Here is a 54,090-nt window from a genome sequence, read left to right as displayed (position 1 = left end):
ATCAGGCCAAGCGTATCGTGCGGGAAGGCAATCGAGATGGCCCAGGGCATCCGTCCCTGCTCGACGACGTTCAGCGTCAGTCCGGCAACCCTGGTCGCATCGGGCATCGCCTGAAGCTGGGCAAGGCTGGCATCGCGCCGCACCGCACGGATTGGACCGCCACTGCCGCCCAATGCGACGGTGAGCGCAGAGGCGACGAGCTGTTCGATCCGGCCGATCATCAGCTCGGCAGAAAGCGGGAATTCCTTCGGCAGCGACGAAGGGGTATCGCCGGGACCGCCAAAAGCGCGGTCGACCAGGCGCAGCACGTTTTCGCCTTCGACGGTGACCATGAAGGGGGCGCTGCCGATGTGCATCAGGCTGTTGGCGGCAAGTCGCGGGATTTCCGAGCAGAAATCGGCAAAGTCCGTGTCCATCGGCTTCATCGGATTGATCTGCGGTTCGGCTCCGCCGAGAAGGGGGACGAGCGCCCCGCGCACCGCCTTGGCCAGGCGTTCGCTCATCCGGGTGAGCGCCGGGATCAGTTCCGCGGCACTGGGACCGGGGCGCAGCAGGGCCGGATCGTGCCGGGCAATGGCACGTTCGGCGATGAAGGCGCGTTCTGGTTTCATGGGGCGCTGGAGCTTTCCGGCTTGCTGGACGATGCCAGAATTACTGAACGATGAAGGTCTTGAAGTAGACGTTGTCGACGCCGCCAAAGCCTTCGTTCTCGGTGAGGACCTTGTTGATCGCGGTAGTCAGGCGCTTCTGCAGGCGAGCCTTGCCTTCCGGGCTGATGACCTCTTCCTCGGGCGTATCGGCAATGGCGATGAGCAGCGCCGAGCGGATCGCCAGTTCGTGCTTCTTCATCCACAACACCACGCGATAGTCGCGGCGGGTAGAGGCCGAGATGTTCACCTGCAGCAGCGCATCGGTGTTCTTGAGGTTCGAGGTGAAATCTTCGGCGAAGTTGTAATAGACAGTGCGGAACTCGCTGCCGCCTTCACCATCGGTTTCGCCTGCCCCGCCTTCGCCTTCACCTTCCTTGGCGACCGGCGCATAGGGGTCTTCCTCTCCCTTGCGCACCAGCTTGGGATTGTTGTCCACCTTGACGACTTCATGCGTGCCGCCGCCGATGATGCCGGCAGCAACCAGTCCGAACACGCCGCCCGCGCCGACGCCCAGCAGTGCGACAGCGCCGACGATCTTGATGATCATGCCACCGCCCTTTTTCTTCTTGGGCTTGTCTTCCTTGTCGCTCATCGGGGTTCTCTCAGGAAATGGGGATCAGGATCAGGCGTAGATGCCGCGATCGTCGCTGCGGCGGCGGGGCGCTTCTTCCTCGCGGGACGAAGTGCCATTGCCGGAGAATGGGCGGGTCGGAGCCTGCTCGGCCTGGCGCGGCTGCTGGCGCTGGCTTTCGCCCTGGCCGCCCTGCGTGCGCGGATCGGCTTGCGGCTGATGGTTCTGGCCGGCGCTTTCGCCGGAGGTGCGCGCTGCTTCGGCAGTGGCGCTGACCGCGCGCGCAAAGCCGGGATCGGCGCTGGTCATCGCCACCGACATGCCGCGATCCTCGCCCTGGTCGAAGCGCAGGGTGACCCGGCCGAACTCGGCGTGGTTGATCGACGCGGTCACGGCACGCGGTGAGGCTTCCTCGCGAGCGCGGGCCAGATTGTCGACCAGCGCGGCGAAATCGACGCGTTCAATGCGGGCTTCGTGGCGGACCGACGACGGGGCAGTGTTGTCTGGCGTTGGGAGGGAACGGTCCGCGAGCAGGCTGGTGGTACTGGTCGCTTCGACGCGCGGTGTTTCGGCCCGTTCGCTGTCCATAAGTGGCTTCGCACCGGCAACCAGGGCAGGCTGCGCCGATGCTTCGGAAGTTTCACCTTCTGCGCCCGTTGACTTGTTCTGGCGAACCTGACGTGCGGCCATGATCTGCGCGGTCGGCGTGGCTGCGACCGCTTCGGGCTGGACCGGGGCAGGCGCCGTTTCGGGCGAGGAAGTCAGTTCGATCTGTGCCGTGCGAGCCAGCGCGATTGCTGTCTGAGCGGGAGATTGGGGTGCAGTCGATGCTGGCGCCGCCGAGGCAACGGTTGCGCGAGGGCCTTCAGCTGAAGGGCGGGCATCGGCACCCTCGGCCGGCACCAGGCGATCCGGCGCGGCGAAGAGCGCAGCGATAAGGGCCGCGTCGGGCAGGGCGGCGTCCGGCAGTTCCGGTGCATCCGTGAAGTCGTCTTCGGCCTGCTCGGCATCGGTGCGCGCTTTCGTCGGCTGCGGGCGCACCTGTACATCGACCGGGCGCACTTGCGGCAAGGCGGCAAGCAGCTTTGCCGCATCCGGCAAGATCTTGCCGCTTTCCGGCAATGGTGCGTCTGCCGGTTCTGCCGGGGCGAACTGCATGGCAAGGAGGGCATCGAAGGCAATACCAGGGGCAACAGTGATGCCATCCGCCGATTCCGGCACATTTCCGCCATTCTGCAACGGCGCAGCCTGCAGGGCAGGGGCGGCTGTCGGCTGTGAAAGGGCGGCAAGATCGAACATCGGCAAGGCTCCGTGGCGGTGCGTTAACCGTGCTTATTCAAGACCCGTGCCAGATTGCCTTTTGCCGGTAGTAGGTGTTGCTGCGGATGCCACCTTGCGCGCGATCAGACGTTCCTGCGCCTCGGCGCGCTCTTCCACGGCGGCACGGCGACGTTCGGCGGCGGCCGCTTCCTGCGCCTTGGCATCGGCGATCCTGCGCGCAGCATCGGCATCGGCGCGCGTGCCGGTGGTAATCCGGTCGAGTCCGGCGACGAAGTGGCGCAACTGCTGTAACGAATGGGCATCGCGCGCATCGGTGCGGGCGGAGTAGTCGGCGGAAAGCCGGGACGTTCGCTCTACCAGCCCCTGCAACTGCGCCAGCGTGCCTTCAGCTTTGCCGGCTTCGGCGAGCGCGGTCTGGCGAGCAATGTCACGAATACGCTCCAGCCGCTTCAGGCGCGCCAGGCGCTCGCGCTCTGCTTTCATGCGCCGATCAGCTGGGAGAGCGCGGCGACGCTGGCCATCATCGGCACGACTTCACGCTGCGGCTGGCTGATGAACGCGGTCAGCGACTCATGCATGGCGATGGCCCTGTCGAGCTGGGGATCGGCCCCGCTGCGATAGGCGCCCATCAGCACCAGGTCGCGGTTGGCCTCGTAACTTGCCACAAGCGCGCGGAAAGTGCGGGCGGCGCGCTGATGTTCTGGCGCGGTGATGTCGTTCATCACGCGGCTCAGCGAGGCGGCGATGTCGATGGCGGGATACTGCCCGCGCTGCGCCAGATCGCGTGACAACACGATGTGGCCGTCGAGGATCGAACGCGCGGTGTCGACCACCGGATCGTCCTGGTTGTCGCCATCGGCAAGGACCGTGTAGAGCCCGGTCACCGACCCGCCGCTTTCCGCCGAATTGCCGGCGCGTTCGACCAGCTTGGTGATCGTCGCGAGGGCCGAGGGCGGATAGCCGCGCGCCGCGCCCGGTTCGCCCAGCAGCAGCGCGATTTCACGGCCCGCGTGGGCCACACGCGTCAGGCTGTCCATGATCAGCAGCACGCGCTTGCCTTGGGCTCGAAAGTATTCGGCGAGCGCCGTCGCCATCATCGCGCCGCGTATGCGCAAGTTGGGCGCATGGTCGGCAGGGACCGCGACAACGACGGAGCGTTCGCGCTTGGAGCCCTGCATGTGCCGCTCGACGAAGTCGGAGACTTCTCGTGCACGTTCGCCAATCAGGCCGACGATGACGATCTCGGCCTCGGCGCCATGCGCGATCATGTCGAGCAGCACCGACTTGCCGACGCCTGATCCCGCCATGATGCCGATACGCTGGCCGATGCCGAAGGTCGTCAGCGCATTGAGCGCGCGCACGCCGGTATCGAAGCTCTCGCGCACTGGCGAGCGGTCGAGCGCGGCGGCCCGAATGCCGCCTGCCGGCCATTCGCGGCGGTTGTGGATCGGCCCCATGCCATCAATCGGCTTGCCCTCGCCATCGATCGCACGGCCGAGAAAAGCCTCGCCTACCGGCACCATCCCGGGGCGGCCTTCGGGCCTGACCCTGGCGCCGGGGCGCAGCAGCACCGGATCGCCCAGAAGCATCATCAAGGTACGACCATTGCGGAAGCCGATGGTCTCTGCCGTCAGCGATCCCGACCCATGAGCGATGCGGCATTGCGTGCCAATGGGGACCGACAGCCCCGACACTTCAAGCATTCCGCCATCACACGCGGCCAGCAAGCCATAGCGCGCAGGCGTGAAGTCGGGTTCGCACAGTGCCAGGGAATCCAGCGCCCGGTCGAGCACGGAGAAAGTGGGCCCCATCAGCATTGGCGGAGCGCCTCATGGATGGCCCGGCGCCATTGTTCAGGTCCATCCTCGACTCCGCCGGTCGCGCCTTCCACGCGCAGAGCGCCGCGTTCGAGCGAAGCGTCGGGTTCGAAGTGCCAGTCTTCCGGCAATCGCGCGGCAATCAGGGCAAGGTCTTCGGGATGGAGCCGTATCACGCGCTGGTCTTCGGCGCGGGCGAGCATGGTGGCGGCGGCCTCGACCCGCCGGGTCAGCGCGTCGGGGTCAAGGGCCGCAGGCGCAATGGCAGCCTCGCACAAGGCGATCACCGTCTCGCGCAGTCGGTCTTGCAGTTCGGTCTGCATCGCCACATCGAGCTTGCCGAGCGCGAATTCGATCTTCTGACGCGCTGCTTCCTGTTCGGCAATGAGCTGCGCAGCGGCTTCCTGCGCCTCGCCCAGACCCTTGGCATAGCCATCGGCCCACGCCTCCGCGATAGGGTCGTGCGGCTCGCGCTCGTCTTCCACCGGCACCATGACAGGTTCCGGTTCGGGCGCTGCAAATTCGCGGAAGAAGCGGCGATCACGCGCGAAACCTGTGGGCACTTGCCCAAGGTCCGCCAGCGAGATCGCCCGCAAGCTGTCAGACATAGTCGTCGTCGCCCGCGCCGAACACGATCACGCCTTCGGCCGAGAGACGGCGGGCTGCCGTGACCATGGCCTTTTGCGCCTCGATCACTTCAGCCATCTTCATCCGGCCACGCGCGGCAATCTCGTCGCGCACGCCGTCCGCAGCACGGCTCGACATGGCGCGGAAGAAGCATTCGCGCTGCTCTTCGGGAATGCCCTTGAGCGCGGCGATCAGCGCATCGCTGTCTACCTCGCGCAGCAGTGCTCCCATCGACTTGTCGTCGAGCGCGAAGAGGTGCTCGAACTTGAACATTTCGTTCTCGATCGCCTTGGCAAGCTGGCGATCCTGCTTGGCGATCTCGGGCATGACGCGCTTTTCGACCGCCCGGACGGAGGCGTTGATGATGTCGGCCGCTTCGCGCGGCCCGCCCATGGCAAAGGCGCCCTGGCCGTGCCGTTCGCCGATACGCTGGTGCAGCATTTCCTCGAGCATCGCGATGGCTTCGGGTGCAACCGGTCCGAGCGTGGCGATGCGGTGGACGACCTGCGGTTGCACCTCGTCGGGCAAGCCATGCAGGACAGCCGCGGCCACTTCCGGATCCAGCTGAACCAGCAGCACGGCAATCGCCTGGGGATGCTCGTCACGGATCAGAGGCACGATCACTTGCGGAGTCAGCCATCTGGCAAGCTCGATGCTGGGCGTGCGCGAGGGGTCGTCAGGCAGGATGCGCTGCATCAGGCTGTCTGCCTTTATCTCGCCCACGGCGCGAGTCATGAGCGAGCGCACTTGTCCGACGCGATCGTGCGCGATCAGGCCAAGCCGCTCGGTCTTCTCGACAAAGCCGGCAATCGCCTGTGCGATTGCAACCGGGCCGATCTCGCCCAGCGCACACATCTTTTCGCCCAGCAGACGAAGTTCTGCGGGCTCCAGCTGCGCGAGAATCTGCGCGGCCTGATCGTCCTCCAGCAGCATGACCATGACGGCGGCGCGTTCGGGATCGGAAATGGCGGGGGCTTCCATCAGGTCGCTCATGCGCTGGCACCTTCCTCTTCAGGCTCTTTCAGCATCTGCTTGAGGGCAACCAGCGCACTGTCGGGCTTTTCGACGACAAGCCGCTGGGCAAGGCTGACCTGCCGGGCCAGTGCCTCGGCATCGACGACGCCCGTTTCGGGATCTCGCGCGGGCTGGATTGCCTGTGCGACTTCATCAGCGGTGACAGCCCCGATGGCCCCTTCCTCGGCCTCTCCGGCGTCCTCGTCCTCGTCGCCCGTCGCTTCACCTTTCTTGCGCTTCTTTGCAGCCTTCACTTCGGCCGGCGCGGGTTCCTTCTTCAGCGCCTTGATCAACGGACGGACGCCGAGCAGCAGGACAAGCAGGACCGCGATCAGCGCCACGGCATTGCGCAGGATCGTGGCGAACCACGGCGTCTCCCAGAACGGTGCGGGGGCAACGTCTGCGGGCTTGAAGGCACGGACGGCCACGGCAACCTGATCGCCGCGGGCCGGGTCGGCGCCGACCGCCGCGCTGACCAGCTGCTTGATCTGCTCGATGTCCTGCGGCTTGGCCTTGGCCATGGTCTCGGCGCTCAGCGCGACGGCGACGGACAGGCGCTTGATCTTGCCGGGGGTCTGGTTCGATACCGCAACCTCGCGGCCGAGTTCATAGGTGCGCGAGGAACTGGATTCGCCGTTGGCGCCGGGGGTTGCCGCAGCCGCGGGCGTTCCTTGCGGGGCGCCGGGCTGGGCAGTCGTGGCAGGGGGCGGCGTGTTGGCGGTAACGCCGGGCACGCCCTGGGCAGTGCCGGCGCCGGTCTGCTGCGAGGCGCTTTGCGTTTCCTGCCGGACGACGCCTTGCTTGTCATAGCTTTCGCGCGCCGACGTCACCTGGTCCATGTCGAGATCGAGCTGGATCTCGGACGAGAAGTTCCCTTCGCCCAGCATCGGCGTGAGCAGTTGCGCGACCTGCTGGCGAAGCTTCTCCTCCATGCGCTGCTGGAGTTCGAGCCGGTCGCCATCGGGGCCGGACGGGTCGGACAGCAATGCGCCGTGCTGGTCAACGACCCGCACCGCGTCTATCGAAAGCCCGGGCACGGAACCCGCGACCAGGTTGACGATCGCGCGGACCTGGCTTTCGGAAAGCTGGCGACCGCGCTTCAATTTGACCATGACCGAGGCCGATGGCGGCACGTTCTCGCGCACGAACACCGACTTTTCCGGTTCGGCGAGATGGACGCGCACGGCCTCCACGCCGTCGATCTCCATGATCGTCAGCTCAAGCTCGCGCTCGCGCGCGGCCTGCAGGCGCTGGCCCTCAAGCCCCCGGCTCGCGCCCATCGGCAGCTTGTCGAGCATCTGCGTTCCGGTTTCGGGCGTGGCGATCGCGCCGTCCGACGCGGCGGCCATGCGCGCCCTGTAAAGGTCGTCCTCGCCGACAGTGATCGCACCGGTTGCGTTGTCGATCTGGTAGGCGATGTTGGCCTTTTCGAGGCTGGCGGTAACTTCGGAACGCTCGCTGTCGGAAAGCTGGCTGTAGAGCATGCGCTGCGGTGCGGGCGCCATGGTCAGCCACAGAACGCCGGTCAGGCCGGCTGCGGAAACGCCGGCGAACCACGGAAGGGTGCGCCTCACGGGCGGCTGCGCCAGAAACGCCTTGGCCCGCGTGCCGAAACTTCCGGCTGCGGGATCGGTCAGTACGCCGAAAGTGGATGGTGCTGGCGTGGCAAGGCCAGAGGCGGGAACGAGGTCAGCCATTCAATCACACTCCCATCCGCATGATGTCCTGGTAGGCGTTCAGCAGCTTGTTGCGCACCTGCAGCGTGGCCTCGAAGGCAACGCCAGCTTCCTGCCGCGCCAGCATCACCTTGGCCACGTCGACCACTTCGCCTTTTTCATAGGCTTCGCTGATCGCACTTGCCTTCTGCTGGCTGGCGTTGACGTTATCGAGCGCGCCCTTGAGGCTCTCGGTAAAGCTACCAGCCGGGCCGGTGCTGGCCTGTGGTCCTTGTGCACCCTGCGTCGCTTCGGGTGACTTGACCTGCTGGAGCAGCTGCGAGCGCTCCATGATCTGCTGGCGCAGCGCCATGATGTCCTGGATGCCGGAAGCCCGGCCGCCGATGCCGGAAACGCTCATCGCCTGCCACCGACGGCTCTACCGTCCACTGACCGGCCGTTCACTTCGATCCCGGCCTCACGGAAGCTGGCGAGGCGATAGCGCAAGGTGCGTTCGGAAATGCCGAGCTGGCGGGCAGCGGCAACGCGGCTGCCGTTGCAGGCCTCGAGCGTCGAAAGGATCGCGCGGGCTTCGGACATCTGCACGATGTTGGAAAGCTTGGCATCGGCCGCGGCAGGAACCGCAACCGGTTCGTTGATCAGGCGGGCAGGGCGATCGAACACGATATGGTTCGGCTCGATGACGGAAGCGTTCCCTGCAAGCACCAGAGCGCGACGCATCACGTTCTCGAGTTCGCGCACGTTGCCGGGCCAGCTATGCGCCGCCAACATCGCCAGCGCTTCGTCGGAAATCCAGGGAGCGACCTGCGAATGGCGCATCGCCATCGCGAAGGCGAGCGGCGCGATATCGTCGGGCCGCTCACACAGAGCGCGCAGGGCCAGCGGGAAGACGTTGAGGCGGTAATAGAGATCGGCGCGGAAGCGGCCTTCCTCGACTTCCAGCGGCAGATCGCGGTTGGCGCAGGCGATTACCCGCACGTCCACCTTTACCGGCTGCGTTGCCCCCAGCGGCACCACTTCGCCTTCCTGCAGCGCGCGCAGCAGCTTGGCCTGCAGCGTCAGCGGCATCTCGGCGATCTCGTCGAGGAGCAGCGTACCACCGTCAGCCGCGCGGAAGAAGCCTTCGCTGGCTGCATTCGCGCCCGTGAACGCGCCCTTCTGGTGGCCGAACAGCAGCGCCTCGAGCATGGCTTCGGGCATGGCGGCGCAATTGATGGCGATGAACGGCTTGTCGGCGCGGGCCGAGTGTTCGTGAATGAAGCGGCTCAGCACTTCCTTGCCAGTGCCGGTCGGGCCGTTGATCAGGACGGGGATGTCGGTGGCGGCGATGCGTTCGGCCAAGGCAAGGACAGACAGGCTTTCAGGATCGGCGGCAATGGGCGCGCCTGGCTTGGCGGCGCAGGCCAGCAGTGCCGACAGCGCAGCCTCGCCCGCCCCATCGGTGTATCGCAGGGTCGCCGTCCGGCTGCCGGGCTGGCGCTCGATCGCTGGCACAGCCGAACGCTCCAGCAGCACCACCTGCTTGCGCGGCGGGAGCTTGGCGTCCTCGAAGGCATCAGCCAGCATCGACTGTCCTTCCGCACCGTAGCTCGAAAGCACCGAAGCTGCGCGCTGGACAAGCGCTGCGTGGGCTTTCGCCGCCGCTTCGGTGAACTGCAGTGCCCCGCAATCGCGAATCATTTCAAGACCCCTGTTAACCATCCTGTCTGTGACCTTCTTTCGCGCGGGACCGACAAACAGGTTGAAACTTTAAGGGGACGGGTAACCCTAAGGGCGACTACCTAAGTCCGGCATTCTTTTGCCGGGCGGCAACTTAAAACCGGCTGCCATTTGCCGGTCTTAGTCCCGACAGCCGTGTCGATCCTCTGACCCGGCGGTCCTTTCGGGAACGACACACCACCCTACCGGAGAATGGAAAATGGCGGTTATCAATACAAACATCAGCGCCTTGAAGGCGACGAACTCCTCCAACACGGCCAACAAGATGCTTGGCCAGGCGATGGAGCGACTGTCGACCGGCAAGCGCATCAACGGCGCCAAGGACGACGCGGCCGGTCTGGCAATTGCCACCAGCATGACTGCCCAGATCAAGGGCATGAACCAGGGCGTTCGCAACTCGAACGACGGCATCTCGCTGGCACAGACCGCGGAAGGCGCGCTGAACGAAGTTTCGAACATGCTCCAGCGTGTCCGCGAACTGGCCGTGCAGTCGGCTTCGGGCACGTATCAGGACGCCACGGACCGTGCCTACATGCAGACGGAAGTTGACGAACTGACCGCGCAGATCGGCCAGATCATCGACAACACCAAGTTCAATGGCACTCAGCTGTTCGACGGCTCGCAAGCGACCGTGACCGTTCAGACCGGTGCGAACGGTTCTGACACCGTCGACCTGACCATGGCAGACCTCACCACCCTTTCGGCGAACGGCGGTGCTGCAGGGTCGTACGACGTGTCCAGCGCAACGGCGGCGAACACGCTCCTCGGCACGCTTGACACCGAGCTGGACTCGATTTCGAGCGCCCGTGCAACGCTCGGTGCCGGCATGAACCGCCTGGAATCGGTGGTGAACAACCTCAACGACAACATCACCAACCTGTCGGACGCCCGTTCGCGCATTCAGGACACCGACTACTCGACCGAAACGACGCAGATGGCCAAGGCCCAGATCCTTTCGCAGGCATCGACCGCGATGATCGCCCAGGCCAACCAGAGCCAGCAGAACGTGCTGTCGCTGCTGCGCTAAGGCATGACCTCCGCCTGTCTCCACCAGGCGTGATCACAAGCCCGGCGGCCCATCCCAGGCCGCCGGGCCTTCGTGCGTTCCCCGGTAAAAAAGAAGGGCGGCTCCTTGCGGGGCCGCCCTTCGACGTTTCAGCAAGGCACTCTGATCATTTCACGCCGATCGGGAACCTGACGCCATTCGGCGCTGCGGTGGACAGGCGCCCGTCGCTGCGCGGGCCACCGATGAGGACAAGACCGGCAAGGTGCGGTGTCGCCATGGATGTGCCGGAGATCGTGTTGTAGCCGCCGTTGAGCCACGTCGAGAGGATCGATACGCCCGGTTCGGCAAAGTCCACCGGATCGTTGATCACGGAGTAGTTCGAGAAGCTGGCAAATGTGTCCGAGCTGTTCACCGCCGCCACGGTGTAGATATACGGGCCATCGGCGCGTGCGGGCGAGTGATTGTTGGCGTCGTCGGTCTCGTTCCCCGCAGCAAGGGCAAAGATGACCTTGCTGCTGTTGGAGGCGTTGATCACTGCCGTGTCGAGTGCGTCGGATACTGGTCCGCCAAGGCTCATGTTGGCGACGTCGCCCGCCTGGCCCACCGAGGCGACGTAATCAACTCCAGCGATGACATCGGAATAGGCACCGCTGCCACGGCGATCGAGCACGCGCACCGCGACGACCTTTGCCCCGGCTGCTACGCCGACGACGCCGGCGCCATTGAGCTTGGCGGCAATCGTACCGGCTACGTGCGTACCATGGCCGTTCAGGTCATTCGGCGAGGTTTCGCGCGCCACGAAGTTGCGGCTGAGGGCGGTGTCGACGTTCAGATCGGGATGCGTCAGGAAGATGCCGCTATCGATCACGAATGCCCGTCCCGAGCCGGCATAAGCCGCTCCACCACCAACTCGCGTGATGCCTGCGGGCGTTGTCTCGGTGGTTGAACCGCCGCCGCCGCCCGGCTTCGCCAACGCATTGATCGGGTCGATCACGGTGGCGACCTGGTCGGCCTCGCAATACTCGATGTTCGGGTTGTGCTTGGCGACGGCTGCGGCACCTTGCGCTGGCAGATTGATCGAGAAGCCCTGAAGTGCGTAACGGTAGACGTGCCCGATCTTGCCGCCAGCCTTGCCGGTGACCTTGCTGGCCTCGGCCTGTTCGGCACCCGGCGCGACGCTGCCCTTCTTGAAGACACAGATCCAGCTGTCGGGGATGGCCGATCCGGCGACTGCCGCTGCAGTGGGCCGGGCTGAAACTGCGGCAATAGAACCCGACGTTGCGGGCAGCAGCACCGCTCCCGAACCCGTGGCCTTCCCGCCCCCCGCGGCGGCAAAAACGATTCCGGCCAATGCCACCGCCGATACGGTGGCCAAAGCTGCAAACTTGCGCATCTGGATTGAACTCCCTGTCCCTTGGGTGTTGCGGTTCGTGGCTTGCGCACGACGCACCCCGCAATGACAGGAAACTGCAGTGAAGCAGTTGCACTTGCAACCGGAACTTTCACCAATATTTCATGATGGTGTCAGTTTGTTGCTTGATCACCCTGTAATCAAAATCGACATGCGCCGGTTGCGCGGGTCGGCCGGATTGTTCTGCACCAGCGGTTCGCGATCGGCCACGCCCTCGATCCGGCGGAAGCGAGCCTCCGCAATTCCCTGGCGCATCAAGGTCTGGCGCGTCGTTTCGGCGCGACCGGCTGACAGCGACCAGTTGTTGGCCACGCCGTTCTTCCACGGCAGGGAGTCCGTGTGGCCGCGGATCGTCAGCTGGGTCGGGTCGGGCGCGATGGCCTGGCCGATCGCGCGGAGAAGTTCGGCGGCGTCAGGCGTCAGCACGGTCGTGCCCAGCAGGAACATCGAGAAGTCCGCATCGTCCACCAGATCCAGGCGGACGCCTTCGGGAGTCTCGGTCATGCGAACCTGCCGGGCCAGCTTCTTGAGCTTTTCGGATTGCGCGAGCTTCTGGGCGATACGTTCCTTCATCACCTGGGAGCGCTTGATCTTGCTGCCTCCCTCCTTGGGGCCGCCTGTGGCATCGCGGGGCACCGACAGGGTCTTGTTGCCGGTCTGGCCGGCGCGATGCGGATAGTCGTCGACATCGGTCAGCGATGATCCGCCGAGTACGCCATACCCGCCGGCACTTCCCTGCCGCATCTTGACGAGTGTAGGAGTGAAGTAGTCGGCAATGCCCTTGCGCTGCTTTTCGGTCGTTGCGCCCAGCAGCCACATCAGCAGGAAGAACGCCATCATCGCGGTCACGAAGTCGGCATAGGCCACTTTCCAAGCGCCGCCGTGGTGGCCACCGGCAACGATGGTGATCTTCTTGACGATGATGGGTTTGGGCGGCTCGTTCTTGCCCTTGGCCGGTGGCTTGGCCATAGCTTATCTGCCGCGCAGAGCGTCGAGGAGTTCCGACAGGCCTGGGCGGAACGCATGCCCGAGGCCGGACCGCGCGCTTTCCACGACCAGCGGCTGCGGCCAGCCATGGAGGCTGGCTATGATCACCTGCTTCACTGCCTGGAAAATCATTTCGTCCTGCTCGAGCACCTGCTTGAGCCGCCCCGCGATCGGGCCGACAATGCCGTAGGCAAGCAGAATGCCGAGAAACGTGCCGACCAGTGCCGAACCGATCATGGCACCGAGGATCGAAGGCGGCTTGTCGATAGAACCCATGGTCTTCACCACGCCGAGCACCGCCGCAACGATGCCGAGAGCCGGGAGCGCGTCGGCAAGACCCTGAATGGCGTGCTGGGCTTCGTGCTCCTCATGGAAATGCGTCTTCATCGCATGATCCATCACCTCCTCCACCGCATGCACTTCCAGCGTGCCCGAAGATACGACGATCAAGGTCAGCGTGTCGCAGATCAGCGAAGTCAGGGCAGGGTTGGCCAGAAGGCGGGGATACTCGGCGAAGATCGGAGAGTTCTTCGGATCGGTGACATGGCTTTCAAGCGCGACCGGTCCATCGCTGCGCAAGATCTTCATCAGTTTGGTGCACAGCACGATAACGTCTACGTGATCCTGCTTGTTGTGCTTGGGGCCCTTGAAGGTCTTGGTGAAGCCAGCGCCGATGCCTTTGAGTTCGTGCATCGAGTTTCCAGTGACGAGCGCGCCAACGGCGGCCCCGCCGATGATGAGCATCTCGTGGGGAAGTGCATGCAGGACCGGTCCAAGGTCACCGCCAGTGATGGCGAAGCCGCCGAAAACCATGGCGAGCAGGATGACGATGCCGACAATCACGAACATGAAACAGGTTCCCGGTGAGCTTGCGCGCTCAGTTCAGCACGCTGAACAGCGAAAGGTTGGCGAGCTTGGCAAAGTTCGCCTGGCTGGCCTGCAGCACCAGCATGGTGTTCTGCAGGCGGGCGATTGATTCGGTCAGGTCCGCGCCGCCGACCTCGGTTTGTTCGGTGGTGCGCATCTCGGAAAGCGTGGTGCGGCGCTCGGTGTTGAGGTCGATCCAGTTGAGCCGCGATCCGACCACGGTCTGCGCCGTGGTGATTGCATTGAGGCCATCACCCAGGGCGGTGAGGGCGGCATTGGCCGTGGCCACGCCACCGGCACCGGATTTCAGGTCGTCCGCCAGGGCCTTGGTCATTGCCAGCAGGTCAACCGTTCCGCCACCTGACTGGAACTGCAGGAACTCGGGCCCTGTAACCCCGCGCGCGACCGATTGACCGCCGCCGATAGAGATGGTCCCTGCCGCGCTGGTGCCGGCATACGTGGCATTGCCCGAAGCATCGAGGGTGTAGGCATCGGCCGCACTTTCGCCGCCGAAGAGGGCGTTGCCATTGCCATCCCGCGAATTGGCGAGTGCGACGAGGCTGCCCCGCAATTGCGCTATTTCCTCGCCGATGCCCGCGCGCTGGCTGTCGTTGACGGTCGAGTTCGCGGCCTGCGTCGTCAACTCCTGCAGGCGGGTGACGATGCTGGCGAACTGCGACAGTGCGGTGTCGGTCAGCGTCAGGTCAGTCGTGGCGCGGTTGGTCGCGGCGGTGTCGATGTCGTCGAAAACCCCTGCGCGGGCGAGCTGGCGCAGCCGCGAGGCGGCGACCGGGTCGTCGGAGGAGCGCTGCAGGCGTTCTCCGGTCGACATCTCGGCCTGCGTGTCCTCGGCCTGCTTGCGCAAGGCAGTAAGGTCCATGAGGGACCGCTCGAAGAACGCGGCTGTAGATGTGCCAAAGATCGTGCTCATGGCCGGTTACCTGATTCCCAGAAGGGTGTCGAAGATGTCGGATGATACCTGCATGACCTTGCCGGACGCCTGAAAGGCCTGCTGGAATCTTACTAGGTTGACCGCTTCCTGATCGAGATCGACGCCCGATTGCGCAGAGAGGGCAACTTTCGCGGTGTCGGCAATCGTCTGTAGCGCGCCCAACGTCACGTTGCGCCCGGCCAGGGTGCCTGAAACGTCGAACAGGATCGCATCCATCGTGCCCGACGGATCGACGCCCGCCAGTGCCGTGCGGATCGCGGCAAGGTTTGTCGCATCGCGGCTGCCCGGCGTCGTCTCGCTGGCAGGAGCGGTGGCGATCTTGCGGCCGTCCTCGACAGCGAGTGCCATCGTCGCGGCGCTCGTGCCCGAGAAGATTGCGACACCCATCGCGCCGTCGAGATCGCGACCCCCGGTCTGGGCCGTGTTGAAGGCATCAACGATGTCACCGGCAAGCGTGTCGAGATCGGTCTTGAGCTGTGCGCCCTTCGCCAATGCGAGTTGCTGGCCTGCCAGCGATCCGCCAGCGAGAGTCAGCGCCGTGCTGCCGACAGTGAAGCTGATGGTGCCGTCAGTTGGAGATGTGGTCATACCCAGGGTGGCGGCAGTGTTGCCCGTCACGAGGTCCGCCCCGCTGCTCCCGCCGATCTTGATCGCAACCTGCCCATCGGCCGAGAATTCGGTCGAGATGTTCGCAAAGCCGCTCAATTCCTCGAGCAATTGGTCGCGCTGATCGAGCAGGGCGGTCTTGTCGCTGCTGGCGTCGGACGCGCGGGCAAGGCGGGTGTTGGTGCGGGCAAGCTCCTGGGCGATGCGGTTGACCTGCGTCACCCCGTCCGAGGCCAGAAAGCGCAGACCATCGGCCGCCGCGTCCAACTCCTGCGAGGCGATCTGGAACGTGCCGGCCATGGTGCGCGCCTTCTCGATCACCGAGGCGCGCAGGCTCGTATCCGTGGGGTTCTGCGTCAGTTGCTGGAGGGAGGACTCGAAGCCGACAATTGCGTCATAGACGCCCGACTGCTCGATCGCGGCTTCGATGTTCTCCAGCCCAGAAACTTCGGCACTGGCTCGCGCCACGTCCGAATTGGTACGGCGGACTTCGGCCTGGCGAAAAGCATCGGCATTGCGCACGATGCTGTTCAGCCGCACGCCTGAAAGGGAAAGATCGCCAATACGATAGGCGCCGCCAGTCGAAGCCACTTCGCTGAACGCGGCTGAACGCCGGACATAGCCGGTGGACGAGGCATTGGCGATGTTCTGCGCCGTGATGTCTAGGCCGATGCGGGCAGCCTGGACGCCGCTGCGCGCGATCGAGAGGAGATCGGATGCCATGGCTTATGCGCCTCCCTCGGTGCCATTGCCGGTTCCGGTTTCCTTGGGCAGGAGCGCGGCAAGGTGGTTCTCGATCTGCCGGGCAAAGCCGAGCGCGCCGGTTTGCGAGGCGATCTCGGCAAAGCGGTCATCGCGCATCTGCACGAAAGTCTGGTCCATCTTTCCGAAGACGTCATCGTCCCCGAAGTTGCTGGCGCGCGCGGCGGACAGCATCTGGCGCACGAAAATCGCCTCGAACTGCTTCGCCGCGCCCGAAAGCTTCTCGCGCTCGGTCTGCGCCTTAGGCGTGAGCGAAAGGTTGGCGGCGGATGTGGAAATCGTGGTCATATCACTACCATCTCCGCCTTGAGCGCACCTGCCTGCTTGAGCGCTTCGAGGATTGCGACGAGGTCCGAAGGGCTGGTGCCGAGCTTGTTCAGCGCATCGACCAATGAAGAGAGCGAGGCACCAGGCTTGAACAGGGCAACCTTGGCCTCCTTCTCGACCGCGTCGATCTGGCTGTTGGGGACCACGGCCGTCTGGCCGCGGCTGAACGGAGCGGGCTGGGAGACCTGCGGCTTCTCGTCGATCTTCACCACCAGCTTGCCGTGGCTTATCGCTGCGGGAGAGAGACGCACCGCGCTGTTGATCACCACCGTGCCCGTGCGGCTGTTGACGATGACCTTGGCCGCGGTTTCGGCAGGCGTCACCTCGAGCATCTCGATCGCCGCCATCGTCGTCGCGCGGCTGTCGGCGCCTGCAGGCAGGCGCAGCGCCAGCGTGACGCCGTCCTCGATCGTTGCGGACTGGGGAAAGCGGGCGTTGATCGCGTCGCGCACGCGCTGGGCGGTCATGAAATCGGCGTCGAACAGGTTCCAGCGCAGCACTTCGCCACTGTCGAACCCGGTAGCGACGGCCCGCTCTACACTGGCCCCTTCGGCGATGCGGCCCACGGTTGGCACGTTGACGGTCAGTTGCGAGCCATCGCGGGCGGCAATGCCGAGGCCGCCGACGGCAAGGTTGCCCTGCGCCATCGCGTAGATCTGGCCGTCCGCACCATAGAGCGGTGCAAGGATCAGCGCACCCCCGCGCAGCGACTTGGCCTTGCCGATGGTCGAGACAGTCACGTCGATGCGCTGGCCGGGCTTGGCGAAGGCGGGAAGCTCTGCCGTCACCAGCACGGCGGCGGCGTTCTTGAGGCCGGGCGAAATGCCGGCGGGGAGCTGCACGCCCAACCGGCCTGCGGTGCCCTTCATCGCCTGGGTCAGGTATTCGAGATTGTCGTCGCCCGTTCCGGCAAGGCCAACCACCACGCCATAGCCGGTGAGCTGGTTTGCGCGCACGCCCTGGAACTCGCCAAGGTCGCGCACACGCTCGGCCAGGGCGGGCATGGGCAGGGCCGCCGCAAAGGCTGCAAGAACAGGGAGGATGTACCGGACCAGCATTGCATCAACCTTCAGAAGGGCGAAATCGCGTTGAAGAACTTCGAAAGCCAGCCTTCGCGGCTTGCCCGGCCGACCGACCCGTTGCCGGTGTATTCAACCCGCGCATCCGCGACCTGGCTGGAAAGAATGCGGTTCTCCTGATCGATGTCACCAAGTCGCACGATGCCCGAGAACTGCACCCATTCCTGTCCCTGGCTCAGCATCATGCGCTTTTCACCGCGTACCAGTGCCGTGCCATTGGACCTCACTTCCGCGATCGTCACCGCAACCTCGCCGGCAAGCGTGCTCGTCTGCGAGGCATTGCCCTGACCATTGAACGACGAACCGCCCGAAGCATTAAGGGCGCTGGGCTTGATGAACGACAGCGGGCCGGTGGTTGGCGGTGTCACGGAGAACTGGCCGGACTTCTGCGTCTTCGATCCGGCCGCCTTGGCGCTGGTCATGTTCTCGACCAGCATGACCGTGACCAGATCGCCCACCGCATGGGCACGGCGGCCCTCGACAAAGCCGGTGTAGCCGGCGCTGGCATTGAAGATCGAACCAGCGGTCGGTGCTGCGGTCTGGACCGGCAGAGGCGGCGCGACCACCGGCTCGAAGCCTTTCTTGGGCTTGGCGGCAGAGGCCGGCTCCATGCCGAAAACGACAGCGGCGGCCACCAGCGATCCCACCAGCAGCGCGCGCAGGGCGGTTCGGCGGCGGCGAGGGCTGCCGAAGCGTTCGGGGGTGAAATGGCGATCGAAGGGCGTTTGCATCGGTGTCACAGAGTCTGGTTCGCGTTCTGGAGCATGTCGTCGACGGCCGAGATCATCTTGGAATTGATCTCGTAGGCGCGCTGGCATTCGATCATGTCGACCAGTTCCTCGACCACGTTGACGTTCGAACCCTCAAGGTAGCCCTGGCGAATGTTGCCGCGTCCCAGTTCTCCCGGAACGCCCACCTGTGCCGCGCCCGAGGCTGCGGTTTCCTGCAGGAAGTTGTCACCCATCGATCTGAGGCCGCCCGGGTTGGCAAAGCTGGCGACGGTGATCTGGCCAAGCTGCGCGGGCTCGTTCTGCCCGGCAATGGTTGCAGATACGGTGCCATCATTGGCGATGGTGATGGCGCTCGCGCCCTCGGGAATGGTGATCGCGGGGTTGAGCGGATAGCCCTGCGCGGTCACCAGCACGCCTTCCGCCGAGCGCGAGAAGTTTCCGGCGCGTGTGTAGGCCAGCTGTCCGCCCGGCATCGTCACCTGAAAGTAGCCGTCGCCATCGAGCGCAAGGTCGAGCGCGTTGCTGGTGCTTTGCAGCGTGCCCTGGCTGTCGATGCGGGTGGTCGCCTGCACGGCAACGCCGGTGCCGAGGTTGAGGCCCGTGGCATAGGCGGTCTCGTTCGACGATTGCTGACCCGCCACGCGCGCGTCCTGATAGGCAAGGGTGGCGAAGTTGGCGCGGTCGCGCTTGAAGCCGGTGGTGCCGACGTTGGCAAGATTGTTGGCAATCACGCGCATCCGCGTGTCCTGTGCCTCGAGACCGGTGCGGGCGACGTGAAGAGCTGAGCTGGGCATCGTGGGTTACCTTTGCGATCAGGAAATGCGCATCAGCGATGCGCTGGATTCGTCGACTTCCTTGGCCTGGGCGACGACCTTGGTGCGCATGTCGAACAGGCGCTGGGCTTCGACCATCTCGACAAGGATGCGGGTGGGATCGACATTGGACTGTTCAAGGCTGCCGACCATCAGCTTGGCCTCTTCGTCCTGCGGCAGGATGCCGGGCTGGCCATTCTGGCCGGGGACGCGGAACAGGCCATCAAGGCCTTTCTCGATCCTGCTGCCGGTGGTCGATGCGATCTTGATGCGCCCGACCAGCTGGGGGGGCTGGTCGGGCGTCTCGGGATTGGCGACGGAAACGCCGCCATCGGGGGAAATCGTGACCTTCGAGCCGAGCGGAACGGTGATCGGCCCGTTTTCGCCGATGACCGGTCGGCCATCGCCGTTTTCCAGAACGCCGCCCGCGCTGACCGCCAGATCGCCGCGCCGCGAATAGGCTTCGCTGCCATCTTCTGCCTGCAGTGCAAGCATGGTGTCGCCGGTGAGCGCAACGTCGAGCGGCTTGCCGGTGGAGATCAGCGTGCCCTGCGCCATCGACGATCCGCGCACTTCGCCTTCGGTCATTGCCCGCGCTTCGAGGCTGGGGCCCTTCAGTGTCATCGGCGTGGCGGTCAGCATCTCGGCGCGAAAGCCGATCGTCTGTGCGTTCGCCATGTTGCTGGCGATCACGCGCTGGCGCACGGTCGAACCGGTCATGCCGGAATAGGCGGTGTAGATCAGGCGGTCCATCGGTCAGGCTCCGGGTGCGTTCAGGATCAGCTTTGCAGCTGGATCACCGTCTGCGAGATCTGCGTTGCCGTATCGATCGCCTTTGCGTTGGCCTGGAAGTTGCGCTGCGCGGTGATCAGGCTGACCAGTTCTTCGGCGATGTCGACGTTCGAGCGTTCAAGGGCGCCCGAAAGCAACGAGCCGTACTGACCTGTGCTGGGCTGGCCAAACGTTGGGGCACCCGAGATGCCGGTCGTCACCCAGTTGGACGAGCCGACCTGCTTCAGCCCTTGCGGCGCGATGAAGCTGGCCAGAGCGACCTTGCCGATGATCACGTTGGAACCATCGGCGTACGAGGCGGTCACGGCCCCATCGTCGCCCACGGTGATGCCGGCGAATTCGATCGGATTGCCGTTGGCGTCGGTTCCGTTGGTCGCTGGGATCAGCGCATCGGCAGGGGTGGTCGAGGTGATCGTGCCCACCGCATCCGTCGGGAAAACCTGCAGCCGGTTGCCCGAGCCATCGCTGATGTATCCTGCGCCATCGACCGTCAGGCTGCCGTTGCGGGTAAACAAGGTCTGGCCGGTGACGACATTTTTCGTGGTAAAGAAGCCATCGCCGTTGATGGCAAGGTCGAGCGCCGAACCCGTCTGCTCGACCGGACCGAGCGCGAAGTTCTGGTTGATCGATTCCACCGCCGCGCCGATGCCGACGACCAGCTTCGGGTTGGTGAAGGCGCTGCCCACCACGATGTCGGCAAACTCGGTGCGGCTCTTCTTGAAGCCGGTGGTTTCGGCATTTGCGATGTTGTGGCTGATCACGCCAAGATCGGTCTGGGCATTCTTGAGGCCGTTGAGCGAGGTGTAGAAGGACATGCGCGTCTCCTGCGGGGCTTAGGCGTTGGTCGAGGTCGAAGTGGGCTGGCTGGCCAGCAGTTGCGCCACGGTGCTGTTCAGCGTGTCGAGCTTGGTCGCGATGGCGGAAAGCGTTTCGGACTGCCCGGTAATGGTGCCGAGCGAGTCCTTCATGTCGTTGAGGTTCGACAGCGACGAGAACTGCGCCAGCTGGGCCAGCATCTGGGTGTTGTCGACCGGCTCGGTCGGGTCCTGGTTCTGCAACTGTGTGGTGAGCAGCTTGACGAAGTCCTCCGCGCCCATTGCGCCCCAGCCTTGGCCGGCTTTCGAGGAGGTATTGGCGCCGTTGACGCCGGTGCTGGAAGTGACGGAAGCGATCGACATTATTTCATCCTCATCGTTTCGAGCATGAGCTGCTTTGCGGTCTGCATCGCCTCGACCACGTTCTGGTACTGGCGCGAGCTTTCGAGCATCTCGACCATCTCGGCGTTCTCATCGACCGGTGCGGTCCAGACATCGCCATTGGCATCGGCGAGCGGGTGGCCCGGATCGTGCTGGCGAATGGGCGTGGCGTCCGAGCGCTGGACTGCGGCAACGCGCACGGTCGAAAGGCCATTGGCCTGATCGAGCTGCTCGGCAAAGACCGGACGCAGGGGGCGATAGGCCTCCTGTTCGGTCGTGGTGACGGTTCCGGCATTGGCGAGATTAGACGCGGCGGCGTTCATCCGCACGAGTTGCGCCGACATCGCCCGGCCGGTGACCTGGAACAGGGTAAGGGGAGTGCTGCCAGCCATGGCTTATTCTCCCTTGATCGCGCGGGTGATCGTCTCGACCCGGCCCTTGAGGAAGTTGAGCGTGGCCGAGTATCCCACGGCATTTTCGGCAAATGCCGTCTGTTCGGTCGCCATCTCCACCGTGTTGCCATCAAGGCTCGGCATTACCGGCACGCGGAAGCGCGTGGCCGAGGCGATCGCCTTGTCCTCGCTCATGCCGGCGGTGCGGGCCTTGAGCGCAGCTGCGAAGTCTATGTCCTTGGCCTTGAAGCCGGGCGTCGCGGCATTGGCAATGTTCGAGGTCAGCAGGCCCATGCGTTGCGAACGCAATTCCAGCGCCGCGCCGTGAATGCCGAAAAGGGAGTTGCTCATGGGGTTGCCTTCGCTGGCTGTCGAAACTCTGCCGGTGTTTCAGCAAGGGGCGTGCCAATTGCCCGAAGGCGCCGGAAACCGGCACCATTCGAGGTACTGGCAGGCGATGACCGGCAAGGGCTTGCCGGATGGCGGCAGAAACGCGCCCGTCGCTTTGCAACAGACTGAAATTCCTGAAGGCGCGGCCGTTCTCTTGTGACAGGAGACGTTCCGCTCATGCCACCTGCCCTTCTTTTCGACGGCCTGTCATTGTCGATTGTCCTTGCCGGAACTGCGCTGGCCACCGTGCTGCGCTCGGGCCGGCATGAACTGGTGGTCACTGCCCGGGCCATCGCCGGACTGTTTGCGAAGCGCTTCTCTGCGGTTCAGGCCAAGGCTGATCTTGCCGCACAGGTTTCGGCAATTCGCCGCGATGGGCTCCTGCGCGCCAGCACCAGCGCGATCGGCGACCGCGAGTTCGACGACGTGACCGACGTGCTGATCCGCTCGCGCTCGCTCGATGCCTTGATCGAACGACACCATGACCATCGCCGCACCCGGATCGCGGCAGCCAACGCGGCTGTCCGCACATTGGCCCAGGCCGCCGAACTCGGGCCGGTGTTCGGCATGGTCGGCACGCTGGTCTCGCTCAGCCGCCTGCCCGCGACCGGGCTTGAACAAGGCGCACTCAGCGGCGCGATCTCGATGGCCGTGCTGACCACGCTTTATGGCCTGCTGCTGGCCAATCTCGTGCTTGCGCCCCTTGCCCGGGCGGTGGAGCGGCGCTCCCAGGACGAGGAACGGCACCGACAGGAGGTGATCGACTGGCTCTCGGCGCAGATCGAACCGGCCTTGCCATCCTCGCTGCACCCAACATCGGTATCTCTGGTATCCGGCGCTTCGCATGGGCACGGCCATGGAATGCGCCCCCAGCACGGCCATGGCGGCACCGCCGCATGATCGTTCGCGCCGGAACTGGGTGGCAATACGCCCTTGCCGACCTTTCCCTGATCCTCTTTCTCGCCACTGCTTCCGCGCTTTCCCAGGCAGGTGACAAGGCTCACCAGTCGGCCACTGCCGTCCTGCCCGTTGCCGCTGTTTCCGAAAGCGAACCCGTTGCGGTCTGGAGCGCGGGCAGCAACGCGCCACCCTTGGACATATGGTTGGACCAGGTCGCCAAGGATCCTCGGCTCGAGGTGCGGATCGTCATCCGATATACTGGCGACAGCCGCTCAGCAGCGATGGCGCAGGCGGCGCAATTGGCTGAGAGTGGCGGCCCGCGCGCAAGTCAGGCGCGCATCTTCGTTGAGCCCGGCCAGCGTGCGGGGGCCAGCGTGACGCTGGTCTACACCAGCGAAGTCTCGGCCAGGCGGCAGACCAACGACGCGGCCCGTCCGGTGATCCAGTCTGGAACCTAGGGCTCTGGCACGATGATTGCTGGGCATGGGCATCTCCAGTCTGGATGCCTGAAAATGACCAATCGTAATCCTCTTGCCAGTACCCTTGTCGCCAGTGCGATCATTGCCTGCGCCGCTGCTGCGCCCTCTTCGGCGCAGAGCTCTCCGTTCCACGATCTCGTTGCGATCGACCGCGCCGTGGCGGCTTTTACCGGCGCCGGTATCGGTGAGCCAGGTGGCGCAACGCTGCCGGTTGACCGCCGTCTGCGCCTTGCTGCGTGCCGCTCGCCTTTGTCGCTAGACTGGCAGGGCAACCGGCAGGATACTGTTCTCGTCCAATGTCCCGATGCCGGAGGCTGGCGGCTTTTCGTGGCGCTATCCGGCAACGCCCGGCAAGCTCCTGCCGCTGCACCGGCAATCTCCCGCGGCGAAGCGGTAACGATCACCGCAGCGGGCGAGGGATTCTCGGTCGCGCAGTCAGGCGAAGCTTTGGATTCGGGTGCCTTGGGCAGCTGGATACGCGTGCGGACCAGTGCTCGCGCCACCCCGATCCGCGCGCGTATCGAGCGGCCCGGGCTTGTCGTCGTGCCTATCGACTGACGCCCGCGATCGCCAATTTTAACAAACCGGCAAAAATTTTCCGCTCCCGCCCTTAAGAGATCGGCAAGACCACCGTTCTTGCCTGTATCAAACGCTAGGAGCGGAACCATGTCACCTATTGAAATCGGTGCATCGCGCCCGGTTGGGCCGGTGCAGGTCAGTACGCCCAAGTCCACGAAGGCTGCAGTGGCGGCCCCGACCGTCGACAATGCCCCCGTTGCCGATGCCGGCGCAGCTGCACAGATCGAACGCTCTGTCGCACTCGACGCAGGGCAGGCCGCGCCGGTCGATGCCGAGCGGGTCAAGGACATCCGGCTCGCCATCGAGACCGGAAACTACCCCATCATCCCCACCAAGATCGCCGACGCCATGATCGCGGCCGGCATGCTGCTGAGGACTGCACAGTAATGGCCACCTCTACCGTTGCTCGCCCATCGGACCTTCGCGAGACGCTTCGGCAGATGCTTGCCGTCCTGCAGCAGGAGCGGCATGCGCTTGCCGGGCTCGATCTCGACATGATCATGGGCTGTGCGTCGAACAAGGCGGATCTGTGCGGCACGCTCGCCGATGTCGACCAGACCCTGGTGGACGAGGAATGCCGTGGCCTTCTTGAAGCCGCGCGCCGCCAGAACGAGGCCAATCGCAAGGTCCGCAACCTGATTGCGGCCAATGTCTCGGCCCGTCTCGACGCGCTTTCGGGATCGGCGCCGCTCTACCGCGCGAACCCGCAGGTCCACCGCCTTCGCACGGCCTGATTTCCGGGCGCTCCCAAATTGGCACGCCCCTTGCTGAACGCTCTCCGACACGCCGCCAACCTGCGGCCGGAAGGACAGTTCAGTGAGTTCAGCCGAGACCTTTGCCTTACCCCAATCCCCGGCCGCCATCAGCGGAGCCGGGGTAAGCGTGCGTGGGGCGATTGCCGGGGCCGCGCAGGCTACGGGCACCGACTTTGCCTATCTCATGGCGCAGGCCAAGCTGGAGTCGAGCCTCGATCCGTCCGCCCGGTCGCGCACATCGAGTGCTTCGGGGCTCTACCAGTTCACCACCGGAACCTGGCTGCGCACGCTCGAAAAGCATGGCGCCGAACACGGCCTCGCCTGGGCCAGTGACATGATCCGCAGCGGCGCGGCGAGCGATCCTGCTGCCCGCGCCCAGTTGCTTGCACTGCGTTTCGATCCGCAAGTCGCCGCAACGATGGCGGGTGAGCTGGCGGGCGACAATGGCGATTACCTGAGCGGGGTGCTCGGCCGACAGCCTGACCATGCCGAGCTTTACCTTGCCCATTTCTTCGGAGCCGAAGGGGCAGGGCGCTTCCTGACCGCCCTGGGCAACGATCCCTCGCAATCAGCCGCCGCCTTGCTGCCTTCGGCAGCGGCTGCCAATCGCTCCACCTTCTACGACCGCAGCGGATCGCCGCGCTCGGTCAGCGACGTCATGTCCCTTATCCGCAACCGCATGGCAGCAGCCAGCGAGGGTGCAAGCGGCGACGAAGCCCTGCAATGGGCCGCGAGCTTGGGCGTCACCCCGGCCACGGCGCAGGCGCAGCAATTCACCGGCGGACCGATCGCCCGCGAATTCCAGAGCGCGGCGGCAGGTAGCGGCAATCCTGTGCCGGCGGCAGCCAGCTCGATGGCCGATACACTCAAGCAGGCCTTCGCCCTCAACGACGGCGCATCGGCGCCCGCGCATGTGCGGCAGGCCTATGGCCGCCTTTCGGCAATGGGGCTCTAGGCCATGCTGAAGCGCTTCGGCTCCCCCGCCGCGATGGCCTTGCCCGCTGGCATCCTCATGCTCATCGTCCTGATGGTCGTGCCGATCCCGGCCATCCTGCTCGACGTATTCTTCGTGCTGAACATGGCGCTTTCGGTCGCCATCCTGATGGCGGCGATGAATGCTGAAAAGCCGCTCGATTTCTCGGCGTTCCCCTCGGTCCTGCTTTTTGCCACGCTGCTGCGTCTGGCACTCAACGTCGCATCCACACGCATCGTGCTGGTGAATGGCCATGAGGGCGGCGCGGCAGCAGGCCACGTCATCGAGGCCTTCGGCGCATTCCTGATCGGCGGCAACTTCGCGGTCGGCCTGTTCGTCTTCATGATCCTGATGATCATCAACATGGTCGTCGTCACCAAGGGCGCGGGCCGCGTCTCGGAAGTGTCCGCCCGCTTCACGCTTGACGCCCTGCCGGGCAAGCAGATGGCGATCGACTCCGATCTCGCCGCTGGCCTGCTCACGGCCGATGAAGCCAAGGCACGCCGCCGCGAAGTTGCGACCGAGGCCGATTTCTACGGCTCGATGGACGGTTCGTCCAAGTTCGTGAAGGGCGATGCCATCGCCGCGCTGCTGATCCTGGGGGTGAACATCATTGCCGGCTTCTGCCTCGGCATGATCAGCCACGGCCTGACCGCATCCCAGGCCGCAGAGTTCTATATCACGCTCGCCATCGGCGATGCGCTGGTGGCCCAGGTCCCCTCGCTCCTGCTCTCGATCGCCGCTGCCGTGATCGTCACCCGCGTGTCGGACAGCCGCGACCTTACCGGCCAGATCGGCGGCCAGTTCGCCAACCCTGCCATCTGGCTTCCCGTTGCCGTGATCATGGGTGCGATCGGCGCGATTCCGGCGATGCCGCAGATCGTGTTCCTGCCTGCCGCCGCGCTTGCCGGTTGGCTGTGGTGGGCGCTCAAGAAACGCGCCGAACGCCCGGTGGTCGAGCCTGTCGTCGCGCCAGAGCCGATCGATCCCAACCGCATCACGCTCGAGGATGTCAGCGACCACACCCTTGTGACAATCGAGATGGGCTATGGCCTGATCCATCTGGTCGACGAAAGGCGCGGCTCGCCGCTGGTCGCCAGGCTCACCGGCGTGCGCAAGCAGCTCAGCCAGGCCTTCGGCTTCATCGTTCCCCAGTTTCGCGTGCGGGATTCGCTGGAACTTGGCGCCAACGCCTACCGCATCCTGCTTGGCGGCGTGCCCGTCGGCGTTGCCGACATGCGCCCGGACAAGATCCTCGCCATCGATGCGGGCGACGCCAGTCCCGACCATGGCCTGCGCGGCGAAGCCACCCGCGATCCCAGCTTCGGCTGCCCGGCTATCTGGATCGATCCGGCGCAGCGCGATCTGGCCATTGCCGAGGGTTTCCTCACGGTCGATGCCAGCACCGTCGTTGCCACCCATCTCAATCAGGTTCTGGGCGACCGTCCCTCGGCGCTGCTCGGCCCTGACGAGGTCAAGGCCATTCTCGAGGGCGTCAAGGAACGCGCCGCGGGCCTTGTCGAGACGATCCATCCGCAGCCGATGTCCCTTGGTGCGCTTACCCGCCTGTTCCATGCCCTGCTCGACGACGGCATCTCCATCGCCCACCCGCTCCCGATCCTTTCGGCGCTGAGCGAGGCACTGCAGCAGACGAACGACCACGATCGCTTGGTGGACCTGCTGCGCGCAGACCTTGGTGCCATGATCGTCGGGCGCATTTGCGGTCCTGACGAGTGCCTGCCTGTCGTCACGCTCGAAGCCGGGCTCGAACAGATGATCGTTGGCGGAATGCACGATCCTGCCACCGGCCAGCCGGTGATCGAACCCGATCTCGCGCGCGGCATCGGCGAGCGCATCTCCACGCTGATCGCCGAGCGCGGGCCTGCCGCGCCATCGATGGCCCTGATCGTCCAGCCCCGCGCCCGCCGCCCGCTTGCCGCATTGCTGCGCCTGCGCGCGCCGAACTGCCTTGTCATGTCGATTTCCGAACTGCCGCCTTCGCAGCCGATCGAGGTCATCTCGGTCATCGGCGGAGAAGCACCGCCGCAACCTGCCCGTCCAGAGCTGCCTATCCCTGAGGGACTTGCCGCATGAAACACGACCATCGCGGTTTCGCCGCCGCCCGCGCCTATGCGAAGAACGAGGCCGCCGACAGAATCCGCCGCTTCCTGCCGCTGGTGAAGCGCCTTGCCTGGCACGTCCACGGATCGGGCCGAGCCGGTATCGAGATCGAGGACCTCATCCAGGCCGGCCTTGTGGCGCTGACCGAATGCGCCCAGCGCCACGATGGCCCCACCGAGGATGGCTTTGCCGCCTATGCCAAGCTGCGCGTGCGTGGCGCCATGGTCGACCTTGTCCGCCGCTCGACGCCGCTCTCGCGCTCGGCGACCGAACGCCGTCGGCTTCTGCGAGAGAAGACCACGGCGCTGACGAACGATCTCGGTCGTCCGCCTAGTGATGCCGAACTTGCCGCTGCCATGGGCCTGACCGAGCGTGAGCTGGCAGACCAGCAGGCCGCCGACGAACCCCTGCGCTTCGAAACCATCGACGATGCCTATTCCGACAGCAACGCTGCCTTTGCCGACGATCGCCCGGATGCCTTCGCCATGCTCGCGGATGACGAGATGCGCGGCGCGGTAGCGTCGGCTGTCGCCGACTTGCCGGAGCGACTTCAGATGATCATTCAGCTCTACTTCGTCGAGGAACTGAACCTTGCCGAGATCGCCGAAGTCCTCGGCGTCAGCATCCCGCGGGTCCACCAGTTGAAGGCCCAGGCGCTTGACAAGCTGCGCGCCTCGCTTGGCGAAGGCTACGATATTCTCTGACCCCGCTTGCCAAGTTCCCTGAGTCGGTTTAACCGATCAGTTAAACGTGCTTTGGGAGAGGCAGGAATGGCGATCAGGACCCGTATCACCGAAATGCTCGGCATCGAGCATCCGATCGTGCAGGGCGGCATGATGAATGTCGGCTATGCCGAACTGGCGGCTGCGGTCTCGAACGCCGGTGGCCTCGGCATCATCACGGCGCTGACCCAGCCGACGCCGGAAGCGCTACGTGCCGAGATCGAGCGCACCCGCGCGATGACCGACAAGCCCTTCGGCGTGAACATGACGATCTTCCCGACAGTCAATTCGCCGGACTACAAGGCCTATGCCCAGGCGATCATCGACGGCGGCGTGAAGATCGTCGAGACGGCGGGCACTCAGGCCGTCCGCGAGATCTGGGAAATGCTCAAGCCGCACGGCGTGACGATCCTGCACAAGTGCACCGCCGTGCGCCACGCGCTTTCTGCCGAGCGCGCCGGGTGCGACATCATCTCGATCGATGGCTTCGAATGTGCTGGCCACCCCGGAGAAGACGACATTCCGGGCCTGATCCTGATTCCGGCAGCTGCCGACAAGGTGAAGATCCCGCTGCTCGCCAGCGGCGGCTTCGGCGATGGGCGCGGCCTTGTCGCGGCGCTTTCGCTCGGGGCGGAGGGCATCAACATGGGCACCCGCTTCTGCGCGACGGTCGAGGCGCCGATCCATGACAACGTCAAGCAGGCCTATATCGACAACGACGAGCGCGGCAGCTTCCTGATCTTCCGCAATTTCAAGAACACCGCCCGCGTCGGCCGTAGCGAAGTGTCCGAAGAAGTCGTCCGCCGCCTGTCGAAGCCCGATGCGAAGTTCGAAGACGTGCAGGAACTGGTCAACGGCCGCGCCGGCAAGCAACTGCTCGAGACCGGCGACTTGTCCAAGGGTGTGTTCTGGGCGGGCATGGTGCAGGGCCTTATCCATGACATCCCGACCTGCCAGCAACTGATCGACCGCATCGTCGGAGACGCCGAGGAAATCATCCGGGGCCGTCTCGGGGGCTTACTGGCATGAAGATCGATGGTTCGATCAGCGCTGTCGTCACCGGGGGCGCATCCGGGCTCGGCCGCGCGACAGCAGAAGCACTGGCCGCGGCGGGCGTGAAGGTCGCGATCTTCGACCTCAACGAGGAGCAGGGCGAAGCCGTGGCACAGGAAATCGGCGGCCTGTTCTGCAAGGTCGACATTACCTCGGAGGACTCGGTCGTCGCAGGCTTCGCCACGGCCCGGGCGGCCCACGGGCAAGAGCGCGTCTGCGTCCACTGCGCGATGACCCATCGCAAGGGCAAGACCGTCAGCCGCAACCGCGAGACCGGTGAGTTCACAAGACTTTCGACCGAGGACTACGAATACGCCGCGCAGGGCATCCTGATTGCCAGCTACCGTGTGGCCTCGCTCGCGGCGCTCGGCATGGCGAGCCTCGAACCGCTCGAAGATGGCGAACGCGGTTCGATCATCCTGACGGCCTCGGTTGCCGCGCAGGACGCGCAAGTGGGGCAGGTCGCCTATGGCTCGCTCAAGGCCGGGGTCAACGGCCTCGTCCTGCCGATGGCGCGCGACCTGATGGACCTCGGCATCCGCGTCAACGCGATCATGCCGGGGATCTTCGGCACGCCACTGCTGGGCCGGCTGCCCGACAAGGTGCTCGACAGCCTCAACGCTTCCGTCCCGTTCCCCAAGCGCCTCGGCAAGCCCGAGGAGTTCGCGAGCCTTGCCATGGAACTGGTCCGCAACAGCTATTTCAACGGCCAGGCGATCCGTCTCGACGGCGCGATCCGCATGGCCCCCCGCTGAGGATTTCCGCATGACCCACTCCCCGTTCCGTGACGACGTCCTCGCCGGAAAGACCGCGTTCATTGCGGGCGGCACCAGCGGCATCAACCTTGGCATTGCCAAGCGCTTTGCAGAACTTGGCGCCCGCGTGGCGGTGCTTGGCCGCAATCCCGAGAAGGCTGCCAACGCTGCTGCCGAGATCGGCCAGGACGCTGTATGGCGAGCCGCCGACGTGCGTGATTACGGCGCGATCTGCGAAGCGATGAAGTCCGTGCGCGATGAAATCGGCGCGCTCGACATTGTCATCTCGGGCGCGGCGGGCAACTTCCTCGCGCCCGTCCTCGGCATGTCGGCCAATGCCTTCAAGACCGTGGTCGATATTGATCTGCTCGGCACGTTCAACGTCTTTCGCGGCTGCCACGAACTGCTCAACCCCGGCGCCTCGCTGATCGCGATCACGGCGGGGCAAGCCGAACAGGCGATGGCGATGCAGGCCCATGCCTGCGCGGCCAAGGCCGGGATCAATCAGCTTGTCCGCACGCTTGCGATTGAGTGGGGCCCGGACGTGCGTGTCAACGGCATCTCGCCTGGGCCGATTGCGGACACCGAAGGCATGGCGCGTCTTGCACCCGACGAGACCACCCGGCAGGCACACTACGCCCGCATCCCGATGAAGCGCTGGGGTACAGCTTATGAGATTGCTGAAGCTGCAGTCTACCTGTCCACCCCCGCCGCCAGCTACGTGACCGGCGCAATTCTCGATGTCGACGGGGGCAGCTCGGTCGGCGATGCTTCAAGGACCAGCACGAGCAAAGGCCTGGCCTGATCTTGCTCCCCTCCCTCAAGCGGGAGGGTTGGAGGGGGGCACTCGTCAGCTGGCGTGTTCGCCCGTCAGGATCGGGTCGCCCACCTGCATGGTCCTGCCGTCGGTGACGATCACCTTGTCCCCAAGGCTGGCGATGCGGAACAGCTTTTCGGCAAAGGCATCGGGCACGCCAATGCAGCCATTGGTGGCATAGCCTTTTTCCACCTTGCTGCCGTGGATCGAGATACCGTCATTGGTCAGGCGCATCATCCACGGCATTGGCGCGTCGTAGATGTTCGATACGTGGTCGGCGTCCTTTTCGGTGATCGGGAAAACGCCGGTCGGGGTCGGCTTCTCGCCATAGCCCTTGAGGATCGCCGCCGCACCGATCTCGTGCCCGTCGCGGAATACCGAGATGACCCGTGCGGCAAGGTCGACGGTCACCACCAGCGCGCCCGAAGCAGGTGCGCGGCTTTCGTCCCAGTAGAACTTGCCGAAGCGGATCGGCTCGTTGATCGGCAGGATCGACTTGACCACGAACGGCCCATCGACCGGCTTTGGCGCCACGGCGGGAACGGGCTTGGGCACTGCGACCATGGCAGGCGCGGCTTCTGCAGTGCCGTTGCCAAAGGCGATTTGCGCGATATCCTGTCCGGCGTGGAAGGCGAGCAATGAAGCGGCGCCCGTGGCGATCATGCCCAACGGCATCCGCACCCAGCGCTTTGTCCACCAACCCGATTGCCCGGCCATTCGCGCCACTCCTTTCCCGTTAAGGAATAGGCGTTAACGCTTGGGGGTGCCAGTCCCGATCCGCCCGCGTCCCGCTGCGGGACGGCGGGGATTTGGCAGATTACCAAGCTTGGTTAACGCGCCCCAAGCGCCAGTCGGCGCCACGCCCGCTCCAGCGGACCCTGCCCGAAGCGCCGCAGCCACCACTGTGGCCAGGCCAGCATCGCCACCCAGCCCAGCAGCACGAACGCCGGAAGCCAGGCGCGCGGCATCTCCGGCCCAAGGCCAAGGCCGTACCCCGAGAAGATCGCCGTCATCAGCACGGTCGTCCCGAGATAGTTGCTGAACGCACAGCGCCCCGCGGCGGCCAGCGCCTTGCCGATCCGCCACTGCCGCACGGTTGGGAAGATCAGAACCAGCAAGGCGGCATAGCCCAGTGCCATCAGCAGGTGCGGCAGGGCCATGCCGTCCTCGATCGCCAGAAACATTGCCTGCGGCGGCCAGCCGTGCCCTTCCAGCCACCGCACCGCAATAACGGTCGGGACCCCACCGATGACAATGCCCGACCCGGCCAGCATTGCCAGCCGCCGGCGTGGCCAGCCCGTGAAGAACCCGCCGCGCACCATCGCCATGCCCAGCAGCATCAGCGGCACCGTCTCGGTGAAGGTTGAAAGCGTTGTGGTAAGGGGCTGGAGGGGGTTGTCGGTCAGCTTGAGCCAGATTGCCTGGAGGAACCCCGCGTTCAGCACAGCGGTGTCCTTTGCCACCGACGCGGCAATGCGCCCCACCATCGCGGCATGTCCGGCAACGTCGGGCTGGGACGCAGTGCCCGCCAGCACTGCCTGCTCGGTCAGCGCGCCGGGCAGGGCGGTCAGCGCTTCGATAACGTGAACCAGCACGTAGAAGGGCAGGGCGATCAGTACCAGCTGTCGCGGCTCCAGCCGGCGCAGCAGCAGCGCAGCCAAGCCGCACACCGCGTAGAGAAACAGGATGTCGCCCCACCACAGCAGCGCGAAGTGCAGGTAGCCGAACAGCGCGAGCCACAGCAGCCGCCGGATTTGCGCTACGTCAGGGTCCACACCCTTGCGCTCGGCAGCATCCGCGAACAGCACCATGCTGGCCCCGAACAGCATGCTGAACAGCGCCCGCATCTTGCCCTCGAACACCACGAAGGCAAACGCGAACCAGCCGTAAGAGGCAGGCTCGGCTCTGGGTATCGCCGGGGAGAAGGTGGCGAGCGAGGGCCCCCAGAACCCGGCGACATTGATCGCCAGAATCCCCAGCACGGCCACGCCGCGCAGGAAATCGATCGCGTCTATGCGGGTAGGGGGTATATCCTCGTCCAAGCCATCAGGGCTTTACCACCAGGCAAGTGAAGCCACCAGCCTTGAGCGCGCCGCAAGCCCTGTCTGCCTCGGCCTGACCGGCAAACCCCCCGGCAAGCAGGCGCGTGACCGAACCGGACGGAAGATCGATGCGGCCGTGGCCTGCCAGTTCGGGTCGGGCCTTGACCTTGCTCCACAGCCCATCCGCATTGGACTTCACGCCGAATGCACCCAGCTGGATGCGCCAGTTGCCTTTGGCCTGTGGGGCAGGGGGAACAGGAGCAGCGGCAGCAGGCTTCGGCGCTTTGGGTGCGACCGGCTTTGCTGCCGGAAGTTCCGCCATTTGCGCAGCAGCCGATGGTGCCTTCACGATCGGCTTTGCTGCCGGGGTATTGCTGCCGACCACGCGCTTGGGGGCGGGCATCGGCACCGGATTGGCAAAGTCGGCGCCTGCGGTAATGATCGATGGCGGCACCTCTGTCTTCTCCAGCGAGCTCGTCGGGGTGCTCGGACGGACCGGCGCGGTCGGCATGGCCTTGGCACCCAGATCGGCCGCCGCAAACTGCTCCGCGCGCTTGGCCTGTGCCTTCTGCTCAAGGTCGGCCGCCAGCGATACCCCAAGCTGGCGCTGTTCGAGCGGAACCATGTTGTCCATCATGGCCAGCGCCCGCGTGGCCTGTTCCAGCCCGTTCGACGAGGCCCGGCTCATCAGGGCATAGGCGCGAACCCAGTCCTTGCCCACCGTGTCACCATTGAAGTGCGCAATGCCCAGGATGTACATCGCGCGCGGCTCGCCGCGTTCGGCCGATGCCTGCAGGAAAGGCATGGCATCGGCCTTGCGGTTGTCCTGGAACAGCAACAGCCCCAGCGTGTCGGACGCCTTGATATGGCCCTGCTCTGCGGCCTTGCGATACCATGCTTCGGCGCGCTTCAGATCCTGCGGCACCCCTTTGCCCAGCTTGTAGGCCTGCCCCATGTTGAACTGCGCATCGGCATCGCCCTTGGCAGCAGGGCCGAGCCATTCCTTCACCGCCGCTTCATGCTCCCCGCGCGACCACGCCTCGACGCCCGTCTTGGTATCGGCCTGTGCCGGAGCAGCGGCAAGCGTCATCGCCGCAGCGGTGATCGCCAGACTGGAATTGCGCTTGAAGTCTCTCATGGTCGCCAAAGTCCGTCCCGGTGGAATGCCAGTAAAAAGTCTTGTCCCGATCGTTCCTGCAACCCGCAGCCACCCCGTTCGGTCAGTGCCAGTTGCGATCCTGGACTTGCTGCGCGAGCCGTATAGTCAACGAGGCGTTAGCGAAGTCTTAGCAACGGATTGTGGCTGAAAAGTGCAGTGGCCCCGACGTCTGGCCGTAGCAAGTCGCCGATTGGCCATCCGCGGAATGGAACCGACGTTAACCGAAATTTCAGCCCGATCTGCGAATCCGGACGCGAAGAGAACGTGGCGTGCGCCTGCATCATTGCGAGGTGCGAATATCAGGGGGTTTGGCTTTGCGCGTACTGGCATTGGCATCGCAGAAAGGCGGATCGGGCAAGACTACGCTGTCCGGTCACCTCGCCGTCCAGGCCCAGCGCGCTGGAGCAGGGCCCGTCGTGCTGATCGACATCGACCCCCAAGGCTCCCTTTCCGATTGGTGGAACGAGCGCGAGGCCGAATTTCCGGCCTTTGCCCAGACGACTGTTGCCCGCCTCGCTTCCGATCTCGTGATTCTGCGCCAGCAGGGCTTCAAGCTTGCGGTCATCGATACCCCGCCGGCCATCACCATGGCCATCCAGTCGGTGATCTCGGTCGCCGAACTGATCGTCGTGCCGACCCGTCCAAGCCCGCACGACCTGCGCGCGGTCGGTGCCACGGTTGACCTGTGCGATCGCGCCGGCAAGCCGCTGATCTTCGTGGTCAACGCCGCCACGCCCAAGGCGCGCATCACCTCGGAAGCCGCCGTGGCGCTTTCGCAGCACGGCACGGTAGCCCCGGTGACGCTGCATCATCGCACCGATTTTGCTGCCTCGATGATCGATGGCCGCACCGTCATGGAATGCGATCCCGGCGGCAAGTCGGCGGCGGAAGTGGCTGCATTGTGGACCTACATTTCCGAGCGACTCGAAAAGAACTTCCGCCGCACCGTCTTTGCCGTGCCGCAGCAGGCCGCTGCCATCCCGATGGCAGGCGCGCCGCGCCCGATGGGTGGCTTCGGCCGCCGCGTCGTCGGTTCCTGAGGAGGCGCCGCCCATGAGTGCCGCCAAGCCTCTCGCCTCGCTTTCGCCCAGCCTGCTTGCCCGCAAGGGGGCTGCCCGTCCGGCGATGCGCCCGCAACTGGCCATCAGCTACGATGAGCAGAGCCGCTTCCTCTCGCAGGACGATCTCGGCTGGAATGACCTTGGCGAAGACATCGCCGAAGTCGCCGCTCCGGCTCAGGTGGAGCAGCCCGTGGTCGTCCAGCAGATCGAAGCGCTGGCCGAAAAGGTCGCCGCCTTCGAGAAGCCTGCGCCGTCGAACGAATTTGCCTCGGCAGCTTCGATCAAGATCGTCCGCAATCGCCTGAAGGGCGGCAAGTCGGTCCGGTCCGCACTGCAGGAAGGCCGCAAGGCCGCTTTCACGCTACGCCTCGATAACTACCGCCACATGCGCCTTCGCCTGGCCTGCACGCTCGAAGATCGCAGCGCGCAGGAACTGGTGACCGAGGCGCTCGACCGCTTCCTGGCCGAACTTCCCGGGCTTGAAGACCTCGCCCGCCGCGCCGTGACGCGCAACTGACGCCTGAGGGGACCATGGACATGATCACCGCATTCGCACCCAACCGCGCCGCCCGCCTGGTGATGTCCACCGCGCTGGCCGCCGGCGTCCTGACCGGCTGTGCCAGCGGCGGCGCCCACCCCGACAAGTACGCATCGTCGGCCCAAGCCGCACTGGCCAAGGGCACCACGACGGCCGCGATCGACAATGCCGAGAAGGCTGTCCTCGCCGATCCGCGCAACGCCGCCTACCGCGTGCTGCTCGGCAATGCCTACCTCAAGGCCGGGCGCTTTGAATCCGCGCGTCAGGCCTATGACGATTCAATGGAGCTTGGCGAAGACTCGAGCCGCACCGCGCTCAGCCTCGCGCTCGCCGACATTGCCCTTGGCCGCCATGCCGAGGCGATCGACACGCTCAATTCCTACCGCGACAGCATTGCCGCTTCGGACTACGGCCTCGCGCTGGCGCTCGCCGGCCAGCCGCAGCAGGGGGCACAAGTGCTTGCCCAGGCCCTGCGCGGTGGTGAGAACACGCCCAAGGTTCGGCAGAACCTCGCGCTTGCCTATGCGCTGGCCGGCCAGTGGCGCGAAGCGCGCACCATGGCCGCGCAGGACGTGCCTGCCAGCGAGCTTGGCGACCGCATGGAGCAGTGGGCGCTCATGGGCTATTCCGAACGCACCCGCGATCGCGTGGCCGGTCTGCTCGGCGTGCCGCTGCGGGGGGACGCTGGCCAGCCGCAGGCGCTGGCGCTGGCAAACTTCCCGGCGACCGAACAGCTGGCCGCAGAAGCCGCCACCCGCGCGGAACCTGCCGCCGCTCCGGCACTGGCCGAAGCTGCGATCAAGGAACTGCCTGCAACAGAGCCTGAATCACCAGCCCCTTCGCTCGCCGATTCCTCGTCGCAATCGCAGCAGGCGCAGCTTGCCCTGATTGACCTGCCTGCTTCGCAACCGGCTGCGTCGCAGCCTTACGCCCGCCCCGCCGCCGTTCCGGCGCGCAAGAAGGTGCCGGCTGCAAAGCCCGTCGCGGCCCCGGCAAAGGCTGGCACCCATCTGGTCCAGCTCGGCTCCTTCTCGACGCCGGAGGGTGCCCGCCGCGCCTGGCGCCATTACACCGCGCGCAATCCCGAACTGAAGGGCTTCACGAACATGACCACCAAGGTCTCGGTCAATGGCAAGGCGTTCTGGCGCGTGCAGGCTGCCGGCTTTGGCGGACAGGCTTCAGCGAGCAGCATGTGCGGGTCGGTCAAATCGCGCGGCGGCGTGTGCCTTGTCATGCGTGGCAGCGGTGCAGCGATGCCCGGCCCGCAGCGCCCGACCGAAAGCCGCATGGCCAAGCGCTGAGTTTCTAGAGCACTATCCGACCAATCGGGCTTACCGTGATTGTCGCAGGGAGCTTCTCGGCAAGGAGCCTTGTGCAGGGCGGGCTGGTTGCCCGTCCAAGCAAGGCGACGCTGTCCGAGGGGCTCCCTCCTCGATCCTCGCGCTCGGCCAAAATCGGCTCCGTCACGGTGAGCCCGATTGGTCGGGAAGTGCTCTAAAGTTACCGTGTGAGAGCGGGCGGGGGGCGCGGTACCGAAAGGTTCCGCGCCCTTGCCGTATCAGTCGATCCGCGCGCCGCCCTTGAACAGCGCGGTCACGCGGCCTTCCACGGGCCTGCGATCGAACGGGGTGTTCCCGGCGGCCGCTGCCATCTTGTCGGAATTGACGATCCACGGCCGGGCAGGATCGACCACCGCGATGTCCGCTTCCGTGCCCACCTCAAGCCGCCCGGCCTCCACGCCCAGCAGCCGCGCCGGGTTGGCGCAGAGCAGTTCGAATGCGCGGGCCATCGTGATCACGCCATCGCGGACGAGCGTGAGCGTCAGCGGCAGCAGCGTTTCGGCCCCGGCCATGCCCGGTTCCGCATCGGCAAAGGGCAAGCGCTTGTCCTCCGGCCCGCGCGGATCGTGGCCGGATGAGATCACGTCGATCGTGCCGTCGCCGATCGCCGCGATCACCGCCTTGCGGTCCGCATCCTGCCGCAGCGGCGGGGACATCCGGCAGAAGGTGCGAAACCCGACGAGTTCGAGGTCAGACAGGATGAAGTGCGCCGGCGTAACCCCCGCCGTCACCTTCACCCCACGCGCCTTGGCTGCGCGCACCAGATCGAGCGCCCGCGCGGTCGTCACCTGCCGGAAATGGACATGCGCGCCGGAAATCTCGGCCAGCGCGATGTCGCGCGCCACGGCCAGTGCTTCGGCCTCCGCTGGCGCGCTTGGCAGGCCCAGACGCGTCGCCACGTCGCCTGCCGTCGCCACGGCGCTGCCGGTGATCCCGGCATCCTCGGCATGCGTCACCACCACCAGCCCCAGCATCGCGCAATAGCGCAGCAACCGAAGCATCACGCCCGAATCCGCGATCCAGCCGCGCCCGGTCGCCACGGCCTTCGCGCCCGCATCGCGCATCAGCGCCAGTTCGGCCAGCTCGCTGCCTTCAAGCCCGCGCGTCGCCGCCGCCAGCGGGTGAACCCACATGTCCGGCTTGCCAGACTGTGCCGCGAAGCGCACCCGCGCCGGATGGTCGAGCGGCGGCCCCTGGTCGGGCATCAGCGCCGCCCGGGTGATCCCGCCGAAGTGGAACGCGGGCTTGTCGATGGCAAAAACGCCCAGATCAACGAGGCCCGGCGCGATCAGCTTGCTGCCCGCGTCGAAGACGTCGTCGCCGTCCTGCGGCGTCACATCGCCCAGCGCCACGATGCGCCCGCCCTCGCAGCGCACGGCTCCGGCAACAGGCTCGCCTGCGCCCAGCACCAGCTTCCCGCCGGTGATCGTCAAAGGCCGCGCGATCATGCTGCTGCTCCTTGCGCATCCCAGCCCGGCACGCCGCGCGTCCGGCGGGTCAGCACTTCAAGGCAGGCCATGCGGATCGCCACGCCCATTTCCACCTGCCGCGTGATCAGGCTGCGCGTTGGGTGGTCGGCCACGGTCGAATCGATCTCGATCCCGCGGTTCATCGGACCCGGATGCATCACGAAGGCATCGGGCTCGGCCTTGGCCAGCCGCTCCGGCGTAAGCCCGTAAAGATGGCGGTATTCGCGGGGCGAGGGGATGAACTGCCCGCTCATGCGCTCCTGCTGCAGGCGCAGCATCATCACGATGTTGGCGCCCTTCAATGCCGCATCGAAATCGTGGAACGGCGTCACTCCCATCGCCTCGACCTCGGCCGGCATCAGCGCGGGCGGCGCGCAGACCCGCACGTCCGCGCCCAGCGCCGTCAGGCTCAGGATGTTGGATCGCGCCACGCGGCTGTGCAGGATATCCCCGCAGATAGTCACCTTCAGCCCGTTGAGGTCTGACCCCACCGGCAGCCCCAGCGCGTGGCGCATCGTCAGCGCATCCAATAGCGCCTGCGTCGGGTGTTCGTGCTGCCCGTCGCCTGCGTTGAGCACCGGGCAATCGACCTTCTCGGCAATCAGCCGCACCGCGCCGGAACTCGCATGGCGGATCACGATGGCATCGGCGCGCATGGCGTTGAGCGTCATCGCCGTGTCGATCAGCGTCTCGCCCTTTTTCACGCTGCTGGTGGCGGCGTGCATGTTGACCACGTCCGCGCCCAGCCGCTTGCCCGCGATCTCGAAGCTCAGGAGCGTCCGGGTGGAGTTCTCGAAGAAGGCGTTGATGATCGTCAGACCGTTCAGCAGATCGGTCTTCTTCTTCGGCTGCCGGTTCAGCTCCACCCATTGCTCCGCCTCGTCGAGGAGGTAGAGAATCTCGTGGCGCGCGAGCTGGCCGATGCCGGTCAGGTCACGGTGCGGGTAGGCGAGGCCGCCCGCTGGATAGCGGTCCGCTTGGGGTTTGGTTGAGCTTTGCATTAAAGCCAGTTCCCTAGAGGGCAGGCCCACCATTCTCAAGCCGTTTCCCGCTGGCAAAGCGCGCCCGTCCACAATAGTCTGCGCCCCATGAGCTTTGCCAAATCGGTCTGGAAGATCCTCGTCGCCATCAAGGACGGTCTCGTCCTGCTGTTCCTGCTGCTTTTCTTCGCAGGCCTTTACACCGTCCTCACGCTGCGGCCCGCTCCCGGCATGGTCCGCGAAGGTGCGCTCTACCTGCCGCTCGAAGGCCGCGTGGTGGAAGAAGCGAGCGAGATTTCGCCCACGCAATTGCTGTCAGGCCAGACGCCCGAACCGGAATACACCGCCCGCGACGTCTCGCGCGCCATTGCCGCTGCGGCAGACGACAAGCGCATCAAGGCCGTCGTGCTCGATCTCGAAGCCTTCGGCGGCGGCTCGGCCGTCCACCTCAGCCAGATCGGCGCAGCGATGGACAAGGTGCGCGCGGCAAAGAAGCCCGTGCTCGTCCGCGCGCTGATCTACACCGACGATGCGATGCAACTGGCCGCGCATTCGTCCGAAGCGTGGGTCGATCCCATGGGCGGCGTTGCCATCAGCGGCCCCGGCGGCACGCTGCTGTTCTACAAGGGCCTGATCGACAAGCTGAAAGCCAACGTCCACGTCTTCAAGGTCGGCACCTACAAGAGCGCGGTGGAGCCCTACATCCGCGCCGAAATGTCGCCCGAAGCGCGCGAGGCGATGCAGGCAGTCTATGGCACGCTGTGGCAGAACTGGCAGGACGAGGTGAAGAAGGCCCGCCCCAAGGCCGACCTGACCCTCGCCACCACCGACCCGGCCAAGTGGGTGCGCGACAATGGAAACGACGCTGCACAAGCCGCGCTCAAGTCCGGCCTTGTCGACAAGATCGGTGACCGCGTGGCTTTCGGAAAGCGCGTGGCCGAGATTGCCGGCGCAGACGAAGACGCCGGGCTTGGCGCCTTCAAGGCCACCGAACTCCTGGTCTATCTGGCTGACAAGCCCGTCTCGAAGCAGGGCAGGGCCGTCGCCGTCGTCACCGTCGCGGGCGAAATCGTCGATGGCGATGCCGGCCCCGGCACCGCGGGCGGCGATCGCATTGCCGATCTGGTCGACGGCGTGGCGCAGAGCGATGACTATGCTGGCCTCGTCCTGCGCGTCGATTCGCCGGGCGGCTCGGTCATGGCGTCCGAACGCATCCGCGCGGCGGTGGAGCGGGTGAAGGCCAAGGGCCTGCCGGTCGCCGTCTCGATGGGCAGCCTTGCCGCCAGTGGCGGGTACTGGGTCTCCACGCCCGCCCAGCGCATCTTTGCCGAGCCCAGCACGATCACCGGCTCGATCGGCGTTTTTGCCGTGCTGCCCACGCTCGAACAGACTCTGCCGCAATATGGCGTAACCACCGATTCGATCCGCACCACCCCGCTTTCGGGCCAGCCCGACCTGCTGGGCGGCCTCAGCCCGCAGGTGGAGGCGCTGTTGCAGGGTCAGGTCGAACAGACCTACAGCCGCTTCCTCGGCCTCGTCGCCAAGGCGCGCGGCAAGTCATCGGCCGACATCGACAGAATCGCGCAGGGGCGCATCTGGGACGGGGGCACCGCCCGCCAGCTCGGCCTCGTCGACCAGTTCGGCGGCCTCGACGATGCGGTGGCGTGGGTCGCCAAACAGGCCAAGGCCGAAACCTTCCACGCCGCCTACATCGAAGACGAACCCAGCCCCTTCGCCCAGCTCCTCCGCCAGATGGAAACCGGCGAAGCGCCCGAGGCACGGGCACACGATCTGGCGGGCGCGCTGGCGGCGCAACAGCAGGGCCTTATGGCGCGGATGCAGGCGGACGTGATGCGCCTGATGGAAGGCGGCGGGATCAGGGCTTATTGTCTGGAGTGTGGGGGGGATGATGGCGCGGGCGCTAGAATTCAGCCGCAGCAGTCTCACTTTGGTGTGATTGCGATGCTGACGAGGTTGGTAGCGTAGGCCTGAGCGACCTTAGTCAGTTACGGGGGTAAAGATGCGTACGATGTCAGTTGAGATTTACTCTGATGCAACCAATGCAGCGGTCATGCGGCATCCTGACCGTAAGTTTCCGGGAATGCTGATTCAGGGGGACTCCCTCAACAATATGTACAGCATGGCATTGGGTGCACTCTCGGGTGCGGAACCGGATTCAGATCATTGGTACGATCTGAAGGAACTGGTTGATCAGCTAGAGCATCGGGTAAGACTCTACGTCAAAGTCCTTAAGGAGCACGGTTTGGAGTTGCCGTTTCCTGAAAGCTGATTGCCACGGATCATCCTGCCCCGCCGATCCGCGGAGTTGAATTGAAGCACAAAAACGGCATCGCCCCGGGCTTGACCCGAGGGGCCGCTTTTCTTCCGCGCAACCCCTTCAAAAAGAAGCGGGATCCCGGGTCAAGCCCGGGATGACGAGGAAGAAGATGCTACAAATCAATCCGGTGCCGCTGGCACTTCCTGCGGCGCGCCCGGCTGAACCTGATCCGGCTCGACCACCGGCGCTTCATCGGGCTGGATGACGGGCGGCACGCCGTCCGGTTCGGTCACCGGCGGGCTTTCGGGCGGGGACTGGGGTTCGATTCGGTCTGGCTGCGGGGAATCGGGGGTCGTGGCCATCGTGCGGCTCCTTGAAAGGTTTGCGCTTTCTTCCCCAACTCAGGCCGTCATACACTGTTCCGAGCCGTAATTCCAAGGCGCTTGCCCTTTTCCGGCCACTGCGATAGGGGCACCGCTCGCTTTTCGCCGGATGCGGGCGTGGCGGAACTGGTAGACGCGCTGGATTTAGGTTCCAGTATCGCAAGATGTGGGGGTTCGAGTCCCTTCGCCCGCACCAGTCCGCGCGCCGGCGTCCGAGTCAGCTTTTCCCGCGCAAGCGCGTGACATACATGAAAGTTGGATCAGGATGCAGATCGTCGAAACCACCAACGAGGGCCTGAAGCGCGCCTACACCGTCACCATCCCCGCGGCCGACATCGCCGCCCGGGTCGAAGGTGAGGTCAAGAAGATCGCGCCGCAGGTGCGCATGCCCGGCTTCCGCCCCGGCAAGGTGCCCGCCAACCTCGTCCGCAAGATGCACGGCCCGGCGCTCCACCAGGAAGCGCTGCAGACCACCATCCGCGAAGCGATGGACAAGCTGGTTGCCGACAACAAGCTGCGCCCCGCGATGCAGCCCGCCGTCTCGCTCGGCGAAGGCTATGACGAAGGCAAGGACGCCGAACTGACCGTCGAGCTGGAAGTCCTGCCCCAGATCGAAGCGCCCTCGCTCGATGGCCTGAAGCTTGAAAAGCTGACCGTTCCCGTCACCGAAGCCGAAGTCGACGAAGCCGTTGCCCGCATCGGCGCTGGCCAGAAGTCCTTCACCGACGCCAAGAAGGGCGCGAAGGCCAAGGACGGCGACCAGATCATCATCGACTTCCTCGGCAAGGTCGATGGCGTTGCCTTCGAAGGCGGCGCGGCTGAAGACACCCCGCTGGAACTCGGCGCTGGCCGCTTCATCCCCGGCTTCGAGGAACAGCTCGTCGGCGTGAAGGCCGGTGACGAAACCGTCATCACCGTGACCTTCCCGGAAGACTACCCGGCCGAAAACCTCAAGGGCAAGGAAGCCACCTTCGACATCAAGGTCAAGGCGGTGAAGAACCCCGGTGAGTTCGAAGCCAACGACGAATTCGCCAAGATGCTCGGCCTCGAAAGCCTCGAGCAATTGAAGACCCTGCTGCGCGGCCAGCTGGAGCAGGAAACTGCCGGCCTGACCCGCACCCAGATGAAGCGCGCGCTGCTCGATCAGCTTGCCGCCGGTCACGATTTCGCCGTGCCGCCTTCGATGGTCGATGCCGAGTTCGAGCAGATCTGGGCCCAGCTTCAGCAGGAAGCCCAGAACGAAGAGAACCCTGAAGAGGCCCTGAAGGAAATCGAGGCCGAGAAGGACGATTACCGCAAGATCGCCGAACGCCGCGTGCGCCTCGGCCTGCTCCTGTCGGAAATCGGCCAGGCCAACGGCGTGACCGTTTCTGCCCAAGAAATGGAAATGCTGATCCGCCAGGCTGCCCAGCAGTACCGCGAACAGGACCGCCAGCGCTTCGTCGACTACGTGCGTTCGGAACCGCTTGCCGCCGCCCAGCTGCGCGCGCCGCTCTATGAGGACAAGGTCGTCGACTTCCTGTTCGACAAGGCCGAAGTCACCGAGCGCGAAGTGACCAAGGAAGAGCTGCAGGCCGCGATCGAGGCCGAGGAAGGCGCTGCCGCCGCTCCGGCCAAGGCCGCCAAGAAGGCTCCGGCCAAGAAGAAGGCTGCCAAGGACGAAGCTCCGGCCGAGGAAGCTGCTGCTCCTGCTGAAGCTGAAGCCGAAGCGCCGAAGAAGAAGGCCGCTCCCAAGAAGAAGGCTGCCGAGGAAGCCCCTGCTGCCGAAGCCGCCGCTGAAGAAGCGCCTGCTCCGAAGAAGAAGGCTGCACCGAAGAAGAAGGCCGAAGGCTGATCTCCATTTCGGATTGATCCGGTTCGCAAGAGCCGGATTTCGGACGGCCCGGCGCGCATCAGCACGCCGGGCCGTTGGCGTTTTTGGCCATCCGCTACGTAATTGCGCGCCGCTTGAATGCGTAATTCGTTAGGAAAAGTGCAGACCATTCGGTTTCCGATCCATCTCCCGTTCGCACCCGAGTCGCATTGTGCCAGCATCCATCGGCAAGGAACCTCGTCTGGGGGAACTGCCATGCACACCGTTCGCAATCGTGTTGCCTCGCGTCCACGTCCGCCCCGCGCGTCCATCAGGGGGAAAGCGCCTCGCTCCAAAGCGTCGGCAGTCTCGCTGCGTGAGCCTTCCTTCCTGCTGCGCCAGGCCAATCCGCCAGCCTTTCCCGATCACCTTATCCTGCCAGCACCGCGCGGCGCGGTGATCGCCAGCATCCCGTGGCCGGAAGCGCCAGCCACGCCCTCATCGAAGAAGCCCCGCAAGGTCGCCAAGGGGAAGAGCGCAAAGCGCCGCCCCACCACCGCCCGCAAGGCCAGCCGCAAGAAACCCGCAAATCGGACCAGGGCCCCCGCGAAGCGAGCTTCGGCTGCAGCAACCGCTGCGCTGCCGTCCACGGAGGCTCCCGCTGCCATGACCACGATCGACCTGCTCGACCGCGCGCTCGCGCTGGAGCCCGAAGTTCCCGAAGCACTGCCTCAACGCCATTCGGCCACAGCCTCCGCAACCGTGGCCGAACCCACCCCGCTGCCGCGCTCGCACGCCCCCATGCGTCCGCGCGGCAGCGGCCTTTTGGAAGTCATCTCGCAGTGGTTCCACAGCCTGGCGGCCTGGCGAAGGATGCGCAGGGACACCGCGCAGAAACGCAGCAGCCTCGCTCGCGCCAATGCCCGCCAGCGCGCGCTGCAATCGCAATTCGAAGCCCTCGAAGCCCTGCAGTCACAGGCGCAAATTCAGGCGCAAACCAAATCCTAACTTTGCTTGCGCGAAGGAATGGCCTGCCCCGGTCAGGAAATTCCCTTTGCGCGTCTTCATTGCCTTGCTGCTTGCCATGCCCCCGCTTCCCGCTGCCGCGCAGATCATCAGCGGCAATGCCACGGCGCTCGATGGCGACACGATCGACATGACCGGCCAGCGTATCCGCCTGTTCGGCATCGACGCGCCCGAACTCGGCCAAAAATGCGCGCGCGGCGGCACAAACTGGGACTGCGGCGCAGATGCGAAGCGTCATCTTGGCCTACTGTTGCAGACGGGTGAGGTGAAATGCAGCGTCCGGGCGCAGAACGCGCAAGGCCTCGCGGTTGGCCAGTGCATGATTGACGAACGGGACCTGTCCGAAGCCATGGTCGCCGCCGGGTTTGCCGTTGCCATTGAAAACAGCCCCGGCGACGCGCCCTATCTGGAAGTGGAACAGGCCGTGAAGACCGCGAAGGCCGGCATCTGGGCGGGCACATTCGATCGGCCATCAGACTGGAGGAAGGCCCATCCTCAGGCCCGTATTGCGGCAAGCGCCAGCCAGAGGGCGCAAGGGGTTGCGCGATCGACGCGGGCCAGCGGGGCCCAGGTCTATCGCAATGCCTTCGGCTGCGCGATCAAGGGCAATGTCAGCCAGCGCAATGGCGAGTACATCTATTACCTGCCCGGCATGAAGTACTATGACGGGACCCGGCCCGAGCGGCTCTTCTGCACCGAGGAAGAGGCCCAGGCAGCAGGCTTCCGCCGGTCCCGCGGCGGCTAGGGTCAGGACCCATTACTCACACCTTCGAGGCGCCGGAATGGCGAACATATCGGGCGGAAATGCGCGCCGGGAAGGCTGGTTGCCTTTCCAAGCGGATTTCCGTTCGAGATGGAAGCCATTCCAGCGTCCCGCAGGTATTTGACCAAAATGGCCCATCGCTACGTTGGATGGGCTTGAAATAGAACCACTATTCCCGCGCCCATCCGCCTTGCGCTGAGCTATTTTGCCTCAAACCTCGAAGGTGCGAGTAATGGGTCCTGACCCTAGGGACCTTACTCCCCCCAGCGCTTGAACGAGGGGACAGGCACTGCGGCGGTCCGGGCGCGTTCGTAGGCAGCGCCCGCTTCCAATACGCGCTTGTCGTCCCACTTCGCGCCCATGATCGAAAGGCCGATGGGCAGGCCCTCTACCGCGCCCATCGGCACGGACAGATGCGGATATCCCGCGATGGCCGAGAGATTGCCGGCGCCCACGCCAACGAAGTGATCGCCCAGCACCAGGTCGATCGGCCAGGCCGGGCCCTCGGTCGGCGCGACAAGGAAGGTCACCTTGTTCTCGCGCAGCAGCCTGTCGATGCCTTCGGCCCCGGCGAGCTTGAGCGAATTGGCGCGTGCGGCGGTATAGCCGATCTGGTCGGTCGTCGCTTCGGCCTGCTCGAAAACGTCCTGCCCGAACCAGCGCAGTTCCTCTGGATGCGCCTTGTTGAAGGCGATCAGGTCGGCAAGCGACTTCGGCCCCTGCTTGGCGGGCAGGGAGCGCAGGTAGGCGCCCATGTCCTCGCGCAATTCGTAGAGCAGCACGGTGAACTCGTCGCGGCCCATCTCGGGCGAGGGTTCGAACGCGATCTCGACCAGCTCCGCGCCCGCCGCCGTCAGGTCGGTCAGCGCCTTGTCGAACAGGGCAAGCAGGGCAGGGTGGTTGCCCGCCTGCTTGCGCAGCACGCCGATGCGGACGCCTTTGAGGCTGGCGGTGGCGAGGCCTGCGGTGAAGTCTGCCTTGCGCTTGTCGGCCTCGGCGGTGGCGCTATCGGCGGGGTCGGTCCCGGCGAGCGCATTCATCAGCCGCGCGGCATCGGCGACGCTGCGGGTCATCGGTCCCGCCGTGTCCTGGCTGTGGCTGATCGGAACGACATGGGTGCGGCTGACCATGCCGACAGTGGGCTTGAAACCGACGATGCCATTGACCGAGGCCGGGCAGGTGATCGACCCGTCGGTCTCGGTGCCGATGGCTGCCCAGGCAAGGCCCGCGGCCACCGCCGAGCCGCTGCCTGATGACGATCCGCATGGGCTCCGGTCGATCGCGTGGGGGTTCTTCGTCTGTCCTCCGATCGCGCTCCAGCCGCTGGACGACGAGGACGAGCGGATGTTGGCCCATTCCGAAAGGTTGGTCTTGCCCAGGATCACCGCTCCCGCCTTGCGCAGCCTTGCGACAAGCGGAGCGTCGCGGCCGGTGACGTTGTCTTTCAGGGCCAGGCTTCCGGCGGTCGTAGCCATCGGGCCTGCGACCTCGATATTGTCCTTGATCAGCACCGCCTTGCCCGCAAGCGGTCCCTTGACCTTCCTGGCGGCAGCCTCCTCCTTCGCCGCATCGGGGTTGATCGCCAGCACCGCATTCAGCTGCGGCCCGGCGTCGTCGACCGCCGCGATCCGTGCCAGGTAATCGGACACACTCTGCGCCGCGCCGCATGAAGGTAGTGCAGCAGCGGCCATGGCAGAGCAAAGAAACAGCAATTTCATCAAGCCGACCCCATGCCAGAATCTCCGCCCGATGCTGCGCACGGCCCGCCGCACTTGCAAGCGCCTTGATGGCGGCAGCACCTTCGGGCGTGTCACCAAACCGGCTTTCGACCCGCAAATCCCCGGATTCGCGGTTAACGCCCTTGAACATCGCGCCGTGGCACGCGACATAGCGAAGCCTAACCATATGAGGATTTCCATGCTCGACCTGTTCGGCGCATCGAGTGCGCAAGGCAAATTCACCACCGATCCCGTCACCGGCGCGCTGATCCCGGTCGTGGTCGAACAATCGAGCCGCGGCGAACGCAGCTTCGACATCTATTCGCGCCTGCTGCGCGAACGCATCATCTTCGTGACCGGCGAAGTCGAGGACCACATGGCCTCGGTGATCATCGCCCAGCTCCTGTTCCTCGAATCGGAAAATCCGTCGAAGGACATCTCGATGTACATCAACTCGCCGGGCGGCGTGGTGACGGCAGGTCTCGCGATCTACGACACCATGCAATACATCCGCCCCCGCGTGTCGACCGTGTGCATCGGCCAGGCTGCGTCGATGGGCTCGTTCCTGCTTGCTGCCGGTGAGCCGGGCATGCGCATTGCGCTGCCCAACGCGCGCATCATGGTCCACCAGCCTTCGGGCGGCGCACGCGGCATGGCCTCGGACATCGAGATCCAGGCGCGCGAGATCCTGCGCATCCGCAAGCGCATGAACGACCTTTACGTCAAGTTCACCGGCCGCTCGCTCGACGAGATCGAGAAGGCGATGGACCGCGACACCTTCCTCGAAGCCGAGGAAGCGAAGAACTTCGGGCTCGTCGACAAGGTGTTCGAGTCGCGTCCGGTGACCGATTCGGTCGGCGGCGAAGAAGGTTCGGGCGGCGCACCCGCATAAGGAATAACCCTGAGGGTCAAGGCCTTAAGCCCAGCGAAAGGCTTTGCCCCTTAGGATCACGTTACTGTAATCGAGTCCGGTTGATTAATGCCCTTGCGGTAGTAGGATGATCGGGCCCGCCTCTCGTGGAGAGGCGCCTGGGATGGACGAATGACCAAGCTTTCCGGATCGGATACCAAGAGCACCCTCTACTGCAGCTTCTGCGGCAAATCGCAGCACGAAGTGCGCAAGCTCATCGCCGGGCCGACCGTGTTCATCTGCGATGAATGCGTCGAACTGTGCAACGACATCATCCGTGAAGAGACCAAGGCCGGCATCGCCGGCAAGAAGGATGGCGGCGTACCAACCCCGCGCGACATCTTCGAGACTCTGAACGACTACGTGATCGGCCAGGACCGCGCCAAGCGCGTGCTCTCGGTGGCCGTCCACAACCACTACAAGCGCCTCAAGCACAGCGGCAAGGGCGGCGATGTTGAACTGTCGAAGTCGAACATCCTGCTCGTCGGCCCGACCGGTTCGGGCAAGACGCTGCTGGCACAGACGCTTGCCAAGACCTTCGACGTGCCCTTCACCATGGCCGATGCCACCACGCTGACCGAAGCCGGTTACGTGGGCGAGGACGTGGAGAACATCATCCTCAAGCTGCTGCAGGCGTCCGACTACAACGTCGAGAAGGCGCAGCACGGTATCGTCTACATCGACGAGATCGACAAGATCAGCCGCAAGGCCGAGAATCCATCGATCACGCGCGACGTTTCGGGCGAAGGCGTGCAGCAGGCGCTGCTCAAGCTGATGGAAGGCACCACCGCCTCGGTTCCCCCGCAGGGCGGGCGCAAGCATCCGCAGCAGGAGTTCCTGCAGGTCGACACCACGAACATCCTGTTCATCTGCGGCGGCGCCTTTGCGGGCCTCGACAAGATCATTGCCGACCGCCTGCAGAAGCGCTCGATTGGCTTCGGCGCGCACGTTGCCGATCCCGAAAAGCGCCGCGTGGGCGAACTGCTCCAGAAGTCGGAACCTGAGGATCTCCTCAAGTTCGGCCTGATCCCCGAATTCGTCGGCCGCCTGCCCGTGATCGCGACCCTGAACGACCTCGACATCGAGGCGCTGGTCAAGATCCTCAAGGAGCCGAAGAACGCGCTGATCAAGCAGTACGCCAAGCTGTTCGAGCTGGAAGACGTGACGCTGACCTTCACCGACGACGCCCTGGAAGCGATCGCCAAGAAGGCCATCGAACGCAAGACCGGCGCGCGCGGGCTTCGCTCGATCGTCGAAGGCCTGCTGCTCGACACCATGTTCGACGTGCCGACCGAGACCGACATCAACGAGGTCGTGGTCGACAAGGACGTCGTCGAAGGTCGCAAGGAACCGATCCGCGTCCACAAGGGCAAGGAAGAAGCGGCCTGATTTCCGGCTTCGACTGAACATGAAAGAGGGCGGGTACCGAGAGGCACCCGCCCTTTTTGTTGGCCACTGCCCCCCTGTTTGGAAGGGGCAAGCAAGATCAGTTCGGCAGCGAGACCGCGTCGGTCACATGGATCACGCCGTTCTTCTGCATCACATCGGCTTGCGTCACGTGGGCCATGCCGCCCTTTTCGTCGGTGAGCATGACGGTATCGCCCATCAGCGAGGCCGTGAGCTTGCCGCCCGCGACGGTGGTGAGTTCGGTCTTGCCGCCATCGGCCTTGATCTTGGCGACGAGCTGCGCCGCCGTCACCTTGCCCGCCACGACGTGATAGGTCAGGACCTTGGTCAGCGCGGCCTTGCTTTCGGGCTTGAGCAGGGTGTCGACAGTGCCTGCAGGCAGCTTGGCGAAGGCAGCGTTGGTGGGAGCGAAGACGGTGAACGGACCGGTGCCATTCAGCGTATCGACGAGGCCGGCGGCCTTGACCGCGGCGACAAGCGTGGTGTGATCGGCCGAGTTCACCGCGTTCTCGACGATGGTCTTCGAGGGGTACATTGCGGCGCCGCCGACCATCTTGGTCTCTTCATGGTGGTTGGCGAAGGCAGGCGTGACCAACGCGGGTGCTGCAGTGGCGGCAGTAGCGGCGAGGGCCGCGATCAGGAACTTCGAGCTCATCGGTAACTCCTTGGTCGAAACGTGGCTGTATCCGGCGCAAGATCTGAGGCTGCCGGCCCGCCCCTCCGCGACCAGAGGTGGTAGCTGCCCGGGGCGATTCCACATGGCCCATGGTGCATGTGCTTGATTACGAAGTGTAATTGGCAAAAAATAGGCGCGCTGCGTGGGGCAGCGCGCCTGAAGAATTGGTACCCCCGGCCGAAGGGAACGAGTAGCCGGGGATCAAGGGAGGAACCGGGGCGGAGGGGTAAGTCTGCCCCGATCGGAACGTCTCCGGATGCCAATATGGCCCTCTGTGCCGTGCCCTGCGACCTGTCTCTTGGGACATTGAGGGATGCACGATGGGGCTGTTTACACCACGTTATCGTGCAACAGCGCGCATTCGTGGCCATCGATCGTCTCGACCTGGACGGTTGCGTGGCCAATGCCGAAATCATGGTCCAGTTCATGCGCGAGCTGGTGGAGGAAGCTGTCACCCGGATGGCCGCCCGGCATCACGAGGTGCGCGGTCAGCGCGGTCTCGGTCGTGCTCATCGGCCAGATGTGCAGATCGTGCACCGCCTCGACCCCGCTCAGCGAGTTGAGGAAGTGCCGCACTTTCTGCTCGTCGATTCCGGGCGGAACGGCGTGCAGGCCCATGCGCAGCGAATCCTTGAGCAGCCCCCATGTGCCTGCGGCGATGATGCCGACAATGACAAGGCTGGTGACCGGATCGATCCATTGCGCACCTGTCAGCGTGATCAGCAGGCCTGCGACAACGACGCCGGCCGAAACCGCAGCGTCTGCAGCCATGTGCAGGTAGGCGCCGCGGATGTTGATATCGTGCTTGCGCCCTCGCATGAACATCAGCGCCGTGACGGTGTTGATCACGATGCCGACGGCGGCTACCGCCATGACCGGACCACCCGCAACCGGCTCGGGCTCTATCAGCCGACGGATCGTCTCGACCAGGATGGCGCCCAGCGCGACCAGCAGGAACGCGGCATTGCCGAGGGCGGCCAGGATCGAGCTGGACTTGAAGCCATAGGTGAAGCGGGCCGAGGGCGGCCGCGCTGCCAGCACGCTGGCGGTCCAGGCGATGACGAGGCCGAGCACGTCGGACAGGTTGTGTCCGGCATCTGCCACCAGCGCCATCGAACCGGCAATCACGCCGTAGACCGCCTCGACCACGACAAAGCCGAGGTTCAGCGTGATGCCGACGGCAAAGGCCCGGCCGAAGTTGGCGGGAGCGTGGGAATGGCCATGGCCATGGTGGTCATGCCCGTGCCCATGCCCATGATGATCGTGATGGTGATGATGGCCGCCGGACATGGACACGTCCTAACAACTTGCAGCGCTGTAGGAAACCATCGAAGCGCCAGGGGGCCTGTAAGCCGGGTTCTGTAGCGCCGACGGTATCCCACAAGTGGACCGTATCGCCGCTGGCAGCCATTCCTCTAGGCGGACCGTTGCCGGAACGCTCAAGCAATCAACCCGGACTGCTGGCCCGAAACAAGCCTGCTCCGAAGAGCGCGCAGTCCCTATTCGATCTTGCTCCGGGTGGGGTTTGCCGTGCCGCTTCCGTTGCCGGTCGCGCGGTGCGCTCTTGCCGCACCCTTTCACCCTTACTCGTCCTTGCGGACTAGCGGTCTGCTCTCTGTGGCACTTTCCCTTGACCTTCCACCTTGCGGTGTCAGGCCCGGCGGGCGTTACCCGCCACCCTTGTTTCGTGGAGCCCGGACTTTCCTCGGGATCTTGCGATCACGCGGCTGCCCGGCCCCCTGGCGAGCGGTCACCTAGCATGACCGAGATCGCGTTCCAACAGGAGTTCGAACAGCAATGCGCCGATCTGGCCATCGACCTGCCCATCGATCCGGTGTGGCCGCCAGCGCCGCTGGAAGGCGCGCACTGCGGCTTCCTGATCGGAAATGTCATAGCCGAAGCGTTCGAGGGCGAGGAAGAACGCAGCCTCGTTGTCGTAGAGCAGCCGCATCGAGAGCTTGGGTGTGGGCAGGCAGAGGCGGTGCCGAGCGAGCAATTCCCACGGGAACAACTCGCCCGGATCTTCCTTGCGCGCCGGGGCGACGTCGGAATGGCCGACAACGTTGGCGCGGGGCACGTTGTGCCGCTTGACGATATCGGCGAGCAGCGGCAGCAGCGCCTCGATCTGGGCGTCGGGGAAGGGGCGGTAGCCGAATTCGTGGCCGGGATTTACCAGTTCGATCCCGACGCTCGCCGAGTTTATATCGGTGATCCCGCGCCAGGAGGACCGCCCGGCGTGCCAGGCGCGCTTGTCCTCGTCCACCAGGCCGGTGACGGTGCCGTCCTCGTCGATCATGTAGTGCGCCGAGACTTCCGCTGCCGGATCGCAGAGCCGATCAAGCGCCGCCTGTGCGGTCTCCATGCCGGTATAGTGCAGCACCACCATGGTGACCGGCAGCTTGCGCTCGTTCCAGTTCGGCGATGGCACCTCGCGATGGACGAGCCAGCGGCGCATCATGGATCAGGCTGCCGGGAGCACTGCGCCCATGACCAGGCTTTCCGCCGTGACGTGGACCTGCACCCCGCCGCCGACCGAGGCGGCAAGCTGCTGGACCATCGCGGCGGGCGCCGTCTTGCTGGACAGTTCGCTTGCAGCCAACGTGCCTTCAAGCGCCTGACCGACCGCCGGATCAAACGCCACGCGCTGCCCGGCGGCGCGCACGACGATCTCGATCGCGCCGCCGTTCACTTCTGCACCGATATCGAGCGTGCCGCCGCGGACCAGCGCGTCGAGCCCGATCAGGGCGAGGTTGAGCAGGGTCTTCACCGCGGGCTTGGCCAAGGCATCGACGCCGAACATCCAGTTCACCGCGACACGCCCGTTGCTGCCGGCCAGCGCATCGATCAGGGCGCGCGCCTCGTTCACCGGCACGGAATCGCCGAAGCCGCCGGCCGCACCGAAGGCGAGGCGGAAGAACTTGAGCTTGTCTGCCGATGCCTTCGCGCTCTGTTCGAGCAGTTCGAAGCAGCGCTGGCGCATTTCGGGGTCCTTCTCCTCGACGAGGAGTTCGAGACCGTTTGAAAGCGCGCCTACCGGGCTGAGCATGTCATGGCAAAGGCGCGAGCAGAGCAGGCTGGCGAGATCGAGCGCGGAAGCAGGTGCTGTCATGTTCTGATGGAAGGCCTTTTTGGATCAGTGGTCTGCGCAAGGGGCTCTGTGCGAGCAAACGGGTTGATGCCTTACAGCCTTAGCCAGCGATGACCGCATAGGAAAGCGCTTCGAACCCGTTCGGGCCATCGTGCCAACACGTAATTGCCCACGATCCGTCGCGGACCGGCGCGGCAATCGCCCAGACCTTGCCATCGTGCGCGGCGCTGGCTGCGTCGGTGGATGACGGGCGGGCAAGGCCGTTGGGATGCGTGTGAAAATAGCCGAGAACGTCCGGCCCGCCAGCCCGCGCCGCCTTGTGCGCGGCGATGAGGGCGGCGGGATCGATCTCGAAATGGCGCGCCGGGTCGGCGGCGACATTGGCGGTGCGAACGGCGGTTTCCACGCGGGTGTCCCAGCCAAGCAGGAGGCCGCACGCCTCGTCGGGGCAGGCATCGCGGGCCGCCACCGTCATCGTCGCAATTGCGCTGCTGGCTATCTCGAACGGCATGGCGTTGCTGTGGCGGGGAGAGGCGGTGGTTGCAAGGGGGGCGCCTGATTTGCCACCCCCGCTCCCCCGTCCTTCGGCTCGTCGCGCAGGCGGCGAGGCTCGGGCGACTCGCGCTGAGGTTCCGTGAGGA

The 54,090-nt window shown here is 65.3% G+C and carries 60 protein-coding genes, 1 tRNA gene and 1 other RNA gene (1 of these 62 only partly in view); 24 read left to right on the top strand and 38 right to left on the bottom strand.

The window, feature by feature from the left end:
* The 10 genes in view from AX703_RS17260 to AX703_RS17215 are tightly spaced (at most 40 nt apart) and all read right to left on the bottom strand, a layout consistent with a single transcriptional unit that may run on beyond the window.
* A protein-coding gene (locus AX703_RS17260; RefSeq protein ID WP_062345857.1) for a FliM/FliN family flagellar motor switch protein crosses the window boundary here: on the bottom strand, positions 1-611 show its 5' portion. It extends 277 nt beyond the left edge of the window; 611 of the gene's 888 nt are visible here — the first part of the coding sequence; its start codon is at positions 609-611; its stop codon lies beyond the left edge, outside the window.
* Between the two features lie 40 nt (positions 612-651).
* Entirely contained in the window at positions 652-1,242 is a 591-nt protein-coding gene (locus tag AX703_RS17255) for a flagellar basal body-associated FliL family protein (RefSeq protein ID WP_062345855.1), read from the bottom strand.
* A gap of 30 nt (positions 1,243-1,272) precedes the next feature.
* Positions 1,273-2,520: a hypothetical protein gene (locus AX703_RS17250; protein WP_062345854.1), complete on the bottom strand. Its 1,248-nt coding sequence runs from the start codon at positions 2,518-2,520 to the stop codon at positions 1,273-1,275.
* A 33-nt stretch (positions 2,521-2,553) separates the two neighbouring features.
* On the bottom strand, positions 2,554-2,985 hold the full coding sequence (locus AX703_RS17245) for a hypothetical protein (RefSeq protein WP_062345851.1): 432 nt from the start codon (positions 2,983-2,985) through the stop codon (positions 2,554-2,556).
* Positions 2,982-4,319 carry a FliI/YscN family ATPase gene (locus tag AX703_RS17240; RefSeq protein ID WP_197423753.1) on the bottom strand — a complete coding sequence of 446 codons (1,338 nt, stop codon included), beginning with the start codon at positions 4,317-4,319 and terminating at the stop codon, positions 2,982-2,984. The genes AX703_RS17245 and AX703_RS17240 overlap by 4 nt, the downstream gene beginning before the upstream one ends.
* Entirely contained in the window at positions 4,313-4,927 is a 615-nt protein-coding gene (locus AX703_RS17235; protein WP_039336182.1) for a FliH/SctL family protein, read from the bottom strand. Before AX703_RS17235 ends, AX703_RS17240 begins: the two co-directional genes overlap by 7 nt.
* On the bottom strand, positions 4,920-5,939 hold the full coding sequence (fliG, locus tag AX703_RS17230; RefSeq protein ID WP_062345849.1) for a flagellar motor switch protein FliG: 1,020 nt from the start codon (positions 5,937-5,939) through the stop codon (positions 4,920-4,922). Before fliG ends, AX703_RS17235 begins: the two co-directional genes overlap by 8 nt.
* Positions 5,936-7,657 carry a flagellar basal-body MS-ring/collar protein FliF gene (fliF, locus tag AX703_RS17225; RefSeq protein WP_062345847.1) on the bottom strand — a complete coding sequence of 574 codons (1,722 nt, stop codon included), beginning with the start codon at positions 7,655-7,657 and terminating at the stop codon, positions 5,936-5,938. Before fliF ends, fliG begins: the two co-directional genes overlap by 4 nt.
* A 4-nt stretch (positions 7,658-7,661) precedes the next feature.
* Positions 7,662-8,036 carry a flagellar hook-basal body complex protein FliE gene (gene fliE / locus AX703_RS17220; protein WP_039336180.1) on the bottom strand — a complete coding sequence of 125 codons (375 nt, stop codon included), beginning with the start codon at positions 8,034-8,036 and terminating at the stop codon, positions 7,662-7,664.
* Positions 8,033-9,316 carry a sigma-54-dependent Fis family transcriptional regulator gene (locus tag AX703_RS17215; RefSeq protein WP_062345845.1) on the bottom strand — a complete coding sequence of 428 codons (1,284 nt, stop codon included), beginning with the start codon at positions 9,314-9,316 and terminating at the stop codon, positions 8,033-8,035. The genes fliE and AX703_RS17215 overlap by 4 nt, the downstream gene beginning before the upstream one ends.
* A 238-nt stretch (positions 9,317-9,554) precedes the next feature.
* Between AX703_RS17215 and AX703_RS17210 the strand changes: the two genes are divergently transcribed.
* Complete coding sequence (locus AX703_RS17210; RefSeq protein WP_039336176.1) at positions 9,555-10,382, top strand: flagellin; 828 nt, start codon at positions 9,555-9,557, stop codon at positions 10,380-10,382.
* Positions 10,383-10,527: 145 nt separating this feature from the next.
* Here AX703_RS17210 and AX703_RS17205 read toward each other — a convergent pair whose 3' ends face one another.
* The 14 genes from AX703_RS17205 to flgB all read right to left on the bottom strand — a co-directional run bounded on the left by AX703_RS17205 (position 10,528) and on the right by flgB (position 21,626).
* On the bottom strand, positions 10,528-11,754 hold the full coding sequence (locus AX703_RS17205) for a S8 family serine peptidase (protein ID WP_082734668.1): 1,227 nt from the start codon (positions 11,752-11,754) through the stop codon (positions 10,528-10,530).
* Positions 11,755-11,901: 147 nt separating this feature from the next.
* Positions 11,902-12,741 carry a flagellar motor protein MotB gene (locus AX703_RS17200; protein WP_062345843.1) on the bottom strand — a complete coding sequence of 280 codons (840 nt, stop codon included), beginning with the start codon at positions 12,739-12,741 and terminating at the stop codon, positions 11,902-11,904.
* Positions 12,742-12,744: 3 nt separating this feature from the next.
* Complete coding sequence (motA, locus tag AX703_RS17195; protein WP_062345841.1) at positions 12,745-13,608, bottom strand: flagellar motor stator protein MotA; 864 nt, start codon at positions 13,606-13,608, stop codon at positions 12,745-12,747.
* A 28-nt stretch (positions 13,609-13,636) separates the two neighbouring features.
* Positions 13,637-14,557 carry a flagellar biosynthesis protein FlgL gene (locus tag AX703_RS17190; RefSeq protein ID WP_062345839.1) on the bottom strand — a complete coding sequence of 307 codons (921 nt, stop codon included), beginning with the start codon at positions 14,555-14,557 and terminating at the stop codon, positions 13,637-13,639.
* Positions 14,558-14,563: 6 nt separating this feature from the next.
* Complete coding sequence (flgK, locus tag AX703_RS17185; protein WP_062345837.1) at positions 14,564-15,907, bottom strand: flagellar hook-associated protein FlgK; 1,344 nt, start codon at positions 15,905-15,907, stop codon at positions 14,564-14,566.
* A gap of 3 nt (positions 15,908-15,910) precedes the next feature.
* On the bottom strand, positions 15,911-16,234 hold the full coding sequence (locus AX703_RS17180; RefSeq protein ID WP_062345835.1) for a hypothetical protein: 324 nt from the start codon (positions 16,232-16,234) through the stop codon (positions 15,911-15,913).
* Entirely contained in the window at positions 16,231-17,331 is a 1,101-nt protein-coding gene (locus AX703_RS17175) for a flagellar basal body P-ring protein FlgI (RefSeq protein ID WP_039336163.1), read from the bottom strand. The genes AX703_RS17180 and AX703_RS17175 overlap by 4 nt, the downstream gene beginning before the upstream one ends.
* A gap of 11 nt (positions 17,332-17,342) precedes the next feature.
* Positions 17,343-18,083, bottom strand: a complete 741-nt coding sequence (locus AX703_RS17170) for a flagellar basal body L-ring protein FlgH (protein WP_062345833.1) — start codon at positions 18,081-18,083, stop codon at positions 17,343-17,345.
* Positions 18,084-18,088: 5 nt separating this feature from the next.
* A complete protein-coding gene (flgG, locus tag AX703_RS17165; protein WP_039336161.1) occupies positions 18,089-18,877 on the bottom strand; it encodes a flagellar basal-body rod protein FlgG in 789 nt (262 codons plus the stop codon).
* Between the two features lie 18 nt (positions 18,878-18,895).
* Positions 18,896-19,648, bottom strand: a complete 753-nt coding sequence (locus AX703_RS17160; RefSeq protein WP_039336159.1) for a flagellar basal body rod protein FlgF — start codon at positions 19,646-19,648, stop codon at positions 18,896-18,898.
* A 26-nt stretch (positions 19,649-19,674) separates the two neighbouring features.
* The gene (locus AX703_RS17155; protein ID WP_039336157.1) at positions 19,675-20,502 is read right to left on the bottom strand and encodes a flagellar hook-basal body complex protein; all 828 of its coding nucleotides are present in this window, start codon (positions 20,500-20,502) and stop codon (positions 19,675-19,677) included.
* Between the two features lie 18 nt (positions 20,503-20,520).
* Complete coding sequence (locus tag AX703_RS17150; RefSeq protein WP_082734667.1) at positions 20,521-20,865, bottom strand: flagellar hook assembly protein FlgD; 345 nt, start codon at positions 20,863-20,865, stop codon at positions 20,521-20,523.
* A complete protein-coding gene (flgC, locus tag AX703_RS17145) occupies positions 20,865-21,275 on the bottom strand; it encodes a flagellar basal body rod protein FlgC (protein ID WP_039336154.1) in 411 nt (136 codons plus the stop codon). Before flgC ends, AX703_RS17150 begins: the two co-directional genes overlap by 1 nt.
* A gap of 3 nt (positions 21,276-21,278) precedes the next feature.
* A complete protein-coding gene (gene flgB, locus AX703_RS17140) occupies positions 21,279-21,626 on the bottom strand; it encodes a flagellar basal body rod protein FlgB (RefSeq protein WP_062345831.1) in 348 nt (115 codons plus the stop codon).
* Here flgB and AX703_RS17135 point away from each other — a divergent pair.
* The 12 genes from AX703_RS17135 (at position 21,625) to AX703_RS17080 (ending at position 30,807) form a co-directional block, all read left to right on the top strand.
* The gene (locus tag AX703_RS17135; protein WP_062345830.1) at positions 21,625-21,825 is read left to right on the top strand and encodes a hypothetical protein; all 201 of its coding nucleotides are present in this window, start codon (positions 21,625-21,627) and stop codon (positions 21,823-21,825) included. The genes flgB and AX703_RS17135 overlap by 2 nt on opposite strands.
* 17 nt (positions 21,826-21,842) lie before the next feature.
* The gene (locus AX703_RS17130; RefSeq protein ID WP_082734666.1) at positions 21,843-22,565 is read left to right on the top strand and encodes a MotA/TolQ/ExbB proton channel family protein; all 723 of its coding nucleotides are present in this window, start codon (positions 21,843-21,845) and stop codon (positions 22,563-22,565) included.
* Positions 22,562-23,023 carry a hypothetical protein gene (locus AX703_RS17125; RefSeq protein WP_052242567.1) on the top strand — a complete coding sequence of 154 codons (462 nt, stop codon included), beginning with the start codon at positions 22,562-22,564 and terminating at the stop codon, positions 23,021-23,023. Before AX703_RS17130 ends, AX703_RS17125 begins: the two co-directional genes overlap by 4 nt.
* 54 nt (positions 23,024-23,077) lie before the next feature.
* Positions 23,078-23,602, top strand: a complete 525-nt coding sequence (locus AX703_RS17120) for a flagella basal body P-ring formation protein FlgA (RefSeq protein WP_039336148.1) — start codon at positions 23,078-23,080, stop codon at positions 23,600-23,602.
* Between the two features lie 108 nt (positions 23,603-23,710).
* Positions 23,711-24,010: a flagellar biosynthesis anti-sigma factor FlgM gene (gene flgM, locus AX703_RS17115; protein ID WP_062345828.1), complete on the top strand. Its 300-nt coding sequence runs from the start codon at positions 23,711-23,713 to the stop codon at positions 24,008-24,010.
* The gene (locus AX703_RS17110) at positions 24,010-24,357 is read left to right on the top strand and encodes a hypothetical protein (RefSeq protein ID WP_052242566.1); all 348 of its coding nucleotides are present in this window, start codon (positions 24,010-24,012) and stop codon (positions 24,355-24,357) included. Before flgM ends, AX703_RS17110 begins: the two co-directional genes overlap by 1 nt.
* Positions 24,358-24,439: 82 nt before the next feature.
* The gene (locus AX703_RS17105) at positions 24,440-25,333 is read left to right on the top strand and encodes a lytic transglycosylase domain-containing protein (RefSeq protein WP_231735589.1); all 894 of its coding nucleotides are present in this window, start codon (positions 24,440-24,442) and stop codon (positions 25,331-25,333) included.
* 3 nt (positions 25,334-25,336) lie between these two features.
* Entirely contained in the window at positions 25,337-27,445 is a 2,109-nt protein-coding gene (locus tag AX703_RS17100) for a flagellar biosynthesis protein FlhA (protein WP_062345826.1), read from the top strand.
* Positions 27,442-28,176, top strand: a complete 735-nt coding sequence (locus tag AX703_RS17095) for a sigma-70 family RNA polymerase sigma factor (protein WP_062345823.1) — start codon at positions 27,442-27,444, stop codon at positions 28,174-28,176. Before AX703_RS17100 ends, AX703_RS17095 begins: the two co-directional genes overlap by 4 nt.
* Before the next feature lie 66 nt (positions 28,177-28,242).
* The gene (locus AX703_RS17090; protein WP_062345821.1) at positions 28,243-29,223 is read left to right on the top strand and encodes a nitronate monooxygenase family protein; all 981 of its coding nucleotides are present in this window, start codon (positions 28,243-28,245) and stop codon (positions 29,221-29,223) included.
* The gene (locus AX703_RS17085) at positions 29,220-30,002 is read left to right on the top strand and encodes an SDR family oxidoreductase (RefSeq protein ID WP_062345820.1); all 783 of its coding nucleotides are present in this window, start codon (positions 29,220-29,222) and stop codon (positions 30,000-30,002) included. Before AX703_RS17090 ends, AX703_RS17085 begins: the two co-directional genes overlap by 4 nt.
* A 10-nt stretch (positions 30,003-30,012) precedes the next feature.
* Positions 30,013-30,807: an SDR family oxidoreductase gene (locus AX703_RS17080; RefSeq protein ID WP_062345819.1), complete on the top strand. Its 795-nt coding sequence runs from the start codon at positions 30,013-30,015 to the stop codon at positions 30,805-30,807.
* A 45-nt stretch (positions 30,808-30,852) separates the two neighbouring features.
* Here AX703_RS17080 and AX703_RS17075 read toward each other — a convergent pair whose 3' ends face one another.
* From AX703_RS17075 to AX703_RS17065, 3 genes are all read right to left on the bottom strand, one after another.
* Positions 30,853-31,536, bottom strand: a complete 684-nt coding sequence (locus AX703_RS17075; RefSeq protein WP_062345818.1) for a L,D-transpeptidase family protein — start codon at positions 31,534-31,536, stop codon at positions 30,853-30,855.
* 113 nt (positions 31,537-31,649) lie between these two features.
* Positions 31,650-32,861, bottom strand: coding sequence for a DUF418 domain-containing protein (locus AX703_RS17070; RefSeq protein WP_082734665.1), 1,212 nt, complete (start codon positions 32,859-32,861; stop codon positions 31,650-31,652).
* A gap of 4 nt (positions 32,862-32,865) precedes the next feature.
* Positions 32,866-33,999 (bottom strand): SPOR domain-containing protein, encoded by a 1,134-nt coding sequence (locus AX703_RS17065; RefSeq protein WP_062345816.1) that lies wholly within the window; start codon positions 33,997-33,999, stop codon positions 32,866-32,868.
* 335 nt (positions 34,000-34,334) lie between these two features.
* On the opposite strand from AX703_RS17065, the gene AX703_RS17060 reads away from it, so the two are divergent.
* The 3 genes from AX703_RS17060 to AX703_RS17050 are packed head-to-tail and all read left to right on the top strand — an operon-like array spanning position 34,335 to position 36,920.
* A complete protein-coding gene (locus AX703_RS17060) occupies positions 34,335-35,060 on the top strand; it encodes a ParA family protein (RefSeq protein WP_062345813.1) in 726 nt (241 codons plus the stop codon).
* A gap of 13 nt (positions 35,061-35,073) precedes the next feature.
* Positions 35,074-35,598, top strand: coding sequence for a hypothetical protein (locus AX703_RS17055; RefSeq protein ID WP_062345894.1), 525 nt, complete (start codon positions 35,074-35,076; stop codon positions 35,596-35,598).
* Between the two features lie 20 nt (positions 35,599-35,618).
* A complete protein-coding gene (locus AX703_RS17050; protein ID WP_062345811.1) occupies positions 35,619-36,920 on the top strand; it encodes an SPOR domain-containing protein in 1,302 nt (433 codons plus the stop codon).
* Between the two features lie 257 nt (positions 36,921-37,177).
* On the opposite strand, the gene AX703_RS17045 is transcribed toward AX703_RS17050, so the two are convergent.
* On the bottom strand, positions 37,178-38,407 hold the full coding sequence (locus AX703_RS17045; RefSeq protein ID WP_062345809.1) for a dihydroorotase family protein: 1,230 nt from the start codon (positions 38,405-38,407) through the stop codon (positions 37,178-37,180).
* Positions 38,404-39,429, bottom strand: a complete 1,026-nt coding sequence (locus AX703_RS17040) for an aspartate carbamoyltransferase catalytic subunit (RefSeq protein WP_062345806.1) — start codon at positions 39,427-39,429, stop codon at positions 38,404-38,406. Before AX703_RS17040 ends, AX703_RS17045 begins: the two co-directional genes overlap by 4 nt.
* An 87-nt stretch (positions 39,430-39,516) precedes the next feature.
* Between AX703_RS17040 and sppA the strand changes: the two genes are divergently transcribed.
* Positions 39,517-41,394, top strand: coding sequence for a signal peptide peptidase SppA (sppA, locus tag AX703_RS17035; RefSeq protein ID WP_062345804.1), 1,878 nt, complete (start codon positions 39,517-39,519; stop codon positions 41,392-41,394).
* Between the two features lie 43 nt (positions 41,395-41,437).
* The gene (locus tag AX703_RS17030; protein WP_156452109.1) at positions 41,438-41,698 is read left to right on the top strand and encodes a hypothetical protein; all 261 of its coding nucleotides are present in this window, start codon (positions 41,438-41,440) and stop codon (positions 41,696-41,698) included.
* Positions 41,699-41,865: 167 nt separating this feature from the next.
* Here the strand turns inward: AX703_RS17030 and AX703_RS17025 are convergent, their stop codons facing one another.
* Positions 41,866-42,048 carry a hypothetical protein gene (locus AX703_RS17025; RefSeq protein WP_062345800.1) on the bottom strand — a complete coding sequence of 61 codons (183 nt, stop codon included), beginning with the start codon at positions 42,046-42,048 and terminating at the stop codon, positions 41,866-41,868.
* Between the two features lie 132 nt (positions 42,049-42,180).
* Between AX703_RS17025 and AX703_RS17020 the strand changes: the two genes are divergently transcribed.
* Both AX703_RS17020 and tig read left to right on the top strand, forming a co-directional pair.
* A tRNA-Leu gene (locus AX703_RS17020) sits at positions 42,181-42,265 on the top strand.
* A gap of 69 nt (positions 42,266-42,334) precedes the next feature.
* Entirely contained in the window at positions 42,335-43,903 is a 1,569-nt protein-coding gene (gene tig, locus AX703_RS17015; RefSeq protein WP_039336121.1) for a trigger factor, read from the top strand.
* Positions 43,904-44,286: 383 nt separating this feature from the next.
* Here the strand turns inward: tig and AX703_RS27510 are convergent, their stop codons facing one another.
* Positions 44,287-44,511, bottom strand: a complete 225-nt coding sequence (locus AX703_RS27510) for a hypothetical protein (protein WP_156452108.1) — start codon at positions 44,509-44,511, stop codon at positions 44,287-44,289.
* A gap of 16 nt (positions 44,512-44,527) precedes the next feature.
* On the opposite strand from AX703_RS27510, the gene AX703_RS27505 reads away from it, so the two are divergent.
* Positions 44,528-44,869 carry a hypothetical protein gene (locus AX703_RS27505; protein WP_156452107.1) on the top strand — a complete coding sequence of 114 codons (342 nt, stop codon included), beginning with the start codon at positions 44,528-44,530 and terminating at the stop codon, positions 44,867-44,869.
* A 76-nt stretch (positions 44,870-44,945) separates the two neighbouring features.
* Positions 44,946-45,632: a thermonuclease family protein gene (locus tag AX703_RS17005; protein WP_231735588.1), complete on the top strand. Its 687-nt coding sequence runs from the start codon at positions 44,946-44,948 to the stop codon at positions 45,630-45,632.
* Between the two features lie 272 nt (positions 45,633-45,904).
* Here AX703_RS17005 and AX703_RS17000 read toward each other — a convergent pair whose 3' ends face one another.
* On the bottom strand, positions 45,905-47,368 hold the full coding sequence (locus AX703_RS17000) for an amidase (protein WP_062345794.1): 1,464 nt from the start codon (positions 47,366-47,368) through the stop codon (positions 45,905-45,907).
* 199 nt (positions 47,369-47,567) lie between these two features.
* Here AX703_RS17000 and clpP point away from each other — a divergent pair, with 199 nt between their 5' ends.
* A complete protein-coding gene (clpP, locus tag AX703_RS16995) occupies positions 47,568-48,260 on the top strand; it encodes an ATP-dependent Clp endopeptidase proteolytic subunit ClpP (protein WP_039336292.1) in 693 nt (230 codons plus the stop codon).
* A gap of 150 nt (positions 48,261-48,410) precedes the next feature.
* Positions 48,411-49,667, top strand: a complete 1,257-nt coding sequence (clpX, locus tag AX703_RS16990; protein WP_039336115.1) for an ATP-dependent Clp protease ATP-binding subunit ClpX — start codon at positions 48,411-48,413, stop codon at positions 49,665-49,667.
* Between the two features lie 97 nt (positions 49,668-49,764).
* On the opposite strand, the gene AX703_RS16985 is transcribed toward clpX, so the two are convergent.
* The 6 genes from AX703_RS16985 to AX703_RS16960 all read right to left on the bottom strand — a co-directional run bounded on the left by AX703_RS16985 (position 49,765) and on the right by AX703_RS16960 (position 53,960).
* Positions 49,765-50,340, bottom strand: coding sequence for a fasciclin domain-containing protein (locus AX703_RS16985; RefSeq protein ID WP_062345792.1), 576 nt, complete (start codon positions 50,338-50,340; stop codon positions 49,765-49,767).
* Positions 50,341-50,691: 351 nt separating this feature from the next.
* Entirely contained in the window at positions 50,692-51,651 is a 960-nt protein-coding gene (locus AX703_RS16980) for a cation diffusion facilitator family transporter (protein WP_062345790.1), read from the bottom strand.
* Between the two features lie 42 nt (positions 51,652-51,693).
* Positions 51,694-52,104, bottom strand: an RNA gene (gene rnpB / locus AX703_RS16975) — RNase P RNA component class A.
* 7 nt (positions 52,105-52,111) lie between these two features.
* The gene (locus AX703_RS16970; RefSeq protein ID WP_039336291.1) at positions 52,112-52,816 is read right to left on the bottom strand and encodes an N-acetylmuramoyl-L-alanine amidase; all 705 of its coding nucleotides are present in this window, start codon (positions 52,814-52,816) and stop codon (positions 52,112-52,114) included.
* A 6-nt stretch (positions 52,817-52,822) separates the two neighbouring features.
* On the bottom strand, positions 52,823-53,470 hold the full coding sequence (locus AX703_RS16965) for a histidine phosphotransferase family protein (RefSeq protein WP_039336109.1): 648 nt from the start codon (positions 53,468-53,470) through the stop codon (positions 52,823-52,825).
* Between the two features lie 79 nt (positions 53,471-53,549).
* A complete protein-coding gene (locus tag AX703_RS16960) occupies positions 53,550-53,960 on the bottom strand; it encodes a Mov34/MPN/PAD-1 family protein (RefSeq protein ID WP_062345788.1) in 411 nt (136 codons plus the stop codon).
* Between the last annotated feature and the right edge of the window lie 130 nt (positions 53,961-54,090).

The sequence above is a fragment of the Novosphingobium sp. CCH12-A3 genome (assembly GCF_001556015.1).
Lineage (GTDB): Bacteria > Pseudomonadota > Alphaproteobacteria > Sphingomonadales > Sphingomonadaceae > Novosphingobium > Novosphingobium subterraneum.
This window is presented reverse-complemented; position numbering and strand designations above follow the sequence as displayed.

Coding starts and splice junctions, on each gene's coding strand:
- AX703_RS17255 (WP_062345855.1), bottom strand. CDS start 1,242: ATGAGCGACAAGGAAGACAAGCCCAAGAAGAAAAAGGGCGGTGGCATG.
- AX703_RS17250 (WP_062345854.1), bottom strand. CDS start 2,520: ATGTTCGATCTTGCCGCCCTTTCACAGCCGACAGCCGCCCCTGCCCTG.
- AX703_RS17245 (WP_062345851.1), bottom strand. CDS start 2,985: ATGAAAGCAGAGCGCGAGCGCCTGGCGCGCCTGAAGCGGCTGGAGCGT.
- AX703_RS17240 (WP_197423753.1), bottom strand. CDS start 4,319: ATGCTGATGGGGCCCACTTTCTCCGTGCTCGACCGGGCGCTGGATTCC.
- AX703_RS17235 (WP_039336182.1), bottom strand. CDS start 4,927: ATGTCTGACAGCTTGCGGGCGATCTCGCTGGCGGACCTTGGGCAAGTG.
- fliG (WP_062345849.1), bottom strand. CDS start 5,939: ATGAGCGACCTGATGGAAGCCCCCGCCATTTCCGATCCCGAACGCGCC.
- fliF (WP_062345847.1), bottom strand. CDS start 7,657: ATGGCTGACCTCGTTCCCGCCTCTGGCCTTGCCACGCCAGCACCATCC.
- fliE (WP_039336180.1), bottom strand. CDS start 8,036: ATGAGCGTTTCCGGCATCGGCGGCCGGGCTTCCGGCATCCAGGACATC.
- AX703_RS17215 (WP_062345845.1), bottom strand. CDS start 9,316: ATGATTCGCGATTGCGGGGCACTGCAGTTCACCGAAGCGGCGGCGAAA.
- AX703_RS17210 (WP_039336176.1), top strand. CDS start 9,555: ATGGCGGTTATCAATACAAACATCAGCGCCTTGAAGGCGACGAACTCC.
- AX703_RS17205 (WP_082734668.1), bottom strand. CDS start 11,754: ATGCGCAAGTTTGCAGCTTTGGCCACCGTATCGGCGGTGGCATTGGCC.
- AX703_RS17200 (WP_062345843.1), bottom strand. CDS start 12,741: ATGGCCAAGCCACCGGCCAAGGGCAAGAACGAGCCGCCCAAACCCATC.
- motA (WP_062345841.1), bottom strand. CDS start 13,608: ATGTTCGTGATTGTCGGCATCGTCATCCTGCTCGCCATGGTTTTCGGC.
- AX703_RS17190 (WP_062345839.1), bottom strand. CDS start 14,557: ATGAGCACGATCTTTGGCACATCTACAGCCGCGTTCTTCGAGCGGTCC.
- flgK (WP_062345837.1), bottom strand. CDS start 15,907: ATGGCATCCGATCTCCTCTCGATCGCGCGCAGCGGCGTCCAGGCTGCC.
- AX703_RS17180 (WP_062345835.1), bottom strand. CDS start 16,234: ATGACCACGATTTCCACATCCGCCGCCAACCTTTCGCTCACGCCTAAG.
- AX703_RS17175 (WP_039336163.1), bottom strand. CDS start 17,331: ATGCTGGTCCGGTACATCCTCCCTGTTCTTGCAGCCTTTGCGGCGGCC.
- AX703_RS17170 (WP_062345833.1), bottom strand. CDS start 18,083: ATGCAAACGCCCTTCGATCGCCATTTCACCCCCGAACGCTTCGGCAGC.
- flgG (WP_039336161.1), bottom strand. CDS start 18,877: ATGCCCAGCTCAGCTCTTCACGTCGCCCGCACCGGTCTCGAGGCACAG.
- AX703_RS17160 (WP_039336159.1), bottom strand. CDS start 19,648: ATGGACCGCCTGATCTACACCGCCTATTCCGGCATGACCGGTTCGACC.
- AX703_RS17155 (WP_039336157.1), bottom strand. CDS start 20,502: ATGTCCTTCTACACCTCGCTCAACGGCCTCAAGAATGCCCAGACCGAT.
- AX703_RS17150 (WP_082734667.1), bottom strand. CDS start 20,865: ATGTCGATCGCTTCCGTCACTTCCAGCACCGGCGTCAACGGCGCCAAT.
- flgC (WP_039336154.1), bottom strand. CDS start 21,275: ATGGCTGGCAGCACTCCCCTTACCCTGTTCCAGGTCACCGGCCGGGCG.
- AX703_RS17135 (WP_062345830.1), top strand. CDS start 21,625: ATGGGGTTGCCTTCGCTGGCTGTCGAAACTCTGCCGGTGTTTCAGCAA.
- flgB (WP_062345831.1), bottom strand. CDS start 21,626: ATGAGCAACTCCCTTTTCGGCATTCACGGCGCGGCGCTGGAATTGCGT.
- AX703_RS17130 (WP_082734666.1), top strand. CDS start 21,843: ATGCCACCTGCCCTTCTTTTCGACGGCCTGTCATTGTCGATTGTCCTT.
- AX703_RS17125 (WP_052242567.1), top strand. CDS start 22,562: ATGATCGTTCGCGCCGGAACTGGGTGGCAATACGCCCTTGCCGACCTT.
- AX703_RS17120 (WP_039336148.1), top strand. CDS start 23,078: ATGACCAATCGTAATCCTCTTGCCAGTACCCTTGTCGCCAGTGCGATC.
- flgM (WP_062345828.1), top strand. CDS start 23,711: ATGTCACCTATTGAAATCGGTGCATCGCGCCCGGTTGGGCCGGTGCAG.
- AX703_RS17110 (WP_052242566.1), top strand. CDS start 24,010: ATGGCCACCTCTACCGTTGCTCGCCCATCGGACCTTCGCGAGACGCTT.
- AX703_RS17100 (WP_062345826.1), top strand. CDS start 25,337: ATGCTGAAGCGCTTCGGCTCCCCCGCCGCGATGGCCTTGCCCGCTGGC.
- AX703_RS17095 (WP_062345823.1), top strand. CDS start 27,442: ATGAAACACGACCATCGCGGTTTCGCCGCCGCCCGCGCCTATGCGAAG.
- AX703_RS17090 (WP_062345821.1), top strand. CDS start 28,243: ATGGCGATCAGGACCCGTATCACCGAAATGCTCGGCATCGAGCATCCG.
- AX703_RS17085 (WP_062345820.1), top strand. CDS start 29,220: ATGAAGATCGATGGTTCGATCAGCGCTGTCGTCACCGGGGGCGCATCC.
- AX703_RS17080 (WP_062345819.1), top strand. CDS start 30,013: ATGACCCACTCCCCGTTCCGTGACGACGTCCTCGCCGGAAAGACCGCG.
- AX703_RS17075 (WP_062345818.1), bottom strand. CDS start 31,536: ATGGCCGGGCAATCGGGTTGGTGGACAAAGCGCTGGGTGCGGATGCCG.
- AX703_RS17065 (WP_062345816.1), bottom strand. CDS start 33,999: ATGAGAGACTTCAAGCGCAATTCCAGTCTGGCGATCACCGCTGCGGCG.
- AX703_RS17055 (WP_062345894.1), top strand. CDS start 35,074: ATGAGTGCCGCCAAGCCTCTCGCCTCGCTTTCGCCCAGCCTGCTTGCC.
- AX703_RS17050 (WP_062345811.1), top strand. CDS start 35,619: ATGATCACCGCATTCGCACCCAACCGCGCCGCCCGCCTGGTGATGTCC.
- AX703_RS17045 (WP_062345809.1), bottom strand. CDS start 38,407: ATGATCGCGCGGCCTTTGACGATCACCGGCGGGAAGCTGGTGCTGGGC.
- AX703_RS17040 (WP_062345806.1), bottom strand. CDS start 39,429: ATGCAAAGCTCAACCAAACCCCAAGCGGACCGCTATCCAGCGGGCGGC.
- sppA (WP_062345804.1), top strand. CDS start 39,517: ATGAGCTTTGCCAAATCGGTCTGGAAGATCCTCGTCGCCATCAAGGAC.
- AX703_RS17030 (WP_156452109.1), top strand. CDS start 41,438: ATGTCAGTTGAGATTTACTCTGATGCAACCAATGCAGCGGTCATGCGG.
- AX703_RS17025 (WP_062345800.1), bottom strand. CDS start 42,048: ATGGCCACGACCCCCGATTCCCCGCAGCCAGACCGAATCGAACCCCAG.
- tig (WP_039336121.1), top strand. CDS start 42,335: ATGCAGATCGTCGAAACCACCAACGAGGGCCTGAAGCGCGCCTACACC.
- AX703_RS27505 (WP_156452107.1), top strand. CDS start 44,528: ATGACCACGATCGACCTGCTCGACCGCGCGCTCGCGCTGGAGCCCGAA.
- AX703_RS17005 (WP_231735588.1), top strand. CDS start 44,946: ATGCCCCCGCTTCCCGCTGCCGCGCAGATCATCAGCGGCAATGCCACG.
- AX703_RS17000 (WP_062345794.1), bottom strand. CDS start 47,368: ATGAAATTGCTGTTTCTTTGCTCTGCCATGGCCGCTGCTGCACTACCT.
- clpP (WP_039336292.1), top strand. CDS start 47,568: ATGCTCGACCTGTTCGGCGCATCGAGTGCGCAAGGCAAATTCACCACC.
- clpX (WP_039336115.1), top strand. CDS start 48,411: ATGACCAAGCTTTCCGGATCGGATACCAAGAGCACCCTCTACTGCAGC.
- AX703_RS16985 (WP_062345792.1), bottom strand. CDS start 50,340: ATGAGCTCGAAGTTCCTGATCGCGGCCCTCGCCGCTACTGCCGCCACT.
- AX703_RS16980 (WP_062345790.1), bottom strand. CDS start 51,651: ATGTCCGGCGGCCATCATCACCATCACGATCATCATGGGCATGGGCAC.
- AX703_RS16970 (WP_039336291.1), bottom strand. CDS start 52,816: ATGCGCCGCTGGCTCGTCCATCGCGAGGTGCCATCGCCGAACTGGAAC.
- AX703_RS16965 (WP_039336109.1), bottom strand. CDS start 53,470: ATGACAGCACCTGCTTCCGCGCTCGATCTCGCCAGCCTGCTCTGCTCG.
- AX703_RS16960 (WP_062345788.1), bottom strand. CDS start 53,960: ATGCCGTTCGAGATAGCCAGCAGCGCAATTGCGACGATGACGGTGGCG.